The following is a 56,607-nucleotide window of genomic DNA, read 5'->3' as shown; positions in this document are numbered from 1 at the left end:
GTCACCGAGCTGGGGAAGGCCCCGGCGCAGCTGGAGCGCCTCGCGGTAGAGATGCCAGAAGGACCCGGTGTCGGCCACCGCCCGCTCCGCGGTGTGCCCGGCGAACGCCACGGGCTGCGGCAGCCACGTCCGTGCCGCCTCGCCCGTACTGAAGCCGTACGGGGCGGCCTCGCCCGACCAGGGCAGCGGCACCCGGCAGCCGTCCCGGACGTGCTGCCGGCTGCCCGTGCGGTGGAAGATCGGGTCGGTGAGCACCTCGTCCGGCAGGTCGTCGACCTCGGGCAGGCCCAACTCCTCGCCCTGGTAGACGTATGCGGCGCCGGGGAGGGCCAGCATCAGCAGCGCCGCGGCACGGGCCCGGGCCGGCCCCAACGCGGCCTCCGGGGTGCCCGGTCCGCCGGCGTAGCGGGTGACGGTGCGGACCTGGTCGTGGTTGTTGAGCACCCAGGTGACGGTGGAACCGGTGTCCGCGATGTCGGTCAGCGCCTCGGAGATCACCCCGCGGAAGAGGTCGACGTCCCAGCGCGCGGTCAGCAGGTGGAAGAAGAACGCCTGGTGCAGCTCGTCCGGCCGGACGTACGCGGCCTGCTCGCCCGGGGTGCGCACCGAGACCTCGCCCACCAGCAGCCGGTCGTGGCCGTCCCGGGCGGTGTACTCCTCGCACAGCGCCCGCCAGTCGCGCCACACCTGGTGCACCTCGGGCTGGTTCCAGGCCAGCGGATTGACCGAGTCGCGGGTGCGCTCGTCGGCCGCCGGGTCGGGGGAGTCGGGGAGTTCGGGGTGCTTGAAGAGCCCGGCGGCCACGTCGATGCGGAAGCCGTCCACCCCGCGGTCCAGCCAGAAGCGCAGCACCTTGTCGAAGTCGGCCGCGACATCGGGGTTGCGCCAGTTCAGGTCGGGCTGTTCGGGCGTGAACATGTGGAGGTACCACTGGCCCGGAGTGCCGTCCTCCTCGGTGACACGGGACCAGGCGGGCCCGCCGAACATCGCCCGCCAGTTGTTGGGCGGCAGCTCGCCGCTCTCCCCGAGGCCGTCCGCGAAGTGGAAGAGTGCACGGGACGGGCCGCCCGGGCCCTCCTCCAACGCCGCCTGGAACCAGGGGTGTTCGCTGGAGCAGTGGTTGGGGACGATGTCCAGCAGCACCTTCAGGCCGAGCCGGTGGGCGTCGGCCACCAGGTGGTCGAACTCGTCGAGGTCGCCGTAGGTCGGGTCCACCTCGCGGTAGTCCGCCACGTCGTAGCCGTGGTCGTGCTGCGGGGACGGGAAGAACGGGCTCAGCCAAATCCCGTCCACGCCGAGCCTCTTGAGGTAGGGGAGGCCGCCGCGGACCCCGGCGAGGTCTCCGGTACCGTCTCCGGTGGTGTCGCGGAAGCTGCGCACGTAGACCTGGTAGATGACCGCATCGCGCCACCAGCGCTGGGCCGTGTCCTGGGCGGGGGTCGGTTGGCCGCGTTCTGCGGTGGCTGTGAACATCTGCCGGTTCCACTTCGTACGGCGCAAGTCGGCGTGGCGCCTTGCGAGTTGCTGTTATGCATGCATGTTAGGTAGCCGCATCTTTTCGGTGTCAACTGAATGACGAAAGTCGAACGATACGTGCCCGGATTTGTGGAGTATGACATCGGGATCCGGTACCGAACGGCCCCTGTTTCTTTCTCGCTTTCCTCCTGCTCAGGACCTCAACTCCCGTACTGAGCAAGCGAGTACGCGAGTGAGTGCGGAGGTGAAGGGTGAGGGCGGCTCCGCCGTCGGGGTCCCGCGGACGGCGGGCCGAGCCCCGTTCGCCTCCCGGTGTCCCCGGCCCGGTACCGGCTCCATGAACACGCCGATGTATAGCCGTTGGCCATGCGGGGGAGAGGGACAACGGGCACGGACAACAGGCGACGACGGCACAGGGAGAGGGAAGGCGTGCGGTTGCCACTCCTGGCGCTGCTGGTCAGCGGACCCGCGCACGGCTATGAACTCAAACAGGCCCTGGAGGCACTCCTGGGCGCGGCCTACCCCCGGCCCAACGTCGGCCAGATATACGTCACCCTGGGGCGGTTGGAGAAGGCGGGCCTCATCGAGGGCGAGGAGGTCGAGCAGCCGGACCGCCCGAACAAGCGGACCTACCGGATCACCGCGGCCGGCCGGGAGACGGTGGCCGTGTGGTTCGAGGAGGCCACCGTCGAACCACGGGTCCGCGACGAGTTCTTCATGAAGCTGGCGCTCGCCACCCGCGCGGGGGCCGCCGGCCGGACCTCCCTCATCGACAGGCAGCGCCGGCACTACCTCAAGAGCCTGCGGGAGCTCTCCCGGATGGCGGCGTCCGAGGATAGGGACAACCGGGTCGCGCACCTGCTCATCGAGGGCGTGATGCTGCACCTCCAGGCCGATCTGGAGTGGCTGGAGCGCTGCCAGGAGGAACTGGAACAGGCGGAACCGGAATGAGGGAAAAGGTACTTGTGGTGCGGCGAGGTGGGCGCGCGGTACGGGGGCGGCCGCGTGCGCGGGTGCGGCCTGAAGCGTGCGGCCGTGCGCCGTAGACGATCTTCAGTGGTCTGGACCGCCGGAGTTTTCCACAGCTCTGGCAGGGGCGTTGGGCGCCGCGTAACGTGATCGGTCGAGGGCCGCGCACAGCCCTCTCACCTGCGAGGGAGCTGAACAGCTGTGAAGATCCTCATCTCCGCGGACATGGAGGGTGCCACGGGCGTGACATGGCCCGCCGACGTCCTGCCGGGCACCCCGCAGTGGGAGCGCTGCCGCCATCTGTTCACCTCGGACGTGAACGCGGCCATCGCCGGTTTCTTCGCCGGCGGAGCGGACGAGGTGCTGGTCAACGAAGCCCACTGGACGATGCGCAACCTCCTGCTGGAACAACTCGACGAGCGCGCCGAGATGCTGACCGGGCGCCACAAGGCCCTGAGCATGGTCGAGGGCGTCCAGCACGGCGACGTCGACGGCATCGCCTTCGTCGGCTACCACACCGGAGCCGGCACTCAGGGCGTACTGGCACACACCTATCTGGCCAACACCCTCACCGGCGTCTGGGTCAACGGCACGCGCGCCGGCGAGGGCTATCTGAACTCCCTCGTCGTGGCCGAGTACGGCGTGCCCGTGGTGCTGGTCACGGGCGACGACCGGACCTGCCAGGACGCGCAGGGATACGCCCCGCAGGCGCCCGCCGTGGCGGTCAAGGACCATGTCTCGCGCTATGCGGCGGTGTGCCGTCCGCCGGCCCGCACGGCGGCCGAGATCCGGGACGCGGCCTGCGAGGGCGCCGCGCTCGCGGTGCGTCACGAGCCGGTACGCGGCGGCCCGTTCCGGTTCGAGTTGGAGTTCGACGCCGAGCATCTGGTGGGTGCCGCGACATGCGTGCCCGGCGTGGAGCGCTGCGGTGAGCGCCGCGTCGCGTATACCAGTCAGGAGATGTACGACGCCATCCGGTGTTTCAAGGCGGTCACCACGATCGTCTCGTCCGCCGTGGAGGAACAGTATGGCTGAGACCGAATGTGCAGAGCACCCGTCCGCCCCGGAGGCAGAGGCGGTCGATCAGCAGGCGCTCGACGAGGTGGTGCGGTTCACCTCGGACCTGATCCGCATCGACACCGCCAATGCCGGCGACGGCACCTGCCGGGAGCGCCCGGCCGCCGAGTACGTCGCCGAGCGGCTGACCGACGTGGGCATCGAGCCGGTCCTGTTGGAGCGCACCCCGGGGCGCACCAATGTCGTCGCCCGTATCGAGGGCGCCGACCCGTCCGCCGACGCCCTGCTGGTGCACGGGCATCTGGACGTGGTCCCCGCCGAGCCCGCCGACTGGCAGGTCCACCCCTTCTCGGGGGAGGTCCGCGACGGCGTGGTCTGGGGCCGCGGCGCCGTCGACATGAAGAACATGGACGCGATGATGCTCGCCGCCGTCCGGCAGTGGGCCCGCAGCGGAGTGCGTCCGCGGCGCGACATCGTGCTGGCGTTCACCGCCGACGAGGAGGCCACCGCCGCGGACGGCTCGGGATTCCTGGCCGACCACCACGCCGCCCTCTTCGAGGGTTGTACCGAGGGCATCAGCGAGTCGGGTGCCTTCACGTTCCATGCCGGCGGCGGAATGCGGATCTATCCGATCGCGGCCGGAGAGCGCGGCACCGCCTGGCTGAAGCTGACGGCCCGGGGCCGGGCTGGGCACGGCTCGAAGGTCAACCGCGACAACGCGGTCAGCCGGCTGGCCGACGCGGTGTCCCGGATCGGCGCGCACGACTGGCCGGTGCGGCTCACCCCCACCGTCCGGGCCGCGCTGCGCGAGCTCGCCGCGCTGCACGGCATCGACGTCGACCCCGAGCGGCCCGACGTCGACGTCGACGCCCTGCTGGAGAAGCTGGGCCCGTCCGCCACGCTGGTCGAGCCCACGGTGCGCAACAGCGCCAACCCCACGATGCTGTCGGCCGGTTACAAGGTCAATGTGATCCCGGGGTGCGCCGTCGCGCAGGTGGACGGCAGGGTCGTCCCCGGCGGCGAGGCGGAGTTCCGTACGACCCTGGACGCGCTGACCGGTCCCCATGTCGCCTGGGACTACGAGCACGGTGAGGTCGCGCTGGAGGCCCCCGTCGACTCCCCGTCGTTCGCCGCGATGCGGGCCGCGATCGAGCGCTTCGACCCGGACGGCCGCACCGTGCCGTACTGCATGTCCGGGGGCACGGACGCCAAGCAGTTCTCCCGGCTGGGCATCGTCGGCTACGGCTTCTCCCCGCTGAAGCTGCCCGAGGGGTTCGACTACCAGGCGCTCTTCCACGGCGTGGACGAGCGGGTGCCGGTGGAGGGCCTGCACTTCGGCGTGCGGGTGCTCGACCACTTCCTGCGCAACGTACCGGGGTGCGGACGGCCCACCACGGGCTGACGCCGGGCGCGCGGCCGCGGCAGGCTGCCCGCCAGCCGCTGTTCGAACGGCTTCTTCGTCCACATTTGCCATGGGGCGGCCATGAACTGACGTCCTATCAGCGACGCGTGTCATATGCGTTGACATGTCCGTTACCTGTGTCACAACATGGGCGCGCGTTACCGACTGGTTGGTACGAGGTGTTCTTGTGGAGGTCTGCGTGCCCAGCGTGTCCCGAGTCGCATCCCACCCGGTACTCCGCATGTCCCTCGCCCTGCTGACCGGCACCGCCCTGACCGCACCCCTCGTCCTGAGCGCCCCCGCCGCCGCCACGGAGGACGCCGACCCGTACACGGTCACCGCCCTGAAGGCGACCGTACGGGCGGGCTCGCACAACTGCACCGTGGACGCGGACCTCTACCGCCCGCGGGGCGTCGACGCGGCGCACCCGGCGCCCGCCGTGCTGACCACCAACGGCTTCGGCGGCAGCAAGGCGGACGGCTCGACCGACGCCATCGCCCGGACGTTCGCCACCCGCGGCTATGTCGCACTCGCCTACTCCGGCCTGGGGTTCGGCAAGACCGGCTGCCCCATCTCGCTCGACGACCCCGGGATCGACGGACGGGCGGCGAGCCGGCTGATCGACCTGCTCGCCGGGACCCGCGCCGACGACGACGGCACCCGGGTCGACTTCGTTGCCAAAGACGGGCCCGGCGACCCCAGTGTCGGCATGATCGGCGGGTCCTACGGCGGGGCAATCCAGATGGCCACCGCCGCGGTCGACCACCGCGTCGACGCACTGGTCCCGCTGATCACCTGGAACGACCTCTTCTACTCCCTCACCCCGAACGACGCCGACCGCCCGAACGGCGTCAGCGGCCCCGTCCCGGGGGCCTACAAGCAGGAGTGGACGAACGGGTTCTTCCTCATCGGCGAGGCACAGGGGCTGCTGCACCCGGGCCTGGATCCGTCGCGGCTCGGCGGCGCCGGCTGCCTGCACTTCGTCGCACCGGCCTGCCGCACCAAGCGGCTGTTGGACTCCCGCAGTTACCCGGCCGACGAGACCCGGGCGATGCTCCAGTACACACGGAGCGTCTCGCCGGTGTCCTATCTGAAGTCCGTGAAGGCGCCCACCCTGCTCGTCCAGGGCCAGGCCGACACCCTCTTCAACCTCAACGAGGCCGCGTCCACCTACCGCACACTCGCCGCCCAGGGCACGCCGGTCAGGATGATCTGGCAGTCCTGGGGCCACAGTGGCGGGATGAAGAACCCGGCGCCGGGTGAACTCGACCTGGCCAGGGGAAACTTGGAGACCAGCTATGTGGGGCAGCGGATCCTCGCCTGGTTCGACCGCTATCTGCGGCACCGCACCACCACCCCCACCGGACCGGCCTTCGCGTACTACCGGGACTGGGTGACCAGCGGCCCCACCTACGCCACCTCGTCCGTCTTCCCCGCGGCCGGCAGCCGCCGGCTCTATCTCTCCGGGGACGGCACGCTCGTCGACGACCGCGCCGGCGTGGTCCGCGGCAGCCGTACGTACCGCAATCTGCGGCTGCCCACCAGCCACTCGGAGAGCTCGCTGGCCGGTCTGGTCGGGCTGCCCGACCCGCAGTCGTACGACATCCGGGGCACCTATCTCGACTGGACCTCGGCGCCGGTGGCGGGCGGACCGCTGGACGTGGTGGGCTCCCCCGCGGTGACCCTGCGGGTGGTCTCGCCGCAGGCCGAGCAGGACCAGAACTCCTCGGACGCAGCCGACAAGCTGGTGCTCTTCGTCAAGCTCTACGACGTGGCGCCGGACGGGCAGAAGACGCTGGTGCACCGGCTGGTGGCCCCGGCCCGGGTGCCCGATGTGACCCGTCCGTTCACCGTGGAACTCCCGGGCATCGTGCACCGCTTCCAGCCGGGGCACCGGCTGCGGCTGGTGATCGCCGCGAGCGACTCCGCGTATGCGGGAAACCGCGGGGTGAAGCGGGTGACGGTCACCAGCGCGCCCGAGGACACCGGGGTCCTCGAACTCCCCATCACCCAGGGGTCCGTGCCGTAGCGGACGGAGTGGAGGCCGTAGTTCCTTCCGGCGTCAGCCCTCGGTGACCTCGATGGCCTGTACGGGGCAGGCGCGGGCGGCCTCGCGCACCAGCGGGTCGCCGCCGCCGTCCTCGCGGCCCGGCAGCAGGGCGCTGAAACCGTCGTCATCCTGGGTGAAGACCGACGGGGCCGTCAGCGCGCACTGGCCGGCACCGATACAGACCTCTTTGTCAATGGTGATCCGCATCTCGGGACCCCTTTCGTTGGCGGTGCCGCCTCCGGTGGTGCCGATCGGCGCTACCAGGCCAGCGGCAGTTCGATCATTCCCTGGAGAGTGTCTCCCGGCTTGAACGGAATCTCGGCAGCCGGCACGGCGAGTCGCAGATCGGGGATTCGCCGGAAGAGCGAGCGTAGCGCGATCTCCATTTCGGCACGGGCCAGATTCTGGCCGAGGCACTGGTGGATGCCGAAGCCGAACGCGACGTGGTGGCGCGCCGAGCGGCCGACGTCCAGCTCGTCCGGTGCCGGATAGGCCGCCTCGTCGCGGTTGATCAGCGAGGTCGGGAACACCACGCCGTCCCCGGCGCGGATGGTGCGGCCGCCGATCTCGATGTCGTCGGTCGCCACCCGCAGCATGCCGTCGGCTATGGACAAAAACCGCAGCAGCTCCTCGACGGCGGCCGGCATCAGGCTCTCGTCGGCCCTCAACTGGGCGAGCTGGTCGGGGTGTTGGAGCAGGGTGAAGGTGCCGAGCGAGATCATGTTGGCGGTGGTCTCGTGGCCGGCGACCAGCAGGACCATGGCCAGCCGGACCAGTTCCTCGCGCTGCAGCGAGCCGCTCCGGAGGCGCTCGGCGATCAGCTCGTCCAGCAAGCCGTCGCCGGGTTCCGTCTCCTTACGGGCGATCAGTTCCCCCAGGTATCCCTCCAGTTCGAGCCGGGACGCCTCGCTCTCCTGCGCCGAACGCCCGCGGAGCAGGCGGCGGGAGCAGTCCTCGAAGAACTCGTGGTCGGCGTACGGGACACCGAGCAGCAGACAGATCACCATCGAGGGGACCGGCAGGGCGAAGGCGGAGACCAGTTCGGCGGGCGGGCCCTGGGCCAGCATCCGGTCCAGGAGTTCGTCGACGATCCGCTGGATCCGCGGCCGGAGGGCGGCGGTCCGCTTGAGGCTGAAGCTGGGGATCAGTATCCGCCGCTGGGCGTTGTGCTCGGGATCGTCCACGCCGAGCAGCGGGGTCCGCACCCGTCGGGCGGTCTCGAACCGCTTCAGCGTGATGGGGAACGCCGGATTCTGCCGGTTGGACGAGAGGCGCGGGTCGACCAGCAGGGTCCGCGCCGCGGCGTGGCCAGTCACCGCCCAGATCTTGCGGCCGTCATAGAGGGAGACATGGGAGAGCGGGCCGGACTCGCGCAGCGGCCGGTAGTTCGCCGGGGGGTGATAGGGGCAGCTGCGGTCCTGGGGGAAGGAGATGGTCTGGGTCACGGTTCCTCCGTGCGGGTGGCGTGAGGTACTCACCACTGGGACGCCACCGGGGTCCGCCGTGTGACATGCCTGGGGCGAGCGGGGTGTGCCGCGCTGATCTCCGTGGGGATGCGGTGGGCCGGGCGCCGCTCCGGAGCCTTCGGTCAACGCGGCGCGACGGCGGTCCCGTTGGGCGTGCTCACCTCCCCTCGACGGCGGTTTCCGCCGCTCGGTGCGGCGGGTTCGCCTGTCGAACGTCCGGGCCTGCGCCGGGTGTTCCCGCCGGGCGCAGGAGCGTTTCCAGCACTCCGTCCAGGTGTCGTTCGCGGGCCGGGCCGTCCGGCAGGGAGCGCGGGACCGAGTGGCTGAGCTGGGTGTGGCCCAGATAGGCGGTGTACGCCAGCAGGCCGCGGTGCTGGGCCTCGTCCTCCGGGAAGCCCAACTCGACGAAGAGGTCGGCGATATGGCCGATCCGGCGGTCGGTGACCCGGGCGAGCGCGGCGGCCACCCGCGGATCCGTGGCGGAGGCCAGCAGCGAGACCTCCAGGGGGTCCTCGGCGGCCCGGCGGGTGGCGCGGCGGAAGAGCAGGCGGAGCCGTTCGCCGGGGTCGGGCTCGTCGGCGAGCTCGTCCATCACGGCTTCGGTGCGGGACTCCGCCCAGCGGTCCAGGGCGGCCTCGATGAGTGCGTCGCGGTTGGCGAAGTGCCAGTAGAAGCTGCCCTTGGTGGTGCCCAGGCGGGCCGCCAGCGGTTCCACGGCGACCGCCGCGAGGCCGCCCTCGCCCATGGCCGCCAGGGCTGCCTCGGCCCAGTCCTGCACGGTCAGCCGCTGCCGTGCGGCGCCGCCACCGGTCTCCTTCGTCCGCTCTCGCACCATGACCATACGCTAGCGTACGGTCAAAACATACGCCAGCGTATGGAGGTGTCCTGTGTACACGGTCCGCGACGTCCACACCCGCACCGTTCAGGCCCCGGCGGAAGCCGTAGGGGCCCTGATCGACCGGCTGGGTGGCGAGCCCGACCCGCTCTTCCCGACGCCCGTCTGGCCGCCCCTGCGCCTCGACCGCCCCCTGGGCGTCGGCGCCGACGGTGGCCACGGATTCGTCCGCTATCACGTCGCCGCCTACGAGCCGGGCCGCCGCATCCGCTTCGCCTTCACCCCGGGCCCCTCCGGGGACAGTCCCGGCTACCACGAGGTCACCGTCCACCGCCTGGGAGCGGATCGCTGCCGGGTCGACCACGTCCTGGAGTCCCGGCTCCCGCTCGCCCGCCGGATCGCCTGGCATCTGGCCGTCCGCGCCGTCCATGGGACCGTCGTCGAGGAACTCTTCGACAACATCGAACGGGCGGCCACCGGAAGCCTCCGTGCCCCCGTCCGCCGGTCGCCCCGGGTGCGGCTGCTCAACCGCCTCCTGTGGGACCGGCCGACGGCCGTCGCCCTCCCGGAGGGCGCGCTTCTGGCACGCGGTGCCTTTCCCCATGCGGACTTCCAGGACGCCTGGCGGTTGCCGCTGCGGCCCGGTATGCCGCGCGAACCTGAAGTCTGGGAACGGGCGTTGCGCGCCGCCCCGTTCCCCGTGCTCGCCCGGCGCGGCGGCGAGACCCTGCTGGGCAAGGACGCCGGGCACCTGGACTTCCGCGCCTCGCTCCTGATCGCCGACGACCGGATCACGCTCGGCACGGTCGTCCGCACCCACCACCTGGGCGGGCGCCTCTACTTGGCCGCCGTCCGACGCATCCACCCCCTGATGGTCCGCGCCGTGCTGCGCCGGGTCCACCGCACGATGGCCCTGGCGGCGCCCGGCGCGGCGGAGCGGTGGCGGCGCGCCACCCCGTAGTGAGACCGGAAAACGGGAAGGCTCGGAACAGGAAAGCCGGAGGCCCTGAACCGCTAGTCATGGGTGGCACTCAGTGCCACACTCGGTGCATGGCGCAACGAGACGACCCGGCCCAGCGGCAGACCCTCGGCACGGACCAGGCATGGGCGGCCCTCGGCGGCGATCCCGGGCTCACCCGGCGGATCTCCTACGGCGGCCCGCCCGGCCTGCTGGCCGCCCGCCTCCCGGTCATGGCCCTGGCCCGCGCCACAGTGGCCGTCTGCGGGCTCGCCGCGGCCGAGCTGGCCGCTCAGCGGGACGGTGGCCCGCTGCCCGCCGTACGGGTCGACGACGGCGCGGTGGCCACCGCCTTCGTCAGCGAACGACACCTGCGGATCGACGGCCGCGCCCCCACCAACTTCGCGCCGCTCTCCCGTTTCTGGCGCACCGCCCACGGCTGGCTGCGCACCCACGCCAACTACCCGCACCACCGCGCCCGTCTGCTCGACGCGCTGGGCCTCCCGGACACCGCCGGCCCCGAGCAGGTCGAGGCCGTGATCGCCGCACGGGGCGCCGAGGAGCTCCAGGAGGCCGTCTGCGCGGCGGGCGGACTGGCCGTCGCCGTCCGCACCCCCGAGGAGTGGTCCGCGCACCCACAGGGCGCCGCCATCACCCCGCACCCGCTGCTGACACGGGAACTCCTGGCCACCGGTGCGCCGCCGCGCAGACTGCCGGCCCGCGCCGGCGACCCGGTGCTGCCCGCCGCCGGACTGCGCGTCCTGGACCTGACCCGGGTAATCGCCGGCCCGGTCGCCACCCGTACGCTCGCCCTCCTCGGCGCCGACGTCCTGCGCATCGACGCCCCACAGCTCCCGGAGAGCCAGGACGCCCACAGCGACACCGGTTTCGGCAAGCGCTCCACCGCACTCGACCTCGGGTCGGCCGCCGGCCGCGCGTCCTTCGAGGCGCTGCTCGCGAAAGCGGACGTGGTGGTGACCGGCTACCGCCCCGGTGCCCTCGACCGCTTCGGACTCGCTCCCGAGGCCCTCGCGGAACGCCGCCCCGGGCTGATCGTGGCTCGGCTCTCCGCCTGGGGCGACGGCGGCCCCTGGAGCGGCCGGCGCGGCTTCGACAGCCTCGTCCAGGCCGCGACGGGCATCGCCGCCGTGGAGGCGCACGCCGACGGCACCCCGGGGACGCTGCCCGCCCAGGCACTGGACCACGGCAGCGGGTACCTGCTGGCCGCGGCGGTACTGCGTTCCCTCACCGAGCAGGCCCGGACGGGTGGTTCGCATCTGGCGACCCTCGCGCTGGCCCGTACGGCACGCTGGTTGGTACACGACCTCGGGGACAAGCCCGAACGGCACACGCCCGAGGACACCACGGAACCCGCGGCCCCAACGGGCTACGACCCCGCGCACTACCTCCGCGAAACCGACAGCCCCGCAGGACGGCTGCGCCACGCCCTGCCCCCGGTTTCCTTCGAGGGCGGACCGGTGAACTGGGCGACACCGCCGGGACTTTGGGGCACCGACGCACCCACATGGCGCTGAACGGGCCCGCGTGGCGCTGAACGGGCCGTGCGCTCCCCTCCCTGCAACGGGGAACGACCCCCAAGGCTCCGGGCCGGCCACCCCCGCGCCCGGAGCCCCCAGGGCGACGTCCGACGTGCAAATAGGGGTGGTTGGCCCACCGGACCCGCCCCTCGTACGATCTGCTGATGACGAGCACCGACCGCTATCTCGCACGTGGCCCCCGGGTGGGCATCCGGCACTTCACCGCCGACGACCGGCAGGAATTCACCGCCCTCGCCCGGGAGAGCGCCGAACTGCACCGGCCCTGGCTCTTCCCCCCGGATACCGACGCCGCGTTCGACGGCTATCTGGCGCGACTCCAGGAACCGCTCCGTGAGGGCTTCCTGTTCTGCGAGCACGACAGCGGCCGGATCGCGGGCTACCTCACCATCAACAACATCGTGCACGGCGCCTTCCTCTGCGGCGCCATCGGCTACGGCGCCTTCGCCCACGCCGCCGGACGGGGCCTGATGAGCGAGGGACTGCGGCTGGTGCTCCGCCACGCCTTGGGCCCCATGGGCCTGCACCGCCTGGAGGCCAACATCCAGCCGTCCAACAAGCACTCGATCTCACTCGTCGAGCGCGCGGGCTTCCGTCTGGAGGGCTTCTCCCCGGACTTCCTCTTCGTCGACGGAGCCTGGCGCGACCACGAACGGTGGGCCCTCACCCGCGAGATGCTCCCGGAAGACGAGGACGACCCGGCGGACCAGGAGGACGACGGAGCGGCCCCGGCCGCCCGGAGGGGCGGCGAGACGCGGTGAGCGCCCCCAAGGAGCCGGGGGACGTCGTCGTCCGCCGCGCGGTACCGATCTTCCGGATCTTCGACGTGGCCACGGCACACGCCTTCTACGTCGACTACCTCGGCTGCACCGTCGACTGGGAACACCGCTTCGAGCCCGGTATGCCGCTCTACACCCAGGTCTCCCGCAGCGGACTGGTCCTGCACCTCTCGGAGCACCACGGCGACGCCACCCCCGGCTCCACGGTGTACGCCGAGCTGACGGGGGTGCGTGCGCTGCACGCCGAACTGGCCGCCAAGGACTACCCGCACCTGCGCCCCGGCCTGGAAGAGGACGACTTCGGCACCTGCCTCACCCTGACCGACCCCTTCGGCAACCGGATCCGCTTCAACGAGCCCCGCCCGGAGGAAGAGAGAAGTTAGCGCACGCCGACGGGAGGGCCGCTACCGGCCCTTCCGGTTGATCTTCATCGTGTCCATGTCGGTGGCGGTGGCCCGCAGCTCGCGGTAACCCAGGCCCGCCACCCGCAGCGCCTCCTGCGCCTTCTCCTCCCCGAGCGCGGCGGCCATCTCCTCGCCGTACTCGGCGTCCGAGACGATGACATAGCGGTAGCTGAAGGAGTGCAGCGCGGTGTCGTAGGCGAGCGAGCCCTCGGCGGTGAACCTCATCTGGGCGAGCCCGTGGTCGTCGGCCTCCGTGAGCAGCGTCGTCCGGGCCTCCTCGGTGAGGTTGTCCCACTTGCCGCGGACGATCACTCGGTAGGTGTGCTGCGTGGCCATCTCCACCGCTTCCGTTCTGCCGTGCCGTTCCGGTGTGCAGCAGTAGAGGCTATGCGCCCGTGGCCCCGTCCGCCCGGGCATTTTCGTGCAACCCCCTGCAACCACAGGCCGTTTGCGCACCGCCCGTTAAGATCGCCGTATGCGCCGGAACGTGCTGATCGATGCCCCGTCCAACCTGGGACTGCGGCCGCCCGCCCCGGGTGCGGTGCCCGGTTGCTACAAACTCGCCGGAGCACTGCGGGAGCAGGGACTGCTGCGGCGGCTCGGGGCACTGGAGGGCGGCGTGGTGGTGCCGCCCCGTTACGGCCTGGGGGACTGGCGCGAGGGAGACGGGGACTTCCACGCCACGGCGATCGCCGGATACACCGTGCGGCTCGCCCGCCGGGTGGAGGGCCATGTACGCGGCGGCGACTTCCCCGTCGTCCTCGGCGGCGACTGCAGCATCCTGCTCGGCGCGGTGCTCGCGTTGCGACGCCTGGGACGGTACGGCGTGGCCTATCTGGACGGGCACACCGACTTCCGGCATCCGGGGAACACCGAGGTGTGCGGCCCCGTCGGCGCCGCGGCAGGAGAGGGCATCGCCCAGATCACCGGCCGCGGCCAGGCCGATCTGACGGACATCGAGGGTCTCCGCCCGTATGTCCGCGACGAGGACGTGAGCCTCCTCGGGGCCCGCGAAGCGGAAGAGGGCCAGGAGGAGCTGGCCCGACTGGGCATCAGCTGCACCAACGTGGCGGAGATCCGGCGGCGCGGCCCGGAGACGGTCGCCCGGGCAGCCCTGCGGCACCTCCAGAACTCCCCGTTGGACGGCTTCTGGATCCATCTGGACGCCGATGTGCTGGACCGGTCCGTGATGCCCGCGGTGGACAGCCCCGACCCCGGCGGCCTGTTCGCCGACGAACTGCGGGCGCTGCTCTCCCCGTTGGCGGCCTCCCCACGCTGTGTGGGCGTCACCGTGGCGATCTACGACCCGGACCGCGACCCCGACGGCTCCGGGGCGGTCCTGCTGGCCGATCTCCTCGAAGGCGTCTTTGCGCAACCCTGACCCCGCCTGGCCGGCAGGAGCCCTGTTCAGACGGGCGATCGCGTTGTTCCATGGTCAACAGGGGGCCGCCGCAGCCGAGGGGGTCCGGTCCGAACTGCGAGGCAACCGTGGCCACGAGTGTGCGACGCACCACCCTGACCCTGCCCCTGGCCTCCCTCGGCCCCGACAACCCGCTGCCCGCACTTCACGCCGCCGGGGACGTGCACCGCGTCGAGATCCCCCAGGGCGCCGCGCTTCCCGCCGACATGGCGCGGCAGATCGGCCGGCAACCGCTGCGCTCACTCCTCCCGGTCCGCATGCGGGACGGCTACGGCCGGGACCGCCACAGCACCGACCTCGATGCACTGGTCATCGAGAACGACCGGCTGCGCGCGACCGTCCTGCCCGGCCTCGGCGGCCGGATCCATTCCCTCCACCACAAGCCCACCGGGCGCGAACTGCTCTACCGCAACCCGGTGGTGCAACCCGCTGCCTTCGCCCTCAACGGGGCGTGGTTCTCCGGCGGCATCGAGTGGAACATCGGCGCCACCGGGCACACCACCCTCTCCTGCGCCCCGCTGCACGCCGCCCGGGTCCCGGCCCCCGACGGCGGTGAGATGCTCCGTCTGTGGGAGTGGGAGCGGCTGCGCGACCTGCCCTTCCAGGTGGACCTGTGGCTGCCCGACGGCGGCGACTTCCTGTACGTGGGCGTGCGGATCCGCAACCCGCACCACCACACCGTCCCGGTGTACTGGTGGTCCAACACCGCCGTCCCCGAGGACGAGCACACCCGCGTACTGGCCCCGGCCGACGCCGCCTGGCACTTCGGATACGAGCGCACCCTGCGGAGGGTCCCGGTGCCGGAGTCCGACGGGGCGGACCGCACCTACCCGTTGGAGAGCGAGTTCCCCGCGGACTACTTCTACGATCTGCCCGAGGGCGCCCGCCCCTGGATCGCCGCTCTCGACCGCGACGGCCGCGGCCTGGTGCAGACCTCCACCGCCACTCTCACCGGCCGCAAGCTGTTCGTGTGGGGCGCCGGGCGGGCCGGCCGGCGCTGGCAGCGCTGGCTCACCGAACCGGGCACCGGCGGCTACGCCGAGATCCAGGCCGGGCTGGCCCGCACGCAGCTGGAGCACGTCCCGCTCGACGCCGGTGGGGAGTTCGCCTGGCTGGAGGCGTACGGGCCACTGGCCGCCGATCCCGCGGCCGTGCATGGCGCGGACTGGGCGGCGGCCCGCGCCGCCGTGGAGACCGGCCTGGCGGCGGCGCTGCCCCGGGACGACGTCGATGCCGCGTACGCGGCCTGGCTCCCGTATGCCGACGTGGAACCGAAGGAAAACCTGGCCACCGGCTCCGGCTGGGGCGCCCTCGAAGTGGCCCGCGCCGGCCTGGAACTCCCCGGTACGCCGTTCGACCCCGGCACCATGGGCGCCGAGCAGCAGCCCTGGCTGGCACTGTTCAGGACGGGGGAACTGCCGGCCGCCGGCCCCGTCCCCGGGCCCGCGCCGGTCGCCCCGGCCTGGCGCGACCTCCTGGAATCCGCCCGACCGGGACCGGCCGTCGAGTACCACCTCGGGCTCGCCCAGTGGCACGCCGGCGACCGCGCGCAGGCCGTGCGCAGCTGGGAGCGGGCGCTGGCGCACGGCGCCGGGTGCCTGCCGCTGTACTGCCTGGCCGTCGCCGAGTCCGTCGCGGGCGAGACCGCGCACGCCGCCGACCGGTTCACCGAGGCGTTCGACTGCGCCACCGGGGCGGCCGCCGCCGATGTCCCGACTGCCTCTGGCGATCCGGCCGCCGCCCGGGCCGGGCGGGAGGTCCTGTCCGCCCTCGTTCGTGAGGCGGTGCCCGCGCTGCTCGCGGCGGGCCGGGCCGAGGCCGCCGCCGGAATGCTGGCGGCACTGCGCCCGCCCGACCGTGCCCGCGGCCGCTTCCGCCTGCTGACGGCACAGGTCCTGCTGGCCCAGGGACAGCCTGGGGCGGCCCGCGAGATCTTCGACGAGGGCTTCGAGATCGCCGATCTCCGGGAGGGCGACGAGACGTTGAGCGATACCTGGTACGCCATTGCCGAGCGGCTGCTGGCGGGGGACGGTCCGGTCACCGCGGAGATCGCCGCGCGGGCCCGCGCGGAGCATCCGCTACCGGAGCGGTACGAGTTCCGGATGCGTCCGGCGGAGCGCACGTAGCGGCTTCGGTGCCGCGATCTGGCATATGCCACTTCGAAAAGATCGCCGGACCGCGGAATCACCACCGATCGTCACGCGTTGTGACGGTCATGAAGGCAATTACCACGAACAGTTATGGCGGTCCCGAGGTTCTCACCTACTCCGACCAACCCGATCCCAAGGTCGGTCCGGACTCGGTGCTGATCCGGGTGAAGGCCGCCGGAGTCAATCCGGTCGACTGGAAGATCGTCGCGGGCTATCTGGACGGCGTGATGCACGCCCACTTCCCGCTCATCCCTGGATGGGACATGGCGGGAGTGGTCGAGGCGGTCGGCGCCGACGCCCCCGAATACGCGGTAGGCGACGAAGTCATCGGCTACGTCCGCAAGGACGAGGTGCAGCACGGCACCTACGCCGAACTCGTCGCCGCCCCGGTGCGCACCCTGGCCCGCAAGCCCGAGGCGCTCAGCTGGCAGCAGGCCGCCGGACTGCCGCTCGCCGGGCTGACGGCCTATCAGTCGCTCAAGCGGGTCCGGGTCAAGGCCGGCGACCTGGTGCTGGTGCACGCCGCCGCCGGCGGAGTCGGCTCGCTGGCCGTCCAGATCGCGGTCGCCGAGGGAGCCCGCGTGATCGGTACAGCCAGCGAGCGCAACCACGACTTCCTGCGATCCCTGGGCGCCGAACCGGTGACCTACGGCGACGGGCTCGCGGACCGGGTGCGGTCCCTGGCGCCCGAAGGCATCGACGCCGCCCTGGACTTCGTCGGCGGCGGCGCGGTGGAACTCTCGCAGGAGGTGCTCAAGGACCGCAGTCGGGTGGCGTCGATCGCCGACGGCGAAGTGCGCGCGAAGGGCGGCCACATGGTGTGGGTCAGACCCGACACCGCCGACCTGACCGAACTGGCCATCCTCGCGGACGCGGGCAAGCTCACCGTGCCGGTCGACACGACCCTCCCGCTCCGGGAGGCCGCCGAAGCGTTCCGACTCAGCATGGCCGGCCGGACCCGCGGCAAGATCGTCCTGGAGGTGTGAGGGAGGGGAGGACAGGAGACGGGAGGGCAGCCAGAAGGCCGGCAAGGAATCCGGGAAGGCGGTCAGAAAGGCGGGAAGGAGGCCGGCAACGAAGACAGGAAGGAAGGCAGGGAGGAGGGAAGAAACAGCGCGAGGCTGGCGGCGCGGCACTGAGCGGAGCGCGGCGCGATGACCTGGGAGTTCCTGAAGACCTACGAGCCCTGGGTGCGGTCGACGTATTCAAAGACCGAGCCGTCGGGGTGACGGGCGATCAGGTTGCGACCGATGGGGGTGGGCAGCGGCCCGGCGATGATCTCCGCGCCGACCGCGGTGAGATCGGCCACCGCCTCGTCGACATCCTTCACGGCCAGCGTCGCGGTGATCTTCCGCAGTACCGACAGCTCCGCCTCGGGGCCGCTCATCAGGAAGAAGCACCCGACCGCGGCGACCGCCACCCCGCCGCGTTGGAAGCGAATCGCCTCGGCGCCGGTAAGCCGTTCGTAGACCGTGACCGCGGCATCGAGGTCGCCGACACATACCCGAAGAGAGGTCCCCAGAATGTCCATATGAAACAGCCTAGTTGGGCTGCCCGAGACTGCGCGAACCCTGGGCGTGATGTGGTCGCGGTGTGGCGGGGCGGTGGGAGCGGGGTGGCGGAAGTGTGGTGTGCCGTGCTGACGCTACGTCAGGCCCGGCACAGGATTTCCCCGTGCAGCATGGCGAACCAGCCGTCCTGCTGAGCGCCCCACTCCCGCCAGGCCGCGGCGATACGGGTCAGATCCTCCTTGGTGGCGTGCCCGCCGTCGATCGCGATCCTGGCGTAGGAGGAGGCCACCGTGCGCTCCGCCCACAGATCGGACCACCAGGCGCGTTCCTCGGGGGTCTGGTAGCACCAGGTGCCCGCGGTCGCGGTGATGCTCTCCTGCGCGAAGCCCGCCTGGCGCGCCCAGGCGTGCAGTCGGCGCCCGGCGTCCGGTACGCCGCCGTTGGCGCGGGCCACCTGCCGGTACAGGTCCAGCCAGTCGTCCATGCCCTCCACTTCCGGATACCAGGTGAAGGTGGCGTAGTCCGCATCGCGAGCGGCGACGATGCCACCAGGCTTGGTGACGCGGCGCATCTCGCGCAGCGCCTGCACCGGATCGCCCACGTGCTGCAGGACCTGGTGGGCGTGCGTCACGCAGAAGGTGTCGTCCGGGAAGTCCAGGGCGTGGACATCGCCGGTCGTGAAGTGGACGTTCTCCACTCCGCGGTCGGCGGCCGTGGCGCGGGCCTGGTCCAGGATGGCGGGTGCGTGGTCCAGGCCGGTGACCTGACCGTCCGGCACCAGGGCCGCCAGGTCGGCGGTGATGGTGCCGGGGCCGCAGCCGATGTCCAGGATCCGCATGTCGGGCAGGAGCGAATCCAGCAGGTATCCCGCCGAGTTGGCGGCGGTGCGCCAGGTGTGCGAGCGCAGTACGGACTCGTGGTGGCCGTGGGTGTAGACGGCGGATTCCTGCGGCATGGGGCGGCTCCTTCAGCGACATCGGGGGCTGCCGCACGAGGTCATGGCGAACCACGGCCGAGGTGCGGGTGCCCTGCGGCGTACTGCTCCACACGGTACGCGGGGGTCTCGTATGGCGAGAGATGCGTCTTGCGATGTGGACGCTAGGGGAGGGTGGAGGGGGTGGGGTGGGGGAGGGGGCCCCGGGGGGAGGGGGCCCGGGGGAGAGGGGGGCGGGAGAGGGGGCGGGAGAGGGGCCCGCGGCGGGCAGGTTTGTCGAGTTGGGTGCTGAGCTGGTCAGTTGGGGAGGAGGCGGTAGACGGTCAGGGCTTCGTTTTTCTTTTCCAGGGTCAACTCGCCTGGAATGGTGGTGACTTCGCCGTCGTAGGCGAGTGGGGTGTGGTCCGGTAGCCCGCCGATGCGCAGTTGGGGGAGTCGGGCCTCGCCGAGGACCGGGGAGCTGTGCGGGGTGCCCAGCAGGGCGGCGGTGAGGAGCCGGGTGCGGGCCAGGCGGCCGCCGTGCACCACGCGGACGTCGAGTACGCCGTCGGCCAGGTCGTGCCGGCGTACGGGTGCGGTGCCCAGGCCGCGGTACTGGCAGTTGCCGACGAACAGCAGCCAGACGGCGCGCCGTTCGCCGTTGATCTCCAGGCTCAGTGGTGTGGCGGAGCGCAGCACCTCCCAGGCGGCCAGGATTCCGGCGGGCCAGGCCCCGATCCGGTGGGCCCACCGCTCCCGGATCCGTACCAGTTCCGGGTATGCGCCGATGGAGAAGGTGTTGACGAAGTACTGGCCCTCCTGGTGCGGTGCGCAACGGAAGCGTGCCAGGTCAACGGCGACGGCCTCGCCGCTCTCGACGGCGCGCGCCGCGTCCGCGCGCGCCTCGATGCCCAGGTCGTAGGCGAAGTGGTTGAGGGTGCCGCCAGGGAGGACGGCGAGCGGGAGGCCGTGCCGCATCGCGACCGGGGCCGCCGCGTTGACGGTGCCGTCGCCGCCGAGCACGCCCAGCGCGCCGCCCTGCGCTCGGGCCTGTTCGGCGGCGTTCTCCAGTGCTTCCTCCAGGGAGGGGCCGTCCGGGCCGCCGGAGACCACGACCTCGGCGTGCGGCAGCACTCCGTGGACTTCCGCTACGCGATCCGGGCGCGTTCCTGAGCGTTGTCCGGAGCCGGCGTTCGCGACCACGAACAGCCCGCGTCCGCCGGGCAGTGCGGGCGCCTCGGCGCGTGGCCGGGCCGGCGGGGCGAGTTGGGCGCGGGTCGGCGCGATGCCGCGGACCGCGAAGGCCGCGCCCACGCCGAGTGCGGCGCCCGCCAGCACATCGCCCGGATAGTGCACTCCCGTATAGATCCGCGAGAACGCAACGGAGACGGCGAGCGGGGCGACGGCCAGGCCCCACCACTTGTCCTCGAAGGCGACGCCGGTGGCGAACGCCGCCGCCGAGGCCGCATGACCGGAGGGGAAGGAGGAGGTGAAGGGCTGGCGGCTGAGCCGGCGCACTATCGGCACGGCGTCCAGCAGTGGCCGGGCGCGGCGTACGGAGCGCTTGCCGAGCGTGTTCACCGTGGCGGAGGCCAGGGCCAGCGACGCCACACCGCGCAGGGCGGCGCGACGGGCCGGCCGCCCGCCGAGAGCCGCCGCTCCGGCTGCGACGCCGAACCACAGCAGCCCGTGGTCGGCACTGCGGGTCAGTCGGGGCAGGACGCGTTGGGCGCCCGGCCACTCGCGATTCGCGATCCGGTCGAAGGCCCACCGGTCGAGGTCGGTGAGGAGCGTTCGCTTTCGCATGCGCATGGGTGATCTGTACCCGGGGAGGGGCGGGGCAGGCGGGGGAGGAGCTGATGGGCTGTCGGGAGCGGTTTACTGGGAGCGGTTTACTGTGCCGGGGTGGCGGCAGCTGGTGTTGTGGGGTGCGGGCGGAGTGTTCTGCTTCAGGCCGCGGTGCCTTCCTGCGTGGGCTGTGTGTCGGTACGGGAGGGTGGAGGAGCGGATGTCGTGGGTGGTTCGGCGTCGGAACGATGACGATCTTGATGCCTGTGTGGCGGTGCTCGCTGAGGTGCACGCGCACAGCGGCTATCCCCATCACTGGCCCGACGATCCGGTTCGGTGGCTCACTCCCGATGGGCTGACGGCTGCCTGGGTCGTCGAGTCGGGCGGGACGGTGTTCGGCCATGCCGCGCTGTGCGGACGTGAGGTCAGTCGGCTCTACGTTGCGCCCGGCGCCCGGGGGTACGGACTCGGGGCGCGGTTGATGACCGTCGTCGAGGCGGAGGCGGCGGCTCGTGGGCTGCGGCTCGTACTGGAGGTGAAGACGTCCGACACGTCGGCCGTTGCGTTGTACGAGCGCCGGGGCTGGGTGCGGCGCGGCACCGAGCGGCAGGAGTGGGGCGTGGCAGCGGCGGCGTCGGAAGTGGTGGACGTGGTGGAGGTGCATCGGTATGAGGCGCCGACGGGTGGGGGACGGGAAGCGGAGGTTTAGGAGGCGTGTGGCTTGGCGGCCCGGTGGGGAGCGGGCGGCAATGCTCCATCCAGGGGTAGTGGTCTCGTTCGCTGTCGTGCGGTCTCGGCCGGTCTCGGCCGGTGGCGCTCGGTGACTTTCGGTCGTGGCCGGTGCGGCGGGTCGTGCTCGGTCGGGGTGGGTGCCGTTCGCCTCGGGGGCGGCGGTCACCCTCCGGTGACGTGTCGTCCCCCGTCGCCACCACCCTGATCTGCGAAGGTGGTCGGGGCCGTTCATCATGTGATGGGCCCACGATCGACCGGCCGCCGTCGAGTGGAGGTACGGATGCAGCGGACCGCACCGGATCCGCAGCGGGAGCCGGATCCGGCCCCGCCGGTGGGCCTGCCGGTCCTTCCGGAACTCGCCGCGCACCTCTCCGCGGCGGCCGACCGCGCCGCCCCCGAACCCCCCGGCGGCTCCCTTCCCCTGCGTACCGCCGCCTGCGGTTACTGGGAGCGCCGCGGACTGTTCACTCCTGCCGACCGAGTGCTCGCCGCCCCTGGGGCGGCCGCTCTGCTCCTCGCCCTGTATGCCGCGACGGAGGGCGCGGTGCTGCTGACGCGGCCGTGCGCCGAGTGGTACGCGCCGCCTGCCCGGCTGCTCGGGCGGCCGGTCCATGTGACGCCGGTGCCGGCGGAGTCGGGCGGGTTGCCGGATCCGTTCGCGCTGCTGGAGACCGTACGGCGGGCCCGGATGCACGGTGACACGCCGCGCCTCCTCGTCTTGTCCGTCGTCGACGACCCGACCGGCACCTGCCCGCCACCGGAGCAGCTGCACGAGGTGTGCGAGGCGGCTGCCGAGGAGGGGCTGTGGGTCGTCAGCGACGAATCGCGCCGGGATCTGTTGCACGATCCGCATGACACGGTGGTGCTCAGCCCCGCCGAGATGCTGCCCGGCGAGGTCGTGGTGCTGACCGATCTGCGGGCCGCGCTGCTGCCTGCCTCCTGGCCCGCCGCGCTGGCCCGTTTTCCGGGCACCCGACGCGGCGCCCTCCTACGGGACGCGGTGTGCCAGACGCTGGCCCGCCTGTACACCCCGCTCGCCGGGCCGCTGGCCCATGTGGTCACCTATGCGCTCGGCGAGCCGGACGCCGTACGGGAGCGGACCGCGACCGCGGCCCGGGTGTACGGGGCGCTCACGGGGGCGCTGCACCACACGCTCACCGGGGCGGGGGCGCTCTGCCGTCCGCCTCATGCGGGCAGCCATCTCTATGCCGACCTCGAACGGTTGCGGCGTCCGCTCGGCGCTCGTGGCATCGCCGGATCGGCCGCGTTGGAGCGGGAGTTGGCGCGCTGGGCGGCCCGCGGGGGTCATCGTTTCGAGGACGATCCGGACGCCCTGCGGGTGCGGCTGGGGGCGGACGCCCTGCTGGGCGTCGACATGGGGTTGCGGCAGCGGGTGTTGGAAGCGGCGGATCCGCTGGAACTGCCGCACGTGCGGGAAGGGTTGAGGGAACTGGGGTGGGCGTTGGCCGAACTGGGGGGTGGTGCTTCCGGCCCGGCGGACGGAGATGGACCGGGGGAGGACGGGTGCGGGGGATACGTGGCGGGAGCGGGAGCGGCGTCAGGGGCGGGTGCGGGTGGCGGGGACGGGGTTTGGCCGGATGGGGGGCCGTTCGTGGGTGGTGGGGGGCCGGATGTGGAAGGGAGGGCGGGAAGCTGATGTGTCGTCAGGGCGGTGGGGTGTGCTGTCGCTCGTTCCGCGCCTTTCGCCGCTGCTCGGGCTTGCGTTCCGTGGCTGGTGGCGCGGCCTTTGACCTTGCCATTGCCTCCGCCCCGCCTTGGCCGTGGACTCCGCCCCCACCCCCACCCCCACCCCCACCTCCGACTCCGCTGTTCCGGGCTCCGGCACCGTTCTCGTCCGCCCCGTTATGCCACAGGCACGACGCGCCCGATCGCCTCGTGACTCCGGTTCCGCCCGGCCATCGAATGGAGCTCCTGGATGACCGAACAGACCGAGCGCTCTCCAGCGGGGCGCTCCCTCGACGAAACCTCCCACGGGGACACCTCGCGTGCCGAACCCTCCGGTGCCCAACGGGGTCCGCATGCCGACGACCGTCACGAAGGGCACCGTCAGGATGGGGGCCGTCCCGATGGGGACCGTAACGTCGTTGCGGAAGGGACCAACATTGGAGGCGGAGGCGGAGGCGGAGGCGGAGGCGGCGGGGGCGTGTCCGTGGGGGCAGCGGCTGGGCATGCTGCCACCGCCGCGCTTCCCGAGACCGCGCCGCCCCCGCTCGCCGAGCCGCGCCCCCTAGGGGAGCCCCGTACCTGGCCCCGGGACTTCACCGATCGGCTGACCGCGCCGCTGCCCGGTGTCCGTGCGCTGGCCCGGATCGCGCGGGAGGGCAAGCTCCGCCCGGCACCCCAGACGCTCGAACAGATCCAGCAACTCCCTTTCGAGCCCGGCCCGATGCCGGACGCCGGGCCCTCGACCATCGCGCTGACCTGGGTCGGGCACGCCAGTTGGGTCATCCGGATCGGCGGGCTGACCGTCCTGACCGACCCGGTGTGGTCCCGCAAGATCCTCGGGACACCGGCCCGGGTCACCCCCGTAGGGGTTCGCTGGGAGGATCTGCCGCCGATCGACGCCGTCGTCGTCAGCCACAACCACTACGACCACCTGGATGCGCCGACATTGAAGCGGCTTCCGCGCGATGTTCCGTTGCTGCTTCCCGCGGGGGTGGGCACCTGGGCGCGGCGGCGTGGGTTCACGCAGGTCACCGACCTGGACTGGTGGGAGGCGGTGGAACTGGCCGGGCCCGGTGGCCCGGTGCGGTTCGACTTCGTTCCGGCGCACCACTGGAGCAAGCGGACGCTCATCGACACCTGCCGCTCCCTCTGGGGCGGCTGGGTGCTCACCGCCCCCGACGGGCGGCGGATCCACTTCGCGGGGGACACCGGTTACGGCCACTGGTTCGAGGAGATCGGACGCCGTTACCGGGACATCGATCTGGTGCTGGTGCCCATCGGGGCGTACGACCCGCGCTGGATGCTGCGGCCGGTGCACACCGACCCGGAGGAGGCCGTACGGGCCTGTCAGGATCTGGGGGCGCGGGTTCTGGTGCCGATGCACTGGTCGACGTTCCTGCTTTCCGCGGAACCACCGTTGGAGCCGCTGCACCGCATTCGGGCGGCCTGGGCGGCGGCCGGCCGGCCGCGGTCGGACCTGTGGGATCTTCCGGTGGGGGCGTCCCGGGTGCTGGAGGAGAGCTGACGGCCTTGTGTGGCATACCGGTTGACCGGTTACCCGGCTTCCCGGTTGCCTGGCCGTTCCCACCGCTTTGGCTGCCTGGGCTGTGCGGTCGCGTCGTCCGCGCGCCTCGACGCATCTCCGACGTCCGGTGCACGCGCCGCTCGGCATCTCCCGACAGCGCGCCCCTCAGCGGCAGGTGCCCGGCCGCGGCCACCCAGCGCAGTCCCGGGACGGCGGCCGGGGCGCCGTACGGCACGACCAGCCGGGTACCGGGGGCGAGCCGGGCGAGCGAGGCCGGGTGCAGGTGGTCGGCGTGCAGATGGGAGATCAGGACCGCGTCGGCGCGGGCCGCCTCGGGGGGCGGCAGCGCGCCCCGGCCGTACCGCATCGTGCTCCTCTCCGACCACGGCCAGAGCCCCGGTCCGACCTTCCGGGACCGCTACGGCCTGACCCTGGGCGACCTGGTCCGCGCCGGGCGCACCGCCGGCGGCGCCGAGGCCCGGGAGGCGGCGCGGGCGGCGCTGGGCCGGCCCGAGGCGACGGCGGACGGCGACCGGCGCGGGGCGCACCACCGGACGGATCGTCGGCGCCGATCCGCTGGCGCCCTTCGGGCCCGGTGCGGCCGACGCGGTCCGCGGCACCGACCGGTTCCCGTACGTCGCCGACCTCATGATCAACTCGGTGTGCGATCCGGCGACCGGGGCGGTGCACGCCTTCGAGGAGCAGATCGGCTCTCGCACGGCGGGCTGGGCGGCGGCCCGCAGAGCCGGCTGTTCCTCCTGTGGCCCGCGGAGCCGAGCCCGCCGGTCCCGGACGGGGCCGTGCTGACCGGTGCCGAGCAGGTGCACCGGGTGCTGCGCCGCTGGCTGGGGGAGACGGACGGCCCGCAACCGCCGCGCGGCGCGGGTGCGCAGGAGCCGCGCCGGCCGCTCGGACCGGAGGCGGACGACCTGCGGCGCCAGGCCGGGCCGCCCGAAGGTTTTGCCGGTCGCCACCCCCCCTCACGGGACAAAACCCGGTGATTTTGCGGCTGCCCTCCCGTCGCCGACCATGGCTGCGCCCGGTAATCCCGGATGAACAGCGCACGACGAGAGGCCCACCACGCCATGCACGACCGGCATAACCGCCGTTTCGGTCTGGGGACCGCAACCGCCCTGGTGATGGGCAACATCATCGGTGGCGGCATCTTCCTGCTGCCGGCTTCGGTCGCCCCCTTCGGCACCGTCAGCCTGGTCGCCTTCGGTGTCCTCACCCTCGGGGCGATCTCCCTGGCCCTGGTCTTCGGACGGCTCGCCCAGCGCCATCCGGACACCGGCGGGCCCTACGTCTACGCGCGCGAGGCGTTCGGCGACTTCGCCGGGTTCCTCTCCGCCTGGTCGTACTGGACGATGACCTGGGTCAGCAACGCCGCGCTGGCGGTCGCCGCCGTCGGCTACGTCCATGTGCTCATCCCCGGCCACGCCTCCCGGGGCATGGACCTGGTGGTGGCGCTGGGCGCGCTGTGGCTGCCGGCACTGGCCAACTTCGCTGGCACTCGGTACGTCGGCGCGGTGCAGCTGGTCTCCACGGTCCTGAAGTTCGTGCCGCTGCTGTTCATCGCGATCGTGGGGATGTTCTTCTTCGACCCGCACAAGCTCGGGGCGTTCCACGAGGGCGGCGGCAGCACCCTCGGCGGGCTGTCGGCGGCGGCCGCGATCCTGCTCTACAGCTATGTGGGCGTGGAGTCGGCCGCGATGAGCGCCGGCGAGGTCCGCGACCCCGAGCGCAACGTCGGCCGGGCCACCGTCCTGGGCACCATCGGCGCCGCCGTGGTCTACCTGCTGGGCACCTTGTCGGTCTTCGGCACCGTCGCCCACGACAAGCTGGTCGCCTCCAAGGCGCCGTTCTCCGACGCCGTGGACGCGATGTTCGGCGGCCAGTGGGGCGGCACGGTCATCGCGGCCGCCGCGGTGATCTCCATCGTCGGCGCGCTCAACGGCTGGACGCTGATGAGCGCCCAGTCCCCGTACGCCGCCGCCAAGGACGGTCTCTTCCCGGCGGCGTTCCTCACCAAGCGGCGCGGGGTGCCGACGTTCGGTGTGCTGGCCGCCGCGGTGCTGGCCAGCGCCCTGACCGTGATCAACTACTTCATCGGCAGCGGCGGCGTCTTCGAGATCCTGGTGCTGATCACCACCTTCTCGGCGACCGTCCCCTACCTCCTCGCCGCCGGCGCGCAGATCTACTTCCTGCTCACCGGCCGCCGCGACAAGGTCCGCCCGGCCCGCTTCGCCCGCGACCTGACCCTCGCGCTGGTCGCCTTCGGCTTCACCTTCTGGCTGGTGGCCGGCGCCGGCTACGCGGCGATCTACCAGGGCGTGCTGTTCCTCTTCGCCGGAATCCTGGTGTACGCGGTGATGGCCGCCCGTCGCTCGGCGGGCCGCGGACGCCGACAGGACGCGGCCGAGGAGACGGGGGAGCAGGCACCCGGGGAGGCGCCGCAGCCCGCCCCCGTGGCGGGATGACCGCCCCGCCCACCCCGCCCACCCGTCCACCGGACCCGATGCCCCTGGCCGCACCCCGCGACCAGGGGCATTACCTTGCACGTAATCGCGCCCTGATCGTCCCTCCGGCAGAGTTCAGGCATCGGTTCACGGGCCGGCGCACTCCGGCCCGTGGCCCGGCCACAGGCACCACGCCATGGACACCGGACACGGATACCACCAGGAGTTCGCGATGACGCAGAACGTGCAGCAGGGCGCCCCGGAGCAGGCCATCGACCACGCGGCCGCCGCCGAGCGGTACCTCGCGGCGTGGAACGCCACCGAGGCGGGCGAGCGGGCCGAGGCGGTCGCCGCGGCGTTCACCGAGAACGCCACCTACACCGACCCGCTGGCCGAGGTCGCCGGGCACGACGGGCTCACGGCGGCGATCGCCGGGGCGCACCAGCAGTTCCCGGGCTTCGTCTTCCGGCCGCTGGGCGCGGTGGACGGTCACCACGACATCGCGCGGTTCGGCTGGGAACTGGTCGCGCCCGACGGCACGGCACCGGTCGCCGGGTTCGACGTGGTACGGCTGGCCGAGGACGGCCGGATCCGGTCGGTGAGCGGCTTCCTGGACCGGGTGCCGGCGATGTGAGCCGCGCTCACCCCGCCACGTTGCGCAGGTGCTCGGCCGTTTCGGGGTCGGCGGGCAGGAACGCCTCCAGCGCCAGTTCCGAAACGGTCACGTCCATCGGCGTGTTGAAGGTGGCGATGGTGGAGAGGAACGACAGCGTCCTGCCGCGGTGCTCGATGAGCAGCGGCAGGGCGAACGGCGGATGGTCGCCGCCGGCCGCGGTCTCCCGCCCGCCGTCCGGCAGCGGGTAGGAGCGCAGCTCGTCGTGGAGCGCCCGCAGCGGCGCGGACCGCATCAGCGCCAACTGCCGGTCCAGCTGGGCGAAGAGGTGCTCCCGCCACTCCAGGAAATTACGGATGCGGGGGGCCATGCCGCGCGGATGGAGGGTGATCCGCATGGCGTTCAACGGCGGTTCGAGCAGCGCCGGATCGACGCCTTCCAGCAGTACGCCGACGCCCTGGTTGGCCGCCTGCACGTGGTACATGCCGTCGACCACCAGGGCGGGATACGGGTCGTAGCCGGTCAGCAGCCGTTCCATCCCGGCCCGCAGCGCGGACATCGACGGGTCGTCCAGGGGCGTTTCCGGGAAGGCGGGGGCGTAACCGGCCGAGATCAGCAGGGCGTTGCGCTCCCGGACCGGAATGTCGAGGTGTTCGGCCAGCCGCAGCACCATCTCCTGGCTGGGGCGGGCGCGGCCGGTCTCGATGAAGCTGATGTGGCGGGCGGAGGAGTCGGCGCGCAGGGCCAGTTCCAGCTGGCTGATCCGGCGCCGGTCGCGCCATTCCCGCAACAGGGTGCCCACACCCGTCGTCTCCGGCGTGGACGCCGTGGCTGTCGTCATGGGGGGAAGGTAGTCGAACGACTGAAGTTGCCAGCGGTAACTTTCGGGTGTGGGCAGGCTCGAGCGGCCTGCCCGCCCCCGGAAGCCCCGCCCGCGTGCCCGTCCCCGTCCGCGTTCGTCCGCCCGTCCCCGTCCTCCCGTCGTGGACGGGCGCGAAACCGCCCCCGACGTGACAGGCTGGAACCGTCGCACCTCAACGGCGGCGCACGGCACCCGGCGGAAGGCGAGCACGATGAGCGCACAGGTGGCACCCCTCGACGACACGGAGATCCAGGACCGGCTCCGCGAACTCCCCGGCTGGACCGCCGACGGCGACCTCCTGCACCGCGGCTACCGCTTCGACCGGCACTTCCAGGCCGCCGCGATGGTCATGCACATCGCCCAGATCCAGGAGGAGTTGAGCCACCACGCCGAGCTGACCCTGGGCTACAACACGCTGGGCGTCTCGGTGAACACCCACAGCGTCGGTGGCCGGATCACCCACCTCGACTTCGGGCTGGCCCGTCGCATCGAGGAGATCGCCGCGGGGCACGGCGCCCGCTGACCGGCCGGCCGCCGTCGGGCGCGGTCCGTCCTCGGCGTCGCCGCCGTCAGCTCGGGCCGCGCTGCCGGACGACCCGCCCGGCCCGCGCCAGCTCCACGTTGAACTGCGCCCCCGACAGCAGCGACAGGTTGGAGAACCACAGCCAGATCAGGAACACCACCGGCCCGGCCAGCGACCCGTACAGCCGGTTGAAGGTGCCGACGTACGAGGCGTAGAACGCGAAGCCGGCCGACGACACCAGCCACAGCAGCACCGCCAGCACCCCGCCCGGAACGGCCCGCCGCACCCCGCGGGAACTCGGCGGCCCGGAGCGGAACAGCACCATCGCCAGCACGGTCGCCAACACCAGCAGCAGCGGCCACTGGAGCACGTTCCATAGTGCCCCGCCCGCCTCGCCGAACCCCAACGTCTGGCCCAGCGCCGTCGCCACCGGCCCGCTCACCAGCAGCGCCACCGCACTGCAGATCAGCAGCGCCATCAGCAGCAGCGCGGTCACCAGGATCCGCGGGGCCTTCCGCCACGGCGGCCGGTCGTCCTTCGTCCGGTGCATGGCGTGCAGCGCCCGCCGGAACACCGCCAGATAGCTGCACGACGACCACAGCGCACTGACCGCCGCGCCGCCCACCACCACCCAGGCCGCGGTGCGCTGATGCGCCATCACCACCAGCGCGTGCCGGACCGTCGCCCCCGACTCGGCCGGCGCGATCGAGCTGAGGTGATTGATCAGCTGCTCGGTGCCGGCCGGATCGGCGAGCCCGATCAGCGAGATGGTGACGATCGCCGACGGCAGCAGCGCCAGCACCGAGTAGTACGTCAGGCTCGCCGCGTAGTCCGTCAGATCGCCGTGCCAGACGGACAGCGGCGTCCGGCGCAGCGCCGTGCGGTACCGCCGCCAGGCCGGCCGGCGGGCCGGGCGCCCGGCGCCGGTCCGTGCCGGAGCCGTGGACGACGCGGTCTCAGCGCCCATGCCGGACCCCCGACGCCCCGGCCCGTCGCCACGCGACGTCCCGCATACCGCTCCCGCCCATGTCGTATCCGTCCTCTGTGCCGTGCCGGCCCCGCATCGTCCGGGGCCCGGCCTGCATCATCCCCCGGCGCGGCGGCGACCCGCGAGGCGCGGGTGCCCGGGCGCCCGGCGGCCGGTGCGCCGGCTCCGTCAGCCGAAGGGCAGCCCTCGCCACGGGGACGCCGGGTCCTGCGTCAGCACCCGGTGGAGGTGCGCCGTCTCGGCGTACGCGGGCCCGAACCAGCCGTTGTCGAACGCCAGCGCCCGCCCCAGCGCGTAGCCCGCGGCGAACTCCTCCCACGACCCGTAGACCTCCGCGGCCCGGGCCGCCACCCGCTGTACCGCCTGCTCGGCCTGCGGCGGCGCGCACAGCCGGGCGCCCAGGCCCCAGCGGACCAGGCCCACCGCGTGCGCCAGGTCCAGCGCGGCCAGCGAGCCCACCCGCCCGTCGGGCGGCAGCAGTCCGTCGGTCCGGAACCGCTCCTCGTAACGCTCCACCAGCTCCGGGACCGCGGCCGCCGCGTCCCCGCCGGGCTCTCCGTCCGGTTCCGTGCTCGGTTCCGCGGCACGGGCGCGCAGCGCCGCCTCCGTCTCCGCGGGCACGAACTGCCCGTCGAGCAGCTGGTCGAACCGCTGCTGCCAGCTCGCCGGATCACCCACCGACCACTGCGCGCGCAGCGTCTCCGCGTCCGTCGAGTAGTCCAGGAACGCCGTGCCCAACTCGTTCCACGGCACGCTGTGGTGCACCGCGAGCGGCGCGCCGCAGGCCAGCCCCTGCGCCACCGGACCGTGCAGCGGCCCCCCGAAGTGGGTGACCAGCAGCCCGCCCGGCCGCACCCCGACCTGCGCCCGGACCTGCAGCCAGCCGGCGCGGTGGGCGGGCGTGGCGAGCAGGTACGCGACGAACGGGGTGCCCGGATTGACCGCCAGTCGCCACTTGTCGTTGGGCCAGTCCTGGGCCAGCTCCTCGACCGAGACCCGGTCGAAAAACCGCTGCGGTTCCCACGGCGGCAGCATGCCGCGCGTCAGCACGGGAATGCACTTACCGCCCGCCGCCGGATCGTCGTAGACGGGCAGTGGTTCCTGCCCCTGCTGCGGCACCGCCAGATACAGGTCCTCACCGGCGATCGCCGCGACCTGTCCGTCCCCGTCCCCACGTGCCGTTGCCTCATACAGCCGCCGCTCGGTCTCCGTCGGCGGCATCCATCCCGGAGTACCCACAGGCCAAGACCCTACGGTGACCTCGTCCACGGCCGGAACCAGGGGCCGCGGAAGGACCGCAGGACCGGCCCGGCCGATTGCCGGAGCCCATCCCGTATCGGAGGCTCGATGCCATGAGCAGTGACGACCGACCCGCACCCGGGCACCTGCCGCACGGCGGCGCCGACCAGGACGGCGCCGCCGTCGACTGGGAGGTCCTCGGCCCGCTCCTAGAACGCGGCGCCGAGATCCAGACCCCGCTCCTCGAACAGGCCGCCGCCTGGCTCCGCGCACTGCTCGCCGCCGACGGCCCCGACGCAGGGCCCGCCGCGCCCGGCCCGCCGCTCCGGCCGGTGGCCGTCCGGCGCGTCCTGGACGTCGGCAGCGGCCCCGGCGTCGTCAGCTGCCTGCTGGCGCGGGCGTTCCCGGACGCCGAGGTGTGCGCGGTGGACGCCACCGAGGCGCTGCTGGACCGGGCGCGGGCCCGCGCCGCGCGGCTCGGCCTCGCCGACCGGATCCACACCCACTGCGCCGAGGTCCCGCACGGCCTGGACGCGCTCGGCGGCGCCGATCTCATCTGGTCGAGCAAGGCACTGCACCACGTCGGGGACCAGCGCGGCGCGGTGGCCGCCCTCGCCGCCCATCTGCGCCCCGGCGGACTGCTCGCGATCGCCGAGGGCGGCCTCGCCCCGCGCTTTCTGCCCCGCGACATCGGCATCGGCCGCCCGGGACTCCAGGCCCGGCTGGACGCGGCCGCCGAGGACTGGTTCACCGCGATGCGGGCCGCCCTGCCCGACGCCACCGACACCCTGGAGGACTGGCCCGCCTTCCTGGCCAACGCCGGCCTGCGCACCCCGCTGACCCGAAGCTTCCTGCTGGACCTGCCGGCCCCGCTCCACGACGACGCCCGCCGCTACCTCCAGGCCCATCTCACCCGGGCCGTGGAGCACTACGCCGACCAACTGGACGCCGACGACGTCAGCACCCTCACCCGCCTCATCGACCCCCACGACCCCGCCGGCATCACCCGCCGCCCGGACGTCTTCCTGCTCTCCGCACAGACCGTCCACACCGCCCGCGCACCGGAGCAGCCGTAGATGAGTGAGTCCGAAGTCCCGCCTGCCCCGCGGCGTCTGGCACGGCGCTCCCCCAGCTAACGCTGGGAGGTGCCCCCACGCGGCGTCGCCGAGCCGCCGGCCACGCGCTCACTCGCGCCGGGCGGACTCGACACAGACCACGGAACGACGCACCGACGGGATCGCGGTCGGCGTCGCCGTCGGCGGGATGAGCGGGGTGGGGGTGGTGGACACCGGCGGGCAGTGACCGGACGACCTTTCCGGATCGCCGCCGCCCGGTCGTGCGGTGGGCGTCCACGGCACCCACGCCCACCTGCCGGAACCGTCCGCCGGCTCATCGAGCACCAGCGTCCCCACGCCGCCGCCCACCACCAGCACCGCCCACCCGGCCACCATCCAGCGCCTGACCCGCCCCGACATCGCCGCCCCCCGGCCTTCCGCATGCGTGCCCGTCTGTCCGGATGTTATGCCGTACGCCACCTCGCGGCAGGGGAGTTGGCGCATCAGCGCCGGCCGACGCAGCGCCCTCGACGCCCACGAACGGCCCCGGCGTCATCCTCGGAGCGGCCCCCGCCGCCGTCCCTCACCCCATCGGCTTCGGGTGGATCATCGCGAAGACCGCGCCCTGGGGGTCGGTCACCACGGCCATCCGGCCGGCGATCATGTCGAACGGTTCCAGGACCGTGCCGCCGCCGGCCGCACTGACCTTGGCGACCGCCGCATCGGTGTCCGCCACCGCGAAGTACGTCAGCCAGTGCGACGGTGTGTCGGTCGGCAGGTGCTCCGGCATCGGCTGCATACCGCCCACGGGACGGCCGTCCACCTGGAGCGTGTAGTAGTGCTCCATGCCTTCCATCGTCGTCGGCTCGATGCCGAAGGCCGCCCGGTAGAAGGCGGCGGCCGCGGACCGGTCGGTGGTGTTCAGCTCGTTCCAGATCAGCGCGCCGGTCTCGTTCACGACTCCGGCGCCGGGGAAGTCGACCGGCTGCCAGACACCGAAGACCGCCCCGGTCGGGTCGGCGGCGATGAACATCCGGCCCAGGGACATCACGTCCATCACGGGCATCAGCACGGTGCCGCCGGCGGACTCCACCGCCCGCTGACTGGCCTCCGCGTCGGCGCTGGCCAGATAGGTGGTCCAGACGGTCGGCGGGGCGGGCTGGTCGCCCATGGCGACCGCGGCCATGATGCCGGCGACGGGCTTCCCGTTCAGCTGGCAGACCGCGTAACCGCCCGTCTCCGGGGGGCCGACCTCACCGGACCAGCCGAGGAGGCCGGCGTAGAAGTCGATGGCGGCCTTCTGGTCGGGGGCCGCGAGATCGACCCAGCAGGGCGTCCCGGGCGGGTAGGGAGTGGTGGCGTCGGTCATCGGTGCCTCCTCGGAGCGGAGTGGTAGCTGCCCAGCGGTCACCGTCCGTGCGGTCGGCGCCGCTGCGGCCGTCCCCTCTCCACATTTGCCGCCGCCCGCCGACCCCGCCACTCGGGACCGCGGACGGCCGCTCCGCCCGGCGGAACGCACCGCGCGGCCTCCTCGCCGGCAGACATCCCGATACCTGGCTTGGCGCCGCCCGCCCCGACGGGACGGACGGCGCCAGGCCCTCTGGAGGGAGTGCTCAGGCCCCTCGACCGAGCCCTCAGGCCATGTCGAACGTGGCCGGGTCCGGCCCCAGGCGCGTGCCCGTGTCCAGGGCCGCGATCGCGCTCAGGTCGTCGCCGTCCAGCTCGAAGCCGAAGACGTCGAAGTTCTCCCGGATCCGCGACGGAGTGGCGGACTTCGGAATGACGACATTGCCGAGCTGGAGGTGCCAGCGCAGGACGATCTGGGCCGGGGTCTTGCCGTGCTTCTCGGCGATCTTGGCGATCGTCGGGTCCGTCAGCAGGTCCTTGCCCTGGCCCAGCGGCGACCAGGCTTCGGTCGCGATGCCGTGCCGGGCGTGGAAGGCGCGGGACTCGGCCTGCTGGAGGTGCGGGTGCAGCTCGATCTGGTTGACCGCCGGGACGACGGAGGTCTCGCCGAGCAGCCGCTCCAGGTGGGCGGGGAGGAAGTTGGAGACGCCGATGGCCTTGGCGCGGCCCTCGGAGTAGATCTTCTCGAACGCCTTGTACGTGTCCACGTAGGTGTCGTGGGAGGGCAGCGGCCAGTGGATGAGGTACAGGTCGACGTACTCCAGGCCCAGCTTGGCGAGCGAGGCGTCGAACGCGCGGAGGGTGGAGTCGTAGCCCTGCTCGGAGTTCCAGAGCTTGGTGGTGACGAAGAGTTCCTCGCGGGCGATGCCGGAGGCGGCGAGGGCCTTGCCGGTGCCTTCTTCGTTGCCGTAGATCGCCGCGGTGTCGATGCTGCGGTAACCGGCTTCGAGAGCGTGGCCGACGGCGGTGAACGCCTCCTCATCGGGGATTTGCCAGACGCCGTAGCCGAGCTGGGGCATCGCGACGTTGTTGTTGAGCGTGATGGACGGAACCGTGCTCACGGGGGGTCGATCCTTACGTCGGCTTTCGTTGTACTGCGATGTCAACGATCATCCTTCTCCGGACATTCCCGCGCACCCCGGTGAATTCCACCCGGGTCCCTCACCCCCGGTACAACGCGTCCACCTCCGCCGCGTACGCCGTCTCGATCGCCTTGCGCTTGAGCTTCAGCGACGGCGTCAGCAAGCCGTGCTCCTCGGTGAACTGGTTGGCCAGTATCCGGAAGGTGCGGATCGACTCGGCCTGCGAGACCAGCGTGTTGGCGGCGACCACGGCACGCCGGACCTCGGTCTCCAGATCGGGGTCGCGCACCAGGTCGCGCGGTGGCATCTCCGGCTTGCCGCGCATCGTCAGCCAGTGCGCGACCGCCTCCGGGTCCAGCGTGACCAGCGCCGCGATGAACGGGCGGTCGTTGCCGACGACGATGCACTGGGCGACGAGCGGATGCGCCCGCACCCGTTCCTCCAGCGGCACCGGCGAGACCGACTTGCCGCCCGAGGTGACCAGGATTTCCTTCTTCCGGCCGGTGATCGTCAGATAGCCGTCCTCGTCCAGGGCGCCCAGGTCCCCGGTGGCGAACCAGCCGTCGTGCAGTACCGCGTCGGTCGACTTGGGGTTCTTGTGGTAGCCCTGGAAGATCTGGCCCCCGTGCAGCCAGACCTCGCCGTCCTCGGCGATGTGGACGGTGGTGCCGGGGACCGGTGTGCCGACGGTGCCGAAGCGGGTCCGCTCCGGCGGGTTGGCGGTGGCCGCCGCGGTGCTCTCCGTCAGGCCGTAGCCCTCGAAGATCCGGACGCCGGCGCCGGCGAAGAACAGCCCGAGCCGGCGTTCCATGGCCGAGCCGCCGGACATCGCGTGCCGCACCCGGCCGCCCAGCGCCTCGCGGACCTTGCTGTAGACCAGCTTGTCGAAGAGCTGGTGCTGCATCCGCAGCGAGGCGCCGGGGCCGGATCCGGTGCCGAACGCCTTGTGCTCCATCCCCTCCGCGTAGCGGACCGCGATGTCGACGGCCTTGTCGAACGGTCCCACCCTGCCCTCGGACTCCGCCCGCCGCCGGGCGGCGGCGAAGACCTTCTCGAATATGTAGGGCACCGCCAGGATGAACGTGGGGCGCAACGTCTGGAGGTCCGGGAGCAGGGCGCGGGCCGAGAGCTCGGGCTGGTGGCCGAGCTTGACCCGGCCGCGGATCGCCGCGACCTGCACCATCCGGCCGAAGACGTGCGCCAGCGGCAGGAAGAGCAGGGTCGCCGCCTCGTCGCCGGGCTTGGAGTGGAAGACCTTGTCGTACCGCAGCACGATGTTGTCGGCCTCGGCCATGAAGTTGGCGTGGCTGATCACACAGCCCTTGGGGCGGCCGGTGGTGCCGGAGGTGTAGATGACCGTCGCGACGGCCTCCGGGGTGACGGCCATCCGGTGCCGGTGCACCACCTCGTCGTCGAGGTGCGCGCCGGCCGCGGTCAGCTCGGCCACCGGGTCGGCGTCCAGCTGCCACAGCTTCCGCAGCTGGGGGAGCCGGCCGACGACCGAGCCGATGGTCATCGCGTGGTCCTCGTGCTCCACCAGGCAGGCCGAGACGTCGGCGTCGTGCAGCATCCAGAAGACCTGCTCCGCCGACGAGGTGGGGTACAGCGGCACGGACTGGGCGCCGATCGACCACAGCGCATAGTCGAAGAGGGTCCACTCGTAGCGGGTGCGGGACATGATGCCGACCCGGTCGCCGAACCGGACGCCCTGGGCGAGCAGGCCCTTGGCGAGCCCGATGACCTCGTTGCGGAACTGCTCGGCGGTGATGTCCCGCCACTGCCCGGCGGCGTCCTTACGCGCCAGCGCGGTCCGTCCGGGATCGGATTCCGCGTTGTCGTACACCGAGTCGGCCAGCCCGCCGACCCGGGGCGCGGTCGCCAAAGGAGGGACGGTGAACTCGCGCAATGACCCAGCTCCTCGTGGTGCTTCTCACAAGGCCGCGACCGTACCTCACGGGAACGGCCGGGGGGAGTGCGTTAGCACGCCGCGCGGAAGAGCCCGCCGTAACCGGCCAGGCCGGGAAATCGGGTTACTTGGGGTAACGCTGGACATTGTCCAGTCGGTACGTAGCCGGACGAACACCGGGCCGGGACCGGATCTGCACCAAATCTCTGCATCTGTCAGGGCGTCAGAGCGCCGGGCCGCCTACGGGAGGTGCAGCCGGTCGCCGCCCGCCAGGATCGCCTCGGCCAGCGCCTCCGCCGGACCGCGCGCCGCCCCCACCCGCTCGCCGGACAGCAGCACGAAGTCCACCCCGCCCAGCTCCGGCAGCCCGGCCCGGGACGGTATCCGCACCAGCCCCGGCGGGATCATCCCGCGCGTGTGCGCCATCACGCCCAGCCCCGCCCGGGTCGCCGCGATCAGGCCGTTCAGGCTCCCGCTGGTGCAGGCGATCCGCCACTCCCGGCCCTGCCCCTCCAGCGCCTCCAGGGCCCGCGCCCGGGTCACCGCCGGCGGCGGGAACACCACCAGCGGCACCGGCCGCCGCGGATCCAGCCGCAGCCGCTCACCGCCCACCCACACCAGCCGGTCCCGCCACACCAGCCGCCCCTGCGGGCCCTCCGGCCGCCGCTTGGCCAGTACGAGATCGAGCCGGCCGGCCGCCAGCAGCTCGTGCAGGGTGCCGGACAGTTCCACGGTCAGCTCCAGATCGACCTCCGGATGGTCCCGCCGGAACCCCTCCAGCACCTCCGGCATCCGGGTCAGCACGAAGTCCTCGGACGCCCCGAACCGCAGCCGCCCGCGCAGCCGGGTCCCGGCGAAGAAGCTCGTCGCCCGCTCGTTGGCCTCCAGGATGGTGCGCGCGAACCCCAGCATCGCCTCGCCGTCCTCGGTGAGGTCCACGGCATGGGTGTCCCGGACGAACAGCCGCCGCCCCGCGGCCTCCTCCAGCTTCCGCACATGCTGGCTCACCGTGGACTGGCGCAGCCCCAGCCGGTGCGCGGCCTGCGTGAAACTCAGCGTCTGCGCCACCGCGAGAAAGGTACGCAGCTGCACGGGCTCGAACACGGACACCTCCTGCTCACGGCACTGTCATCGTGATTCATGATGGCAGTCACCATGGTGAGAGGGGTTCCCGATCGCCGACCGAGGAGGCAGGGTGGACGGGGCACCGTCCATGCCGCCGTCCGCGAGCCGTCGAACCGAAGAGAGACCATGCGCCGCCCTGTGTTCCGCCTGCCCTCCTGGATCCCCGTGGACGGTTACCTCCTCGCCCTGCTCGGCACGGTCGGGCTGGCCGCCCTGCTGCCCGCCCGCGGCGCCGCCGCCGGCGTCGCGGACGGCGCCTCCACCGGAGCCGTCGCCCTGCTCTTCTTCCTCTACGGGGCCCGGCTCTCCACCCAGGAGGCGATGGACGGGCTGCGCCACTGGCGCCTCCATCTGACCACTCTGGCCTGCACGTTCCTGGTCTTCCCGGTGCTCGGGCTGGCCGCCCGCGCCCTGGTGCCCTATGTGCTGCCGCCCGCCCTGTACACCGGTCTGCTGTTCCTGTGCCTGGTGCCCTCGACGGTCCAGTCCTCCATCGCGTTCACCTCCATCGCCCGCGGCAACGTGGCGGCGGCGATCTGCGCCGGCTCGTTCTCCAGCATCGTGGGGATCGTCCTCACCCCGCTGCTGGCGAGCCTGGTGCTGGGGGGCGGCGGCGCTGGCTTCTCCGTGCACTCCCTGGTCTCGATCGTCGGCCAGCTGCTGCTCCCGTTCCTCGCCGGGCAACTCCTGCGGCGCTGGGTGGCCGGCTTCCTCACGCGGCACAAGAAGGTCCTCGGCTATGTCGACCGTGGCTCGATCCTGCTGGTGGTGTACGCCGCGTTCAGCGCCGGCATGGTGCAGGGCATCTGGCACCAGGTCTCCCCGCTGCGGCTGCTGTGCCTGCTGGGCGTGGAGGCGGTGCTGCTGGCGACGATGCTGACGCTCACGTCGTACGGCGCGCGGAAGCTCGGCTTCCGGCGCGCCGACCGGATCGCGATCACCTTCGCCGGTTCGAAGAAGAGTCTGGCGGCCGGGCTCCCGATGGCCAGCGTGCTCTTCGGCGCCCAGGCCGGGCTGGCGGTGCTGCCGCTGATGCTCTTCCACCAGATGCAGTTGATGGTGTGCGCGGTGCTCGCCAAGCGGTACGCGGCGCGGGCGGCCGCCGAGCAGGAGCCGGCGGCCGGGCCCGGCGGCGACGGACCCGGCCGGGAGCGGTCAGCGGCCGCCGTCCACCCGGTCCAGCGGGAGCCCGAGCACCAGCGGGCCGGCCACTGAGGCGTTGCGTGCGCGCACGCCGGAGAGTTCGGCGTCGGTGAGGACCCGGCGGTAGACGCGGACCTGGGCCAGGTCGCCGGTGAACTGCGCCCGGCCGTCCGGCCGCTGGCCCAGGTGGACGCCGAACACCGAGGTGCGGCTGACCGATCCGGGGACGCCGGCGGCGGAGGCGGTCGCGGTGCCGTCGACGGTCAGCAGCAGCCGCCCGTCGGCGCGCCGCAGCGCGAGATGGTGCCAGTCGCCGTCGTCGAAGGCGCCGCGGGTCGCGACCTGGGCGGTGGCGGGGAGTTGGGCGCCGTCGACGGCGGTGAGGTGCGCGGTGATCCGGCCGTGTGCCGGGTCGCCCTCGAGCGCGACCTGCGGGGAGGTGCCGCCCACCCCGCCCATCCACAGCAGTGGCTGCTCGCCGCGGGTGGCGCGGTAGCGGAACCACAGCGAGCAGGTGAAGTCCCGGCTGCCCAGCGGGAGCGAGTCGCGGTAGGGGAGGCGCACCGCGTCGTCGGTGCCGTCGAAGGACAGGGCGCGCCCGAACGGGCCGTCGGTGAGCCGGGCGCCACCGAGGACCAGGGCCGGCCGGGCGCCGTGGGCCCGGTCCGGGGTGGTCGGGTCCGGGCCGCGGCGCGGGCCGAGCCACCGCTCGGTGAAGCGGGCGAAGCGGATCTCCTCCCGGGCGTCCGCGGCCCCGCCCTCGTAGAGCAGGCCGGTAACGGTGGGGGAGACGGCGACCAGGTCGGAGTAGCCGGACCAGTCGGTGGTGACCCGCGCGCCGCGGTCCACGCCCTCCCAGGTGCGGCCCTCGTCGTACGAGGAGCGGATGGTCATGGTGCGGCGGCGGTCCGGATCGGCGGGCGCGGCGAGCAGGGTGCGGCTGCCGCCGCCGGTGGACGAGTGCGGCAGTCGCAGCGCGGACGCCTGCACCATCGGGGCGTAGAGGTCGGGGATGCTGTGGAACGGGGCGGTGAAGGAGTCGCCGCCGTCCCGGCTGACCGCGGCGGTGCGGTTGCCGAGGTCGGTGCCGTCCTGCTCGCGGCCGTTGACGTAGACCGAGCCGTCGGAGCGCTCCAGCAGGGTCATCTCGGACGGCTTCTGGCGGAAGGTGCCGTCCGCTGCGACCGGCCAGGAATCGACGGCGCCCACCTTCCAGGTGGTGCCGCCGTCGTCGCTGTGGACGAGGGCGGCGTGGTTGGCGGTGATGCGGTTGCCCGCGTAGCTCTCGGCGTTGACGCCGAAGACCAGCCGCCCCGCGTGCCGTCCGCGGGTGAGCTGGATGCCGTGCACCGGCCCGGTGGCGTACCAGGAGTTCCACCGCCGGGGGCGGAGGCTGCGGGTCAGGTCGCGGGGCGCGGACCAGGTGGTGCCGTCGTCGTCGCTGTACTGGAGGTGCGGGGTGCGGTCGCAGGGGACGTCGCAACTGAGGCCGTCGGCACGGCCCTTGTTGTAGGTCTCGGCGAGCAGGATCCGGCCGGTACGGCGGTCCACCAGGGGCGCCGGGTTGCCGTGGGTGTCCCCGTCGCCGTGGTTGACCACCTGGAGGGGACCCCAGGTCCGGCCGCCGTCGGTGGAGCGCCGGAGGACGAGGTCGATGTCCCCGGCGTCCCCGCAGTCGTGCACCCGGCCCTCGGCGAAGGCGAGCAGGGTGCCGCGGACAGTCCGCACGATGGCGGGTATACGGAAGCAGAAGTAGCCCTTCTCGTAGGCCGCCTTGAAAAGGACCTGCTGGTCGAAGTCGCCTGAGGGGACGTCGGTGGCGGCCCGCGCCGGGGCGGTCGCCAGCACGGCGAGCGCAATGGCGGTCAGTGCGACGGCGGCGGCCGGGAGACGGTGATGCCGGGGGCCGCGGCGGGGGCGGGGGTGCGCGCGGAGATCTGACGTCATGGTCCGGCCTGCCCTTCGAGGCATCGGGTCGGGTCATCAGGACATCCAACGTCCTCTGTGCAGATGTGACGGAAGCTACTGCCGTGGGGGAGGGGCGACAAGGAGCCTGCGTCGGTTCTCCGCGCCCGGCCCGGAATTCACTCTCCCGGGCCGGACGCACTGCGCCGTGTGCGCCACCGGGGACCAGTGGGGCGGGGCGGCGCTGATGGGGCGCGGCGCCTCACGGCCGCAGCACCACCTTGCCGAGATTGGCCCGCGCCTCGATGATCTCGTGCGCCTTCGCCGCGTCGGCCAGCGGCAGTTCGGCGTGGACCGCGGCCCGCAGCCGGCCGGTTCCGGCCAGCTCCCACAGCTGCTCCCGGTGCCGCGCGTACCGCTCCCGGTGGACGGTGGCGAAGCGCCGCATGGTCAGGCCGGTGAGGGTCTTCGAGCCGGCCAGCAGCTCGTACGCCGGGACCGTGCCGCCGCCGGAGTTGAAGAAGACCAGCCGCCCGCCGGGCGCGACGGCGGCCAGGGCACGCGGCAGCAGCTCCCCGCCGACCCCGTCCAGCACGATGTCCACCGGCTCGCCCCAGGACTCCTGGTCGTAGGTCACCACCTCGTCGGCCCCCAGCCCGTAGAGGAACTCCGCCTTGGCCGGTGAACCGACCGCGGCCACCACCCGTGGTACGCCCTGGAGCTTGGCGAGCTGGACGGCGAGGTGCCCGGTGCCGCTGGCCGCGCCGGTGATCAGCACCGACTCGCCGCCGGCCGGCGCCGCGGTGCTCAGCGCGGCCAGCGCGACATGCCCGCCGCGTACCAGCGCCACCGCCTCCACCGCGCTCGCCCCGTCGGGGATGCGGCTCGCCAGGGAGGCGGGGGCGAGGGCGAGTTCGCAGTAGGAGCCGGTGAAGGTGATCGAGGTGACCCGGTCGCCGACCGCGAAGTCGGTGACGTCCGGGCCCAGGGCGATCACCTCGCCCGCGATCTCGCCGCCGAGGACGCCGGGCAGAGGGTCGCCGCCGCCCTTGCCGTCGCCGCGCACCCGGCGCACCGACGGCAGGCTGACCCCGATCGCCTCGGTGCGGACGAGGAGTTCGCCCGGGCCGGGCGCCGGGTCCTCGGCCTCCTCCAGGCGCAGGACCTCGGGACCGCCGTAGGCGTGGAATCGGACGCGGCGCATGGGCCGTCACCTCCGCGGGAACGGGCCGCGGGGCGCGGCCGGTGTCATTGGGTAGCCCAACGATAACCAGAAACCATTGGGGCTGCCAATGGTTTTCGTTGGGGTCTCCTACGTTGGGTGCCCCCACGGCTTTCCGGGTACCGTGCTCCCATGCCCGACACCCCCTACGCCCCCAGCCGCATCCGCGCCCTCCCCAGCTGGCTGCTGGGCCGCGCCGCAGCCCGCGGCCACCGCCTCGTCGCCGAGGCCCTCGCCACCGAGGGCATGCGGATGACGCACCACGCCGTGCTCAGTGCCGTCGCCGAACTCGGCCCGGTCTCCCAGGCGGAGCTCGGCCGGACCGTCGGCATCGACCCCAAGGACATCGTCGCGATCGTCAACGACCTCCAGAAGGACGGCCTGGTCAGCCGCACCCCCGACCCGAAGGACCGACGGAAGAACGCCATCGGGATCTCGGCCGACGGCAAGCGGCGACTGCGCCGCACCGAGCGGCTCGGCGACGCCGCCAACGCCGAGCTGACCGCCGCCCTCAGCGACGAGGAGCGCGCGCAACTGATCGCGCTGCTGACCCGGATCGTGGCGCCGGCCGAGTGACCCGCACCGCGGCGCCGGCGAGGTGAGAAGCGGGCCTCAGCCCGCGGCGGCCGCCGCATCCAGCGCGAGCCGGTGTGCGCCCGCGTAGACGTTCATCGACCGCCCGCGCAGAAAGCCGACCAGCGTCAGCCCCGTCTCGGCGGCGAGATCGACGGCCAACGAGGACGGTGCGGAGACCGCGGCCAGCACCGGGATGCCGGCCATCACGGCCTTCTGCGCCAGCTCGAACGAGGCCCGTCCGGAGACCATCAGCACCGCGGACGACAGCGGCAGCCGGCCGCTCTGCAGCGCCCGCCCGACGATCTTGTCCACGGCGTTGTGCCGCCCCACGTCCTCGCGGACGTCGAGCAGTTCGCCGTCCGCCGAGAAGAGCGCCGCCGCGTGCAGACCGCCGGTCCGGTCGAAGACCCGCTGGGCGGACCGCAGCCGGTCGGGGAGGGCGGCCAGCGTCTCCGGGGATATCCGGAGCGCGGGATCGGCAGCGGTGTCCAGCGGCCAGCGGGCGGTGGTCCGCACCGCGTCCAGGCTCGCCTTGCCGCACAGCCCGCAGGACGAGGTGGTGTAGAAGTTGCGCTCCAGCGTCAGGTCCGGGACGGCGACCCCGTCCGCCAGCCGCACGTCCACGACGTTGTACGTGTTGCCCCCGTCCGCTGTCGCCCCCGCGCAGTAGACGATGTTCGCCAGCTCCTCCGCGCTCGCCAGGACGCCCTCGCTGACGAGGAAGCCCGCCGCCAGTGCGAAGTCGTCGCCAGGGGTGCGCATGGTGATCGCCAGCGGCTTGCCGTTCAGTCGGATCTCCAGCGGCTCCTCGGCGACCAGGGTGTCCGGCCGGCTGCTCACGGCGCCGTCGCGGATCCGGATGACGCGGCGTCGCTCGGTGACCCGTCCCATGTCTGATCAGCCCCGGTTCTGTCTGCGGTGATGGCCCGTCCATTGTCCGGTACGGGCGGTCGTTCGGCGCTGCCGGTGCCCCGGCGGCCGCGGATCGTCGCGGCGGCCTGTGGGGGAGCGGAGGTGCTCGGTAGACTGTAGACGATAGCCAATTGAGGAGGGGGCCGCGATGCTGTCCAGAGGCTTGCCGCAGGGCGCCGTGCCCAAGCTCGAACGCCCCGGCCCGTTGCGCGAGCGCGTCTACGAGGCGCTGCTCGAACTGATCACCACCCGCACCCTCCGCCCCGGCCAGCACCTCGTCGAGAGCGAGCTGGCGGGCCACCTCGGCGTCTCCCGCCAGCCGGTCCGCGAGGCCCTCCAGCGACTCAACACCGACGGCTGGGTCGACCTCCGCCCAGCCCAGGGCGCCTTCGTCCACGAGCCCACCGAGGAGGAGGCCGACCAGCTGCTGACGGTGCGCACGCTGCTGGAGGCCGAGGCCGCCCGGCTCGCCGCGGCGCACCCCGACCCGGCCGGCGTCGCCGAGCTGAAGCGCCTCTGCGACCAGGGCGAACGCGCGGTCCAGGACGACGACGTGGAGACCGCGGTGGCGCTCAACGCCGCCTTTCACGCCAAGGTCACCGAGCTGGCCGGCAACGCCGTCCTCGCCGAGCTGGCCGCGCAGGTCGGGCGGCGGGTGCGCTGGTACTACACCCCCGTCGCCCGCAGGCGCGGCAAGCGGTCCTGGGCCGAGCACCGCGAACTGATCACGGCGATCGCCGACGGCGACGAGACCCGCGCCGCCACCGTCATGCGCACCCACACCGAGCACACCCGGCGCACGTACCACGCACACGCCGGCGAGGACGCCTGACGCCGGGGCGCGGGCGCCGATGGCCGATCCTGACCCCTGTCCGCCCGCACCCCGTCCGATCCGCGAGACCAGCGGCGGTGACCGGCCCGCCGCCGGGTAGGGTGCAGGCGATCACGCACCACCTGATCACGGACGAACCCTCTTGAACCCGACCAGAACGGCGAGACGTACATGAGCGAAGGGACAGCACCGGCGGCCGGCGACGCGTCCTCCGTCGCCGACGAGGCGGCCCGCGAGCGGCTGCTCTACCTGCGCAGCAGCATCGACAATCTCGATGCCGCGCTGGTGCACCTGCTCGCCGAGCGGTTCAAGTGCACCCAGCAGGTCGGCGAACTCAAGGCCCGGCACAGCCTGCCGCCCGCCGACCCGGCCCGCGAGGCCGCCCAGATCGACCGCCTGCGCCGCCTGGCCGAAGACGCCCGCCTGGACCCGGCGTTCGCGGAGAAGTTCCTCAACTTCATCATCGGCGAAGTCGTCCGCCACCACCGCGCCATCGCGGACCGGGCGGGGACGAACGGCGGAGGAGAGCCCGAGGGGGCCAAGCCGGCCGGCGGCTGATCATTCGGGAACTGTTCGTCCGCGCGTCAGGTGAACGGGCCGTCGAGCGCGAAGCGGCGCAGGTGGCGGGCGACGTCCTGGGCCTCGCCCGGTGGCCACGAGGAGAGGCTCGCCATGATGTGGGCGGCCAGCCGTGCCGCAGCTCGGCATCAACGGGGCCTGCCTGGTCCTCACCAGTCCGGGGTGTGCCCCGTGGGAATGACACCACCTGACGTCACCTGGCGCCCGGCTCAGACCCTGGTGCGGGTCACCGGGATCCACAGCTGTGCGTCGGACTGCGCCGGGTCGGACTGCGACGGGCGGGTGCGCAGGATCTCCGGCCCCGGACGGTACTCGTACGGGTTGGACGGGATCCACTGGGCGGCCACGTCACCCCACATCTGCTGCAGCGCCTGCGGGAACGGCCCGGTGTTCTCGAACACGGCCCAGGTGCCCGCCGGGCAGTCCAGCACGTCGAGGTCCTCCGGCAACTCGGCGGCAGTGGTCACCACGGCGTGGTAGTAGTCGAGTTCGCTGCCCTCCTCGAAGCCGTCCGACAGGCGCACGGTCGCCGACACCACGCCCTGCGGGTCCTGGTCCGAGAGGGCGGCGATACGCCGCATCGTCTCCGGCGAGATGCTCTGGATGTGCTTGGCGATGTGCGGGTTGATGCCCCGGTAGATCAGCGGGACGCGGGCCTTCTTGCCGACGACCCGGAACGCTTCCTTCTCCACGATGCGGTACCGCATGGTGCTGTTCCCTTCGATGGTGAGGCGGAAGGACAGTCGGGGTTGCGAGTTGAGAGCCGCGCCGGTACGCCTGGCCTCGCCGGGGCCGACACCGTGCAGGGCGCGGAACGCCCGGGCGAACGCCTCCCCCGAGGTGTAGCCGTACCGGAGCGCGATCTCCAGCAAGGTCGGTTCCCCGGCCAGCACTTCGGCCCCCGCCACGGTGAGCCGCCGGCGCCGGACGTACTCCGACAGCGGCATCCCCGCCAGTGACGAGAACAGCCGCCGGAAGTGGTACTCCGACGTGACCGTGATCCGGGCCAGCGCGGACACGTCGATGTGCTGGTCGAGGTGACCCTCGATGTGCTCCATGGCCTGGTTCAGCCGATCCAGCAACCCCGGCCCCCTTCCCTTTCGATCACCGGCGTCAGGAAGGAGCAATCCTGCCGCACCCGGCATCCTGTGCCCGCTCCGGTCGGGTGCCGCAGGTCCAGGCCCGAGCCAGGGCGCTTCGGACGGATCAGCGGGCGGACCAGGTGACGATGCCGGCGAGAAGGAGTCCGGCTCCGCCGCTCAGGACACTCGTCACACATGATCTCCCGCAGTGCAGAGTGCTTCTCGGCGCAGGCCGGTGACCGGGGTGGTGTCCTGCCCCAGGCCCTGGCGGATCGCGATCTCCACGGGTGAGTACGCGCCGTCGGCCCGCTCCAGTTCGTACGGCGCGGCCGGCATCAGCGGCGGCTGGGCCATGAAGCGCGGCCGCGCCCCATGGTGCGGTTGCGCCGCGTGCACCAGGAACGGGTGACAGAGGAAGACGTCGCCCGGTGACCCGGTGGCGAGGGCGAGCGGCCGGTGGTCGGACGCCGCCACCAGATCGGGCGCGAGGTCCAGCCCGCTCGCCCCGTTCTCCCCGTACTTCTCCAGCACCTTCGGCACGTCGAGGTGTGAGCCGACCCGGATCCGGGTCGGGGCGTCCTCCTCACCGACCTCGCTGAACAGGAACAGCATCAGCAACGCCCGGCCCCGGGAGCGCAGGTTGGTGAAGTACCAGCTCTCGCCCTCCGGCAGATAGCTCCCCTCGACGTGCCAGCCCGCGTCGTCCGGCTCCTCCGCGTGCGGGAAGCGCAGCGGGAACGTGCCCAGCGAGTAGCGCGGCTCCCAGCGTCCGGCGCCGACCAGCAGGTCGTACGCGTGATGCAGGGAGGGAGAGTTGGGCGCGGCGGCGAACGGCCCCTGTGCCATGCCCGCCACCCAGTGCACGGGCTGCGTCCACGTTGCCGGATCGTCCGGGTCGCAGCCCGTCTCTCGCCACAGCAGCCGCGCGCAGTCCGTGGCCACGCGTGGTGCGACGGCGCCCTGCAACTTCACGAAGCCGTCGCGGAGGAAGCGGGATACCAAGGTCGTGTCATCCATGCCGTCATCGTGCACGGGCACCGGCCCCGACCACCCGACCTTTTCCGCACCGCTTTTGTCGGGTGTCCATCGAGCCCCTCCCGCCCCGCGGAATACGTGGTGTTCTCGATCTCGCAGAAAGCCCTGAAACCGGCGTGAGCAAGCCTGCGGGGCCGGCCGTGAGGCCGGCATCCTCACCTCACGGCCGGAGATCGCCGGGGCGTCATCGCAGGGGCGGCGAAGTGGTCCGCCACCACTCATGGAAAGACGCCCCGCTCCTGCCACAGCAGGGACGGGGCGTCTCGTATGACGTTCTCGGACCGCCGTGCGGCGGCCGTGCGGCGGGGCCGCCGTCAGTGGTGCGAGTGGGCACCCTTGCCGAGCGAGGACTTGCCGAGCGCGGACTTGGTGGCGCCCTGCGGCGACTTCAGCCGGTCCGCGGTCTTGGCGACGGCGTTGACGACCGCACCGACGTTCACCGGGGGCTTCTTGACGACGTTCTTGGCGATCGGGCTGCTGTCGATCAGGTTCTTCGCGTCTGCCGCGACCCCCCGGTGGCCGTCGGCGAACGCGGGGGCGGCGACGCCCAGGGCCATTACCGCGCCGGCAACAACCGCAGCGGCCTTGGAATACGTCATGGTGGACAGTCCCTTTCTGCTTCGGAAAACAAGCGGCGTCTACCGCCGGCTCGACGGACGTCCCGCGAGCGCTCTGCCGCCCGCGGCACGTCTCCGTCGGCACACACCCAAACGGCCCCGTCGCCCCCAGGACACGGCACCGGTCCCCACTGGTGCGGAATGCACCCGAACGTGTCGTATCGCTCAGATCATTTCCCGGCTGACGGGGCGGGGGTCGGACGGCACCTCCCGTAAGCGCCTCCGGCCCGGCTGGTGCAGCAGCAAAGTGAACGCCGCCGCCACCAGGGACACGCCGCCGGCCAGCAGATATGCGCCGTTGTAGCCCCAGGCGCCGACCACCGTCGAGCCCAGTCCGCCGCCGAACAGGCCGCTGACGAGCTTGCCGCTGTAGACCAGGCCGTAGTTGGTGGCGTTGTAGTTCTCGCCGAAGTAGTCGGGGGTGAGGGCCGCGAACAGCGGATAGAACGCCCCGCCGCCGAAACCGGACAGGAAGGCGAAGAACAGGAACAGCCACTGGCTGCGCAGGTCCCCGGCCCACAGCACCCCGAACTGCGCCAGCCCCAGCACCACGATCACGAAGACCAGGGTGTTCTTCCGGCCCCACAGATCCGACAGCCAGCCGACCACGGCCCGTCCGACGCCGTTGACCACCGACATCACCCCCATCGACGAGGCCGCCACCAGCGGGCCGAACCCCACGTCCTTGGCGAAGTCCACCTGGAACGAGATCCCGAAGATCGAGACGCCGGCGGTCAGCACCACGCACACCCACATCAGCGGGAGCATGCCGCTGCGGACCGCCTCCTTGGGCGTGAACTGCCGCACCGCCGGCGGATTCCTCGCCAGCAACGCCACGCTTTTCCCTTTCTCGTCGGAATGCGGAAGGGCCCCCTTGCCCGGACTTTCGCTCGCGCCCGGCTGTCCCCCGGAGTTCGGCCGCCCGCCGGTGCGCAGCGGATCGACCTCGGCGGGCCACCAGTTCTTCGGCGGATCCGTGAAGAACCAGGCACAGCCCGCCACCACGATCAGCACATACAGCCCGATGCCGTCCAGGACCTCCTTGAAATCACCGCCGTCGAAGGCGTAGTTGAAGACGAAGATGAACGGCAGCGCGCCGTAGGCGAAGCCGCCGTTGACGAATCCGGTCCTCGCGCCGCGCCGCTCCGGAAACCATTTGCCCACCATGTTGATGCAAGTGGCATAGACCAGTCCGGAGCCGATCCCGCCGACGACCCCGAAACCGCAGATCGCCGCCAGGACATGATGGAAATGCGCCAGGGCGACGAAACCCAGCAAGGTCAGCACCGCCCCGGCGAACATCGCCCGCCGCGCGGTCAGCATGCCGCGCTCCCGCAACCACCCCGCGGGAAAGGCGATTCCGGCCTGGCAGAACACCCAGACGCTCAGAATCCAGAAGCTGTCGCCCTGCGTCCAGTGGTGTGCGTGCGACAGCGTGCCCTCGGCCGATCCGTAGGCGAATTCGGAGACACTGATGGCCATCATCGCGACCCACGGCAGATACACCATCAGTTTCCGCGAGCGGCCGCCGAGCAGTTCCCGGTCGCTTTCGCCGACCCGGTAAACCCGACCCTTCTCGTCGACGATTTCCTGAAATGTCGTGCCCGCTGTTTCCGTGCCGTCCCGCCCGCTGCGGTCCATACCCCTCACCTTGGAACTCTTGGAATCCTCGGAATCGCAAGAACCCGGTCGGAGCGGGCGCGCCCGCTACCTGCTCCCGTCGTCGCGCCCGGAGAACTGCCGTCCGGAGAACTGCCTGTCCGGAGACCGGCCTGTCCGGAGAACAGTCTGTCCGGAGAACAGTCTGTCCAGAGAACTGCCTGTCCGGAGACCGGCCTCAGGGCAACACCGGCAGCGCCCGGGCGTACTCCAGCAGGTCGGCGAGGCCCGGCGCCCGGATCACCCCCGCCTGCCGCAGGCACCGGAATCCCATACGCCGCCGCGATCACCCGGCCCTCGGGCGCGGTGAGCACGACCCGCCCCTGCCTGCACACACCTCGGCCAACGCGCCCTGCACAGCCGTCGTTTGACGAAAGCTCAGCTAAAATTGACTGGCCATCAGATTACCCCCTCCGCCTGCAGTAGCCGCAGCTCCGCCTCGTCCAGTCCCAGCTCCGTGCCGTACACCTCGGCGTTGTGCTCGCCCAGCAGCGGCGAGCGACGGATCTCGACGGGGGAGTCGGAGAGCTTCAGCGGCGAGCCGACCGTGGTGAAGGTGCCGCGCTGCGGATGCTCGACCTCGACCACCATCCCGTTGGCAGCCAGCGACGGGTCCTCGATGATCTCCTTGGTCGACAGGATCGGCCCGCACGGGATGTCGTGCGCGGTCAGCCGCGCCAGCACCTCCCACTTGGGCAGCGTGCTGCTCCACTCCTCGATGAACCGGAACATCTTCGACAGCTTGGGCAGCCGGGCCTCCGGCGTCGCCCAGTCCGGGTCCACGGCCAGCTCCGGCCGTCCGATCAGCTCGGTGAGCGGCCGCCAGCCGACCGGCTGCACGATCACATAGACGTAGTCGTTGGGCCCGCCGGGTGCACACCGCACCGCCCACCCCGGCTGCCCGCCGCCGCTGGCGTTGCCGCTGCGCGGCACCTCGTCACCGAAGTCCTCGTTCGGATACTCCGCCAACGGGCCGTGGGCCAGCCGCTGTTGGTCCCGCAGCTTGACCCGGCACAGGTTGAGCACCGCGTGCTGCATGGCGACGTTGACCCGCTGGCCGCGGCCGGTCCGGGTGCGCTGGAAGAGCGCGGCGAGGATGCCTGCGACGCAGTGCACCCCCGTGCCCGAGTCGCCGATCTGCGCGCCGGTCGCCAGCGGCGGCCCGTCCTCGAACCCGGTGGTGGCCATCGCCCCGCCCATCGCCTGCGCCACCACCTCGTACGCCTTGAACCCGGTGTACGGGCCCTCCCCGAAGCCCTTGATGCTGGCGTAGACGATCCGCGGATTGATCTCCTGGATGCGCTCCCACGTGAACCCCATCCGGTCGACCGCCCCCGGCCCGAAGTTCTCCACCAACACGTCGCTACGGGCGATGAGCCGCGCCAACAACTCCTCCCCCCGCGGCGTCTTGGCGTTGAGAGTGACGCTGCGCTTGTTGCAGTTGAGCATCGTGAAGTAGAGCGAGTCGGCGTCCGGAACGTCCCGCAACTGACGGCGCGTGATGTCGCCCGTCACCGCCTCCACCTTGACCACGTCGGCACCCAGCCAGGCAAGCAACTGCGTTGCGGAGGGCCCGGACTGAACGTGCGTCATATCCAGCACGCGCACACCTTCAAGCGCCTTCGACACGACGGACTCCTCCCGCTCCCTACTTGTACATGGTCTGGTTCATCGTTCCGGGGGCGTAGGCGTCCGGATCGATCCACACATTGATCAGCGAGGGCTTCCCGGACTCCCGCGCCCGCCGCAGCGCGGGCCCGATGTCTGCCGGATCCCGCACCTCCTCGCCGTAGCCGCCCAGGATCTGCGCGAACTTGTCGTAGGGCACGTCACCGAGGGTGTTGCCGACCCGCTCCCGCTCCGCGCCGTACTTGGCCCGCTGGCCGTAACGGATCTGGTTCATCGAGGAGTTGTTGCCGACGATGCCGACGAACGGCAGGTCGTAGCGGACCAGCGTCTCGAAGTCCCACCCCGTCAGACTGAACGCACCGTCCCCGAAGAGCGCGACCACCTCCTTCTCCGGCCGGGCCTGCTTGGCGGCGAGCACGAAGGGGATGCCGACGCCGAGCGTGCCGAGCGGTCCGGGATCCATCCAGTGACCGGGCGACCGCGGCTGCACCACCTGACCGGAGAAGGTGACGACGTCCCCACCATCCCCCACAAAGATGGAATCCTCGGTCAGAAAGTCATTGATCTCACTCACCAGCCGATACGGGTGGATGGGCGAGGCGTCCGACCGCAACTGCGGCAACCGCTTGTCCACCGCGTCCTGCTCCACGGCCCGCAGCTCGTCCAGCCACTCCTTGCGCCGGGCGGCACCGCCGTCGATCCGCCCGGACGCGGCCTCCGCGACCGCCTTGAGCACCAGGCCCGCATCCCCCACGATCCCCAGATCGACATCCCGGTTCCGGCCCACCGTCCGGTAGTCCAGATCGATCTGGACCACCGTCGCCTCGGCCGACAACCGCTTGCCGTACCCCATCCGGAAGTCGAACGGCGTCCCCACGATCACGAGGACATCGGCGTTGGCGAACGCATACCGCCGGGACAGCTGGAGGTGGTGCGGATCGCCGGGCGGCAGCGTCCCGCGCCCGGCCCCGTTCATGTACGCCGGGATGTTCAGCGCGCGCACCAGCTCCACCGCGGCCGCCGTCCCGCGCGTCGTCCAGACCTGGCTGCCCAGCAGGACCGCCGGCTTCTCCGCCCGGACCAGCAGATCGGCCAGCCGCTGTACGTCCTCGGGATCGCCGGCCGAACGGGTCGAGGCCCGGTAGTGCCCGGCCCGCGGGACCCGCGCCGTGTCGGCCGGCACCCTGGCGTCCAGCACATCACGCGGAATCTCCAGGAACGACGGCCCCGGCGCACCGTGGAAGCACTCCCGGAACGCCATCGAGACCATGTCCGCGACCCGCGCGGTGTCCGGCACGGTGGCCGCGAACTTGGTGATCGGCGTCATCATCTCGACGTGCGGCAGGTCCTGCAGCGACCCCATCCTGTGCTGACTGCGCGCCCCTTGGCCCCCGATCAACAACATCGGCGACTCGGCCCGCAACGCATTGGCGACGCCGGTGACCGCGTCCGTCGTCCCGGGCCCTGCGGTCACCACCGCACACCCCGGCCGTCCCGTCAGCCGCGCATACCCGTCCGCGGCATGCGCAGCCACCTGCTCATGCCGCACATCCACCACCGCGATTCCCTCATCCACACACCCGTCATAGATATCGACGATGTGCCCCCCGCACAGCGTGTAGACCACCTCCACCCCTTCACTCTTGAGCGCCCGAGCCACCAGGTGCCCACCGGAGACGAGGCGGGGGGCGTCCTTGGCCCCTCGGACCTTCTGCAGGTGTCGGTCGCGTCGGCTGTCCTGAGTCCCACGGGTCTTCCGGGTCTTCTCGATCTCTCGTCCATCTCCGGGCATGTGCATCGCTTCCCTTCTGGGTGCTGTCGCTCTGCCGCGAGCGGAGGCCCCGGGGAGCTGCCGGCTGCCTGCTCCCCGGCCCAGAAGCCGTGGGCAGTCGGACAGGCGGCCGGCCTCTCCTCTCCTGGACTGTATACAGTCGTCAGTCGACGAATACTGTATGAACCGTTATCCCTCACCACCCGCCCGTTGTCCAGAGGAAGCGCGGGCAACCAACGCCGATCACGCCATCCGGGCGCCTGCGCGCACGCCCCGTCGCCTGGCGAGACCGGCAAGGGCCGGAGGAGGGGAAGGGGAAGGGGTGAGGGAAGGGGTAAGTCGTGAGCGCCCGACCATCCGACCTCCGGCGCGCCCGCCGCCCCGCGAATCACCCGCAACAACCCATAAGCGGAACTTATGTCCAGCGTGGATACGCAGGTGAAAGGCACTCCGAAACCTTGGTATTGTTGTCCATGTCGCCGCGGGGAGTGCCCCGCGAAGATCACCTAAGTCCGGGTGGCGGAATGGCAGACGCGCTAGCTTGAGGTGCTAGTGCCCTTTATCGGGCGTGGGGGTTCAAGTCCCCCCTCGGACACTGACCACTGGCCAACGTCATGCGGGTCGGGAGTAATCCCGACCCGCATGACGCGTTTCGCGGGCTGGTATGTCATACGCAGCCCGAGCGCCCGGTACAACCGGTTCTTCTTCCCTCCCGGGGTAGTGCGGAGAACGTCTGCTGTGTAGCTGGCTGCTTCGACAAGCTCGGCGATCCGGGCTCGGGAAAGCAGAGTGGGCCTGCGGCTCTGCATCTGGGCCGCTGCGGCGGCGCGGCGGGTTTCGGTCTCCGTGATCCACTGGGCGACGGTCTCTGAGCCGGCGGCGCCGGAGTCGATCAGCGCCCGGTACCGGGCGAGCTTGGTGTCGCAGTCACGGACGATGGCGGCAGTCTCTGCCGAGGAGTCGGCCGTCTGCGCGCGTACGAGCTGGGCCTGGTACATCCGGTCGATGGTGGCTGCCTTGTGGCCGGGGGCGAATTGCAGGGAGATCCACTGGTCGAGCTGCGGTACGAGGTCGCGCTCGCGGAACAGGACGTTGCGGGGATGAGTGATCTTGTTGGCGAGGGCGTACTCGTTGGTGAAGCGGCACCGGTAGTAGGCCGTCTGGTGTGACCACTGTGTGCCCATCACGCGCTGGCAGAGGCTGCAGTGGACGAGCCCCTGTAGCTGGTAGTCGTGGCAGCGACCTCGGCGTTCCTTGGTGACGGGGCCGGCGCCGCGCGTTCCCATCTTTTCCTGGGCGCGGTGGAAGTCGGTGAGGTCGATGATCGGCGGGTGGACGATCTCCTTGGACCAGATCCATGCGTCGGCGCCGTTCCACCGCATCCGGGTCTCGTAGCCGAGTGCGACGTCGTCGACGTCCAGGAGGACTTCCTGCTTGCGCTGTCTGTTCCATACCTGGTGGCCGGTATAGCGCGGGTTGTTCAAAATGGCGCGGACGGCTCCCTTGGACCAGGCGATGCCCTCCCGGTGCGGATTGCGCCGTGGGTCGTGGGCAGACGGGCACGGGATCCCGTCAGCGGTAAGCCCTTCGGCGATGGCGTAGAAGCCGCGCCCGTCGAGATATTCCCTGAAGATGCGTTGGACGATCGGGGCGGCGACGAGATCCACGTCAAGCCGGTGGAGCCGCTTGCCGTCGGCCGCTTTGGCCGGATTGGGGTGAGGCCCGGCGTCCGTGATTCGGTAGCCGTAGGGCGGTCGGCCGCCGAGGAAGCGGCCTTCGAGCTGAGCCTGGGACGTTATGGCTGCCCGGACGCGGATCTTGATGCGATTGCGTTCGCCCTTGCTCATGCCGCCGAAGACGGACATCACCATGTCGTGAGCTTCACTGTTGGGGTCGACCCGCCCGCCGACCTCGGGAACCCACAACTCGACGCCGTAGTGCACGAAGAGCGGGAAGGTGAGGCTGAACTGGTTGTCGTAGAAGACACGTTGCGGCTCACCGACGACGACCGCATCGAAACCGCGATCCGGATCCTTCAGGGCCGCGAGCAGCTGTGCGGCCCGCGGCCGTCGCAACCACGGCAGAGACCGGCTCTGCCCGATATCGAAGTACTCGGCGACGATGCGGCCGCCGGCCGGTTCGATGAGCGTTCTGGCGCGGGTGAGCTGCCAGTCCCGGGAAGCCGCAGGATCCTGCAGGTCTTCGGTGGAACACCGCCCGGCGAAAGCGAAGGCCGTCATCTCTGTCCTTCCAGCTCGTCCGCCCCGGCGTGCACGTCACAGGTGGTGGTAGGGCGGGGCGGACGTCCTGTCGTACAGTGACTCTCCGTAAGAGCGCCAGCCGGAGCACCGTCCGTACGGTGCCGGATCTGGGCGGATGCAGTGACGATGATGTCCAGCAAAATGGCGGCAGCGTCCAAGGAGAGTGTTGGCACCTCACTCGGCACCTCAAGGGTGATCTCCTCGCCGTTTCCCTCATCGCTGGTGGATTGGATACCGGTCATGTGGCGGCCCCATCCAGCCACGAAGCACCGGTGTAGTGCAGAGCAGCGGCTGAGGCGCACGGTGTGGCGTCGACCTCATCGCCTGACCGTCCGTCTGGACTCCACTGGGTGTGAGGATTCAATCCGTTCAGCTCTTGCTGAAAACCCGCGGAACATGGAAGGAGTTCGTCAGCACCACCCAACGGCTCGGCGATCACGATGTCTTCCACGTGGGAAACCCAAAGTGGTTCAACAGGGCTCTGGTCATCGCCCAAGGAAGTGGGTGAGGGTGGGGTGGGTGTCATCGCTGGTTTCCTCTAGGTCGCCTGCAGTTCTTCACCCTCTATGGATAAAAAGGGGGATGGAAAATGACGCGACCCCATGTCGGTGCACCCATCCGGACTACTCATTCAGCCAGCTACATCCCCCGCCGCAGGCCGACTCGTCTATCTTCCGACCCTGACCAGCGCGAACACCCTCGTCGGGGCCATTGTGTGCCCTACCGGACTTTCCCTGTCCTACCTGCGGTTTCCTGGGAGCTCCGCGTGCATGCGCAAGCCGTTGTGCAGACGGTGCACACAAGGGGCGCGACAGTCAGCGGCAACGGATAGAGCAGCCTGGCGGCTGAGGCGACGCATGACTGGCCGCAGGTTCGAGCCCTTGGCAGGAGCCGCAAAAGGGCTGGACGTGCCGTACCCCCTGTGACCTGCGGAGACTCGCTCGTCGTGACGATGTCGGTGCACCTACCGAAGACGCGAGTTGGTTGATGGGGCGATCACGCTTGTCTGGCACTCCACACGCTGCGCGGTTCTGGTCCTCGGCCACGAGGGACACGGAACATGGGAATGGGGATTCGTCGGCGATCGGCGGAGAGCTCGTTGTCCGGGAGGGCGGCAAGCTGTAGCGGTAGCCGAGGCCGCCTTGCGGCCACGATGAGCAGAAATGTGCCCCACGTCTTCTGCCGCGTAGCCCGCTGTCGGAAGTCCTAGTGCTACGTTCCTCAAAGTATGTACGTATAGCGGCGTCGTAGTTGGCGGGTTGGTGGGGCGGGTCTGCCCCAGATCCATGGTCTGGCACGGGCATTGAGCTGGGCCGTTGCCAGACGGGTTGCCTGGTCGATTTCGTCTGGTCCGGCGAAGGACTGGCCTGCGAGGGCAGCTTTACGGAAGATGCGCCACCAACCTTCCTGCAGGTTCAGCCAGCAGGCACCGACAGGGATGAAGACGTGTCGGATGCGGGGATGCTCCTCCAGCCAGGTGCGGGTGGA

General features: G+C 71.8%; 47 protein-coding genes, 1 tRNA gene and 4 pseudogenes (1 of these 52 only partly in view). 24 read left to right on the top strand and 28 right to left on the bottom strand.

The window, feature by feature from the left end:
• On the bottom strand, nt 1-1,473 hold the 5' portion of the coding sequence (locus B073_RS0107505) for a glycoside hydrolase family 13 protein (RefSeq protein ID WP_018537463.1). 210 nt of this gene lie to the left of the window's left edge; the window shows 1,473 of its 1,683 coding nt (coding positions 1-1,473); it begins with the start codon at nt 1,471-1,473; its stop codon lies beyond the left edge, outside the window.
• 432 nt (nt 1,474-1,905) lie between these two features.
• Here B073_RS0107505 and B073_RS0107500 point away from each other — a divergent pair, with 432 nt between their 5' ends.
• The 4 genes from B073_RS0107500 (at nt 1,906) to B073_RS0107485 (ending at nt 6,893) form a co-directional block, all read left to right on the top strand.
• A complete protein-coding gene (locus B073_RS0107500; RefSeq protein WP_018537462.1) occupies nt 1,906-2,427 on the top strand; it encodes a PadR family transcriptional regulator in 522 nt (173 codons plus the stop codon).
• A gap of 219 nt (nt 2,428-2,646) precedes the next feature.
• Nucleotides 2,647-3,480 carry a M55 family metallopeptidase gene (locus B073_RS0107495; protein ID WP_018537461.1) on the top strand — a complete coding sequence of 278 codons (834 nt, stop codon included), beginning with the start codon at nt 2,647-2,649 and terminating at the stop codon, nt 3,478-3,480.
• Nucleotides 3,473-4,864 carry a M20/M25/M40 family metallo-hydrolase gene (locus B073_RS0107490; RefSeq protein WP_018537460.1) on the top strand — a complete coding sequence of 464 codons (1,392 nt, stop codon included), beginning with the start codon at nt 3,473-3,475 and terminating at the stop codon, nt 4,862-4,864. The genes B073_RS0107495 and B073_RS0107490 overlap by 8 nt, the downstream gene beginning before the upstream one ends.
• A gap of 241 nt (nt 4,865-5,105) precedes the next feature.
• Nucleotides 5,106-6,893 (top strand): CocE/NonD family hydrolase, encoded by a 1,788-nt coding sequence (locus tag B073_RS0107485; protein ID WP_018537459.1) that lies wholly within the window; start codon nt 5,106-5,108, stop codon nt 6,891-6,893.
• Nucleotides 6,894-6,926: 33 nt separating this feature from the next.
• On the opposite strand, the gene B073_RS0107480 is transcribed toward B073_RS0107485, so the two are convergent.
• From B073_RS0107480 to B073_RS0107470, 3 genes are all read right to left on the bottom strand, one after another.
• Nucleotides 6,927-7,121: a ferredoxin gene (locus tag B073_RS0107480; RefSeq protein ID WP_018537458.1), complete on the bottom strand. Its 195-nt coding sequence runs from the start codon at nt 7,119-7,121 to the stop codon at nt 6,927-6,929.
• Between the two features lie 50 nt (nt 7,122-7,171).
• The gene (locus tag B073_RS0107475; RefSeq protein WP_018537457.1) at nt 7,172-8,359 is read right to left on the bottom strand and encodes a cytochrome P450; all 1,188 of its coding nucleotides are present in this window, start codon (nt 8,357-8,359) and stop codon (nt 7,172-7,174) included.
• Between the two features lie 178 nt (nt 8,360-8,537).
• On the bottom strand, nt 8,538-9,221 hold the full coding sequence (locus tag B073_RS0107470) for a TetR/AcrR family transcriptional regulator (protein ID WP_018537456.1): 684 nt from the start codon (nt 9,219-9,221) through the stop codon (nt 8,538-8,540).
• Between the two features lie 46 nt (nt 9,222-9,267).
• On the opposite strand from B073_RS0107470, the gene B073_RS0107465 reads away from it, so the two are divergent.
• The 4 genes from B073_RS0107465 (at nt 9,268) to B073_RS0107450 (ending at nt 12,891) form a co-directional block, all read left to right on the top strand.
• Nucleotides 9,268-10,176: a DUF2867 domain-containing protein gene (locus B073_RS0107465; RefSeq protein ID WP_018537455.1), complete on the top strand. Its 909-nt coding sequence runs from the start codon at nt 9,268-9,270 to the stop codon at nt 10,174-10,176.
• 89 nt (nt 10,177-10,265) lie between these two features.
• Nucleotides 10,266-11,708 (top strand): CoA transferase, encoded by a 1,443-nt coding sequence (locus tag B073_RS0107460; RefSeq protein ID WP_018537454.1) that lies wholly within the window; start codon nt 10,266-10,268, stop codon nt 11,706-11,708.
• A gap of 167 nt (nt 11,709-11,875) precedes the next feature.
• On the top strand, nt 11,876-12,490 hold the full coding sequence (locus B073_RS0107455; RefSeq protein WP_037811199.1) for a GNAT family N-acetyltransferase: 615 nt from the start codon (nt 11,876-11,878) through the stop codon (nt 12,488-12,490).
• Nucleotides 12,487-12,891 carry a glyoxalase superfamily protein gene (locus B073_RS0107450; protein WP_018537452.1) on the top strand — a complete coding sequence of 135 codons (405 nt, stop codon included), beginning with the start codon at nt 12,487-12,489 and terminating at the stop codon, nt 12,889-12,891. Before B073_RS0107455 ends, B073_RS0107450 begins: the two co-directional genes overlap by 4 nt.
• Before the next feature lie 21 nt (nt 12,892-12,912).
• Here B073_RS0107450 and B073_RS0107445 read toward each other — a convergent pair whose 3' ends face one another.
• A complete protein-coding gene (locus B073_RS0107445; RefSeq protein ID WP_018537451.1) occupies nt 12,913-13,248 on the bottom strand; it encodes a DUF6204 family protein in 336 nt (111 codons plus the stop codon).
• A gap of 139 nt (nt 13,249-13,387) precedes the next feature.
• Here B073_RS0107445 and B073_RS0107440 point away from each other — a divergent pair, with 139 nt between their 5' ends.
• From B073_RS0107440 to B073_RS0107430, 3 genes are all read left to right on the top strand, one after another.
• Nucleotides 13,388-14,293 carry an arginase family protein gene (locus B073_RS0107440; RefSeq protein ID WP_018537450.1) on the top strand — a complete coding sequence of 302 codons (906 nt, stop codon included), beginning with the start codon at nt 13,388-13,390 and terminating at the stop codon, nt 14,291-14,293.
• A gap of 107 nt (nt 14,294-14,400) precedes the next feature.
• Nucleotides 14,401-16,458: a DUF5107 domain-containing protein gene (locus B073_RS0107435; RefSeq protein WP_026247159.1), complete on the top strand. Its 2,058-nt coding sequence runs from the start codon at nt 14,401-14,403 to the stop codon at nt 16,456-16,458.
• Nucleotides 16,459-16,547: 89 nt separating this feature from the next.
• Nucleotides 16,548-17,468 carry an NADP-dependent oxidoreductase gene (locus tag B073_RS0107430; RefSeq protein WP_018537448.1) on the top strand — a complete coding sequence of 307 codons (921 nt, stop codon included), beginning with the start codon at nt 16,548-16,550 and terminating at the stop codon, nt 17,466-17,468.
• Between the two features lie 191 nt (nt 17,469-17,659).
• Here the strand turns inward: B073_RS0107430 and B073_RS0107425 are convergent, their stop codons facing one another.
• The 3 genes from B073_RS0107425 to B073_RS0107415 form a co-directional block, all read right to left on the bottom strand.
• On the bottom strand, nt 17,660-18,013 hold the full coding sequence (locus B073_RS0107425) for a VOC family protein (protein WP_018537447.1): 354 nt from the start codon (nt 18,011-18,013) through the stop codon (nt 17,660-17,662).
• Nucleotides 18,014-18,132: 119 nt separating this feature from the next.
• Nucleotides 18,133-18,948: a methyltransferase domain-containing protein gene (locus tag B073_RS0107420; RefSeq protein WP_018537446.1), complete on the bottom strand. Its 816-nt coding sequence runs from the start codon at nt 18,946-18,948 to the stop codon at nt 18,133-18,135.
• 276 nt (nt 18,949-19,224) lie between these two features.
• Entirely contained in the window at nt 19,225-20,718 is a 1,494-nt protein-coding gene (locus B073_RS0107415) for a bifunctional phosphatase PAP2/diacylglycerol kinase family protein (RefSeq protein ID WP_018537445.1), read from the bottom strand.
• 184 nt (nt 20,719-20,902) lie between these two features.
• Between B073_RS0107415 and B073_RS39385 the strand changes: the two genes are divergently transcribed.
• The 3 genes from B073_RS39385 to B073_RS0107400 all read left to right on the top strand — a co-directional run bounded on the left by B073_RS39385 (nt 20,903) and on the right by B073_RS0107400 (nt 24,637).
• Nucleotides 20,903-21,403, top strand: coding sequence for a GNAT family N-acetyltransferase (locus tag B073_RS39385; protein ID WP_267881373.1), 501 nt, complete (start codon nt 20,903-20,905; stop codon nt 21,401-21,403).
• A 303-nt stretch (nt 21,404-21,706) separates the two neighbouring features.
• Complete coding sequence (locus tag B073_RS0107405) at nt 21,707-23,083, top strand: aminotransferase class I/II-fold pyridoxal phosphate-dependent enzyme (RefSeq protein WP_018537443.1); 1,377 nt, start codon at nt 21,707-21,709, stop codon at nt 23,081-23,083.
• A 507-nt stretch (nt 23,084-23,590) separates the two neighbouring features.
• Entirely contained in the window at nt 23,591-24,637 is a 1,047-nt protein-coding gene (locus B073_RS0107400) for an MBL fold metallo-hydrolase (RefSeq protein WP_018537442.1), read from the top strand.
• A 178-nt stretch (nt 24,638-24,815) separates the two neighbouring features.
• Here the strand turns inward: B073_RS0107400 and B073_RS47600 are convergent.
• Nucleotides 24,816-25,004: pseudogene (locus tag B073_RS47600) on the bottom strand (MBL fold metallo-hydrolase); the annotation flags it as partial.
• Here B073_RS47600 and B073_RS0107395 point away from each other — a divergent pair.
• From B073_RS0107395 to B073_RS0107385, 3 genes and pseudogenes are all read left to right on the top strand, one after another.
• Nucleotides 24,985-25,638 (top strand): annotated as a pseudogene (locus B073_RS0107395) (hypothetical protein); the annotation flags it as partial. The pseudogenes B073_RS47600 and B073_RS0107395 sit on opposite strands and share 20 nt — an antisense overlap.
• A gap of 84 nt (nt 25,639-25,722) precedes the next feature.
• Nucleotides 25,723-27,117 carry an amino acid permease gene (locus B073_RS0107390; protein ID WP_018537441.1) on the top strand — a complete coding sequence of 465 codons (1,395 nt, stop codon included), beginning with the start codon at nt 25,723-25,725 and terminating at the stop codon, nt 27,115-27,117.
• A gap of 211 nt (nt 27,118-27,328) precedes the next feature.
• On the top strand, nt 27,329-27,730 hold the full coding sequence (locus B073_RS0107385; RefSeq protein ID WP_051093948.1) for a nuclear transport factor 2 family protein: 402 nt from the start codon (nt 27,329-27,331) through the stop codon (nt 27,728-27,730).
• Between the two features lie 7 nt (nt 27,731-27,737).
• On the opposite strand, the gene B073_RS0107380 is transcribed toward B073_RS0107385, so the two are convergent.
• Nucleotides 27,738-28,550 (bottom strand): helix-turn-helix domain-containing protein, encoded by an 813-nt coding sequence (locus B073_RS0107380; protein WP_063740845.1) that lies wholly within the window; start codon nt 28,548-28,550, stop codon nt 27,738-27,740.
• A 232-nt stretch (nt 28,551-28,782) separates the two neighbouring features.
• Here B073_RS0107380 and B073_RS0107375 point away from each other — a divergent pair, with 232 nt between their 5' ends.
• Nucleotides 28,783-29,094, top strand: a complete 312-nt coding sequence (locus tag B073_RS0107375) for a 4a-hydroxytetrahydrobiopterin dehydratase (RefSeq protein WP_018537438.1) — start codon at nt 28,783-28,785, stop codon at nt 29,092-29,094.
• A gap of 46 nt (nt 29,095-29,140) precedes the next feature.
• Here the strand turns inward: B073_RS0107375 and B073_RS0107370 are convergent, their stop codons facing one another.
• Nucleotides 29,141-30,061, bottom strand: a complete 921-nt coding sequence (locus B073_RS0107370) for a YihY/virulence factor BrkB family protein (RefSeq protein ID WP_018537437.1) — start codon at nt 30,059-30,061, stop codon at nt 29,141-29,143.
• A gap of 189 nt (nt 30,062-30,250) precedes the next feature.
• Nucleotides 30,251-31,303: a DUF1266 domain-containing protein gene (locus tag B073_RS0107365; protein WP_018537436.1), complete on the bottom strand. Its 1,053-nt coding sequence runs from the start codon at nt 31,301-31,303 to the stop codon at nt 30,251-30,253.
• Between the two features lie 131 nt (nt 31,304-31,434).
• On the opposite strand from B073_RS0107365, the gene B073_RS0107360 reads away from it, so the two are divergent.
• Nucleotides 31,435-32,397 (top strand): class I SAM-dependent methyltransferase, encoded by a 963-nt coding sequence (locus tag B073_RS0107360; RefSeq protein ID WP_018537435.1) that lies wholly within the window; start codon nt 31,435-31,437, stop codon nt 32,395-32,397.
• Between the two features lie 108 nt (nt 32,398-32,505).
• Here the strand turns inward: B073_RS0107360 and B073_RS0107355 are convergent, their stop codons facing one another.
• From B073_RS0107355 to B073_RS0107335, 5 genes are all read right to left on the bottom strand, one after another.
• Nucleotides 32,506-32,796, bottom strand: coding sequence for a hypothetical protein (locus tag B073_RS0107355; protein WP_018537434.1), 291 nt, complete (start codon nt 32,794-32,796; stop codon nt 32,506-32,508).
• Nucleotides 32,797-32,959: 163 nt separating this feature from the next.
• Nucleotides 32,960-33,745 carry a VOC family protein gene (locus B073_RS0107350; protein ID WP_018537433.1) on the bottom strand — a complete coding sequence of 262 codons (786 nt, stop codon included), beginning with the start codon at nt 33,743-33,745 and terminating at the stop codon, nt 32,960-32,962.
• Nucleotides 33,746-34,010: 265 nt separating this feature from the next.
• On the bottom strand, nt 34,011-34,844 hold the full coding sequence (locus B073_RS0107345) for an aldo/keto reductase (RefSeq protein WP_018537432.1): 834 nt from the start codon (nt 34,842-34,844) through the stop codon (nt 34,011-34,013).
• 100 nt (nt 34,845-34,944) lie between these two features.
• Nucleotides 34,945-36,771: an AMP-dependent synthetase/ligase gene (locus B073_RS0107340; RefSeq protein ID WP_199788114.1), complete on the bottom strand. Its 1,827-nt coding sequence runs from the start codon at nt 36,769-36,771 to the stop codon at nt 34,945-34,947.
• A gap of 240 nt (nt 36,772-37,011) precedes the next feature.
• Nucleotides 37,012-37,875: a LysR family transcriptional regulator gene (locus tag B073_RS0107335; protein WP_018537430.1), complete on the bottom strand. Its 864-nt coding sequence runs from the start codon at nt 37,873-37,875 to the stop codon at nt 37,012-37,014.
• Between the two features lie 147 nt (nt 37,876-38,022).
• Here B073_RS0107335 and B073_RS0107330 point away from each other — a divergent pair, with 147 nt between their 5' ends.
• Nucleotides 38,023-39,111, top strand: a complete 1,089-nt coding sequence (locus B073_RS0107330; RefSeq protein ID WP_018537429.1) for a bile acid:sodium symporter family protein — start codon at nt 38,023-38,025, stop codon at nt 39,109-39,111.
• On the opposite strand, the gene B073_RS0107325 is transcribed toward B073_RS0107330, so the two are convergent.
• Together B073_RS0107325 and B073_RS0107320 are read right to left on the bottom strand one after the other, a co-directional pair.
• Nucleotides 39,052-40,986, bottom strand: a complete 1,935-nt coding sequence (locus B073_RS0107325; protein WP_018537428.1) for a sialidase family protein — start codon at nt 40,984-40,986, stop codon at nt 39,052-39,054. The two genes, B073_RS0107330 and B073_RS0107325, sit on opposite strands and share 60 nt — an antisense overlap.
• A 220-nt stretch (nt 40,987-41,206) precedes the next feature.
• Nucleotides 41,207-42,148 carry a quinone oxidoreductase family protein gene (locus tag B073_RS0107320; protein ID WP_018537427.1) on the bottom strand — a complete coding sequence of 314 codons (942 nt, stop codon included), beginning with the start codon at nt 42,146-42,148 and terminating at the stop codon, nt 41,207-41,209.
• A 150-nt stretch (nt 42,149-42,298) separates the two neighbouring features.
• On the opposite strand from B073_RS0107320, the gene B073_RS0107315 reads away from it, so the two are divergent.
• Nucleotides 42,299-42,742, top strand: coding sequence for a MarR family winged helix-turn-helix transcriptional regulator (locus tag B073_RS0107315; RefSeq protein ID WP_018537426.1), 444 nt, complete (start codon nt 42,299-42,301; stop codon nt 42,740-42,742).
• Between the two features lie 36 nt (nt 42,743-42,778).
• Here the strand turns inward: B073_RS0107315 and fdhD are convergent, their stop codons facing one another.
• The gene (fdhD, locus tag B073_RS0107310; protein WP_018537425.1) at nt 42,779-43,633 is read right to left on the bottom strand and encodes a formate dehydrogenase accessory sulfurtransferase FdhD; all 855 of its coding nucleotides are present in this window, start codon (nt 43,631-43,633) and stop codon (nt 42,779-42,781) included.
• Nucleotides 43,634-43,802: 169 nt separating this feature from the next.
• Here fdhD and B073_RS0107305 point away from each other — a divergent pair, with 169 nt between their 5' ends.
• Both B073_RS0107305 and B073_RS39380 read left to right on the top strand, forming a co-directional pair.
• Nucleotides 43,803-44,486 (top strand): GntR family transcriptional regulator, encoded by a 684-nt coding sequence (locus tag B073_RS0107305; RefSeq protein WP_018537424.1) that lies wholly within the window; start codon nt 43,803-43,805, stop codon nt 44,484-44,486.
• Between the two features lie 171 nt (nt 44,487-44,657).
• A complete protein-coding gene (locus tag B073_RS39380; RefSeq protein ID WP_018537423.1) occupies nt 44,658-45,044 on the top strand; it encodes a chorismate mutase in 387 nt (128 codons plus the stop codon).
• A 230-nt stretch (nt 45,045-45,274) separates the two neighbouring features.
• Here B073_RS39380 and B073_RS0107290 read toward each other — a convergent pair whose 3' ends face one another.
• The 6 genes from B073_RS0107290 to B073_RS0107260 all read right to left on the bottom strand — a co-directional run bounded on the left by B073_RS0107290 (nt 45,275) and on the right by B073_RS0107260 (nt 52,879).
• Nucleotides 45,275-46,147 carry an AraC family transcriptional regulator gene (locus B073_RS0107290; RefSeq protein WP_018537421.1) on the bottom strand — a complete coding sequence of 291 codons (873 nt, stop codon included), beginning with the start codon at nt 46,145-46,147 and terminating at the stop codon, nt 45,275-45,277.
• 189 nt (nt 46,148-46,336) lie between these two features.
• Nucleotides 46,337-47,164, bottom strand: a complete 828-nt coding sequence (locus tag B073_RS39375) for a phytanoyl-CoA dioxygenase family protein (protein WP_051093947.1) — start codon at nt 47,162-47,164, stop codon at nt 46,337-46,339.
• Nucleotides 47,165-47,496: 332 nt separating this feature from the next.
• Nucleotides 47,497-47,781, bottom strand: coding sequence for a hypothetical protein (locus tag B073_RS0107280; RefSeq protein WP_106731788.1), 285 nt, complete (start codon nt 47,779-47,781; stop codon nt 47,497-47,499).
• 183 nt (nt 47,782-47,964) lie between these two features.
• Nucleotides 47,965-49,440, bottom strand: a complete 1,476-nt coding sequence (locus B073_RS0107275) for an OFA family MFS transporter (protein ID WP_018537418.1) — start codon at nt 49,438-49,440, stop codon at nt 47,965-47,967.
• A gap of 417 nt (nt 49,441-49,857) precedes the next feature.
• Nucleotides 49,858-51,087 (bottom strand): formyl-CoA transferase, encoded by a 1,230-nt coding sequence (frc, locus tag B073_RS0107265; RefSeq protein WP_026247156.1) that lies wholly within the window; start codon nt 51,085-51,087, stop codon nt 49,858-49,860.
• A gap of 19 nt (nt 51,088-51,106) precedes the next feature.
• A complete protein-coding gene (locus B073_RS0107260; protein ID WP_234025017.1) occupies nt 51,107-52,879 on the bottom strand; it encodes a thiamine pyrophosphate-binding protein in 1,773 nt (590 codons plus the stop codon).
• Between the two features lie 489 nt (nt 52,880-53,368).
• Here B073_RS0107260 and B073_RS0107255 point away from each other — a divergent pair.
• A tRNA-Leu gene (locus B073_RS0107255) sits at nt 53,369-53,453 on the top strand.
• A gap of 742 nt (nt 53,454-54,195) precedes the next feature.
• On the opposite strand, the pseudogene B073_RS49245 reads toward B073_RS0107255, so the two are convergent.
• Nucleotides 54,196-55,098, bottom strand: a pseudogene (locus tag B073_RS49245) (recombinase family protein); the annotation flags it as partial.
• A gap of 1,242 nt (nt 55,099-56,340) precedes the next feature.
• Nucleotides 56,341-56,607 (bottom strand): annotated as a pseudogene (locus B073_RS47590) (IS630 family transposase); the annotation flags it as partial.

Origin of the sequence: Streptomyces sp. MspMP-M5 (assembly GCF_000373585.1) — a bacterium.
Taxonomy (GTDB): domain Bacteria; phylum Actinomycetota; class Actinomycetes; order Streptomycetales; family Streptomycetaceae; genus Streptomyces.
This window is presented reverse-complemented; position numbering and strand designations above follow the sequence as displayed.

What these genes read in the sequence shown, in the direction of transcription:
- B073_RS0107490 (WP_018537460.1), top strand. Translation starts at nt 3,473, where the DNA reads ATGGCTGAGACCGAATGTGCAGAGCACCCGTCCGCCCCGGAGGCAGAG.
- B073_RS0107485 (WP_018537459.1), top strand. Translation starts at nt 5,106, where the DNA reads ATGTCCCTCGCCCTGCTGACCGGCACCGCCCTGACCGCACCCCTCGTC.
- B073_RS0107480 (WP_018537458.1), bottom strand. Translation starts at nt 7,121, where the DNA reads ATGCGGATCACCATTGACAAAGAGGTCTGTATCGGTGCCGGCCAGTGC.
- B073_RS0107470 (WP_018537456.1), bottom strand. Translation starts at nt 9,221, where the DNA reads ATGGTCATGGTGCGAGAGCGGACGAAGGAGACCGGTGGCGGCGCCGCA.
- B073_RS0107460 (WP_018537454.1), top strand. Translation starts at nt 10,266, where the DNA reads ATGGCGCAACGAGACGACCCGGCCCAGCGGCAGACCCTCGGCACGGAC.
- B073_RS0107455 (WP_037811199.1), top strand. Translation starts at nt 11,876, where the DNA reads ATGACGAGCACCGACCGCTATCTCGCACGTGGCCCCCGGGTGGGCATC.
- B073_RS0107445 (WP_018537451.1), bottom strand. Translation starts at nt 13,248, where the DNA reads ATGGCCACGCAGCACACCTACCGAGTGATCGTCCGCGGCAAGTGGGAC.
- B073_RS0107440 (WP_018537450.1), top strand. Translation starts at nt 13,388, where the DNA reads ATGCGCCGGAACGTGCTGATCGATGCCCCGTCCAACCTGGGACTGCGG.
- B073_RS0107430 (WP_018537448.1), top strand. Translation starts at nt 16,548, where the DNA reads ATGAAGGCAATTACCACGAACAGTTATGGCGGTCCCGAGGTTCTCACC.
- B073_RS0107425 (WP_018537447.1), bottom strand. Translation starts at nt 18,013, where the DNA reads ATGGACATTCTGGGGACCTCTCTTCGGGTATGTGTCGGCGACCTCGAT.
- B073_RS0107420 (WP_018537446.1), bottom strand. Translation starts at nt 18,948, where the DNA reads ATGCCGCAGGAATCCGCCGTCTACACCCACGGCCACCACGAGTCCGTA.
- B073_RS0107415 (WP_018537445.1), bottom strand. Translation starts at nt 20,718, where the DNA reads ATGCGCATGCGAAAGCGAACGCTCCTCACCGACCTCGACCGGTGGGCC.
- B073_RS0107405 (WP_018537443.1), top strand. Translation starts at nt 21,707, where the DNA reads ATGCAGCGGACCGCACCGGATCCGCAGCGGGAGCCGGATCCGGCCCCG.
- B073_RS0107390 (WP_018537441.1), top strand. Translation starts at nt 25,723, where the DNA reads ATGCACGACCGGCATAACCGCCGTTTCGGTCTGGGGACCGCAACCGCC.
- B073_RS0107385 (WP_051093948.1), top strand. Translation starts at nt 27,329, where the DNA reads ATGACGCAGAACGTGCAGCAGGGCGCCCCGGAGCAGGCCATCGACCAC.
- B073_RS0107380 (WP_063740845.1), bottom strand. Translation starts at nt 28,550, where the DNA reads ATGACGACAGCCACGGCGTCCACGCCGGAGACGACGGGTGTGGGCACC.
- B073_RS0107375 (WP_018537438.1), top strand. Translation starts at nt 28,783, where the DNA reads ATGAGCGCACAGGTGGCACCCCTCGACGACACGGAGATCCAGGACCGG.
- B073_RS0107370 (WP_018537437.1), bottom strand. Translation starts at nt 30,061, where the DNA reads ATGGGCGCTGAGACCGCGTCGTCCACGGCTCCGGCACGGACCGGCGCC.
- B073_RS0107365 (WP_018537436.1), bottom strand. Translation starts at nt 31,303, where the DNA reads ATGCCGCCGACGGAGACCGAGCGGCGGCTGTATGAGGCAACGGCACGT.
- B073_RS0107360 (WP_018537435.1), top strand. Translation starts at nt 31,435, where the DNA reads ATGAGCAGTGACGACCGACCCGCACCCGGGCACCTGCCGCACGGCGGC.
- B073_RS0107355 (WP_018537434.1), bottom strand. Translation starts at nt 32,796, where the DNA reads ATGTCGGGGCGGGTCAGGCGCTGGATGGTGGCCGGGTGGGCGGTGCTG.
- B073_RS0107350 (WP_018537433.1), bottom strand. Translation starts at nt 33,745, where the DNA reads ATGACCGACGCCACCACTCCCTACCCGCCCGGGACGCCCTGCTGGGTC.
- B073_RS0107330 (WP_018537429.1), top strand. Translation starts at nt 38,023, where the DNA reads ATGCGCCGCCCTGTGTTCCGCCTGCCCTCCTGGATCCCCGTGGACGGT.
- B073_RS0107325 (WP_018537428.1), bottom strand. Translation starts at nt 40,986, where the DNA reads ATGACGTCAGATCTCCGCGCGCACCCCCGCCCCCGCCGCGGCCCCCGG.
- B073_RS0107320 (WP_018537427.1), bottom strand. Translation starts at nt 42,148, where the DNA reads ATGCGCCGCGTCCGATTCCACGCCTACGGCGGTCCCGAGGTCCTGCGC.
- B073_RS0107315 (WP_018537426.1), top strand. Translation starts at nt 42,299, where the DNA reads ATGCCCGACACCCCCTACGCCCCCAGCCGCATCCGCGCCCTCCCCAGC.
- fdhD (WP_018537425.1), bottom strand. Translation starts at nt 43,633, where the DNA reads ATGGGACGGGTCACCGAGCGACGCCGCGTCATCCGGATCCGCGACGGC.
- B073_RS0107305 (WP_018537424.1), top strand. Translation starts at nt 43,803, where the DNA reads ATGCTGTCCAGAGGCTTGCCGCAGGGCGCCGTGCCCAAGCTCGAACGC.
- B073_RS39380 (WP_018537423.1), top strand. Translation starts at nt 44,658, where the DNA reads ATGAGCGAAGGGACAGCACCGGCGGCCGGCGACGCGTCCTCCGTCGCC.
- B073_RS39375 (WP_051093947.1), bottom strand. Translation starts at nt 47,164, where the DNA reads ATGGATGACACGACCTTGGTATCCCGCTTCCTCCGCGACGGCTTCGTG.
- B073_RS0107280 (WP_106731788.1), bottom strand. Translation starts at nt 47,781, where the DNA reads ATGACGTATTCCAAGGCCGCTGCGGTTGTTGCCGGCGCGGTAATGGCC.
- B073_RS0107275 (WP_018537418.1), bottom strand. Translation starts at nt 49,440, where the DNA reads ATGGACCGCAGCGGGCGGGACGGCACGGAAACAGCGGGCACGACATTT.
- B073_RS0107260 (WP_234025017.1), bottom strand. Translation starts at nt 52,879, where the DNA reads ATGCCCGGAGATGGACGAGAGATCGAGAAGACCCGGAAGACCCGTGGG.